Below are 44,557 nucleotides of genomic sequence, written 5' to 3'. Positions count from 1 at the left end.
CCCGCCGGCCGCGGGCGGGGCGCGGAGGAACGGGAGGCGCCCGCCCGCGGCCGGCGGGTGCTCCCGCCCGCTCGGGGCGACGCGCGCGCGACGCTCCCGGCGGCGTCGGAGGTGCGTGAGAGGCTGGAGCGTGCCCATCGACTTCACCGCCATCGACTTCGAGACCGCCAACTCGCACGGGGCCTCCGCCTGCTCCGTCGGGCTCGTGAAGGTCCGCGACGGCCGCGTCGTCGACCGCGCCGGCTGGCTCATCCGCCCGCCGCTGGGGTACGACGACTTCCTCGAGTGGAACACGCGCATCCACGGCATCCGCAAGCACGACGTGCACGCCGCCGCCTCCTGGGTCGACCAGTTCGCCGACCTGGCGGCCTTCGCCGGCGAGGACGTGTTCGTCGCGCACAACGCCGGCTTCGACATGGGCGTCATCCGCGCGGCCTGCGCGGCGACCTCCCTCGAGCACCCCGAGTACGACTACCTCTGCTCGCTGCAGCTCGCCCGCAAGACGTACGAGCTCGACTCCTACCGCCTCCCCATCGTCGCCATGGCCGCGGGCTTCGAGGACTTCCGCCACCACGACGCGTCGGCCGACGCCGAGGCGTGCGCCGCGATCGTCGTGCACGCGGCCCGGCGGCACGGCGCCGCGAGCATGGCCGAGCTCGGCGAGCTGGCCGGCGTCTCCGTGAAGCGCCTGCGCCCGAAGGCTCCCGTCGCCGCCTGACGTCCGTCGTGCCGAGCCTGCTCGAGACGATCGGCTCAGCCGCGGGGGTCGCCGAACCAGGTGCTGAAGATGCGCCAGAAGTTCCGGTTCCCGTAGGCCGAGCAGTCGTCGCCCTCGCCGTAGAGGTTCGCGAGCGCCGCCGCGTTCGGCTGGTACGGCGTGTAGTAGTAGAGACCCGCCGTGGCCGCGTTGGCGATCGTCACCGGGGCGGTGCCGCAGGACTCGTCCGGGGAGTAGCGGACGTCGCCGGCCGCGCCGACCGGGTACCAGTCGAAGCTCGAGTCCGGATTCCGGTAGCGCTGGAACTGCCACGCCGCTCCGTACACCTGCGCCGCGAAGCCGTAGGAGTCCGTGTCGCAGTCGGCGGTGTCCGGGCAGCCGTAGCCCGTGGCACTGCGGAACTGCCGCTCGCTCGGCTCCGGATCGGTCACGAGCGACTGCTCCTTCTGCAGCAGCACCAGGAGGACGGCCGGATTCACGTCGCACGCGCCGGCGACCGAGGTGATGATCTCCGCGGCCGGGACGTCGCGTCCGGCGGGCAGCGCGTCGCACTGCTCGTCGGCCGTGATCGCCGCGGTGTCCTCGGCGTAGTCGCGCAGGCACGGCACCGGCCCGCCCGCGCAGTCGGGGACGCGGGCGTCGAGGAACGCCTGCACCGTGAGCGGTCCGAGCGCGTCGCCGTCGAAGAAGACCTCGTCGGAGATCAGGTCGCCAGGGTCGAAGTCGGCCGCGACGGGGCCCGGCTGGAGGAAGGTCCACAGCCGGACGGTCTGCGGCTCGGACGGCACCGCGGCGAGGCGCGTGCCGTCGACGGACCCTCCCAGCAGGAGCGCCACCAGCGCCCCGACGACGGCGACCGCACCGCCCCGCCGGCGTCGGAGGCCGGTCGGGGACGGTGCGGTCGGGGTCATCCCTCCACGCTAGTGGCGGGGTCGCGGGCGATCAGCCGCAGGGGGTGAGCCGCGCGACGTCCTCCGAGAGGGTGGTGGGACCGCCGAGGAGGACGACCCGGTGAGCTCCCGACTTCGCGATGTCGGTCAGGACGGCGCGGGGCACGCAGGTCGTCGGCACGGCGAACAGCGGGCTGTTCGAGTAGCCCGCCGCCGTGGCTCCGGCGAGGGCGTCGGGGAAGTTCTCGCCCGTCGCAAGGAACACGGTCTCGGCCCTCGAGAAGGCGGCCCGGTTCAGCTGCTCCGATGTGTCGTAGCGGTCGACTCCGCCGATGCGGGTGATCGTCGGCACCGGAAGCGAGTTCTTGATCCCCTCGCTCACCGACAGGGGGCTGCCCGCGATGGTGAGGTTCTGCACCTTGAGCTTCGAGAGGATGCCCTTCGTCACGGCGTCGGCCGTGCTGCCGGTGCCGTTCACGAGGACGACGGGTGCGTCGACGGAGCCGGCCGCGGCGCTCGCGCCGAGCGCGTCGGGGAACTTCTCGCCCGTGGCGAGCCAGGCGCGCGACGAGCCGCTCGGGAACGCGCTCTGGATGATGAGCCTGGACGTGTCGTAGCGGTCCTTCCCTCCGATGCGGTCCACCGTCGGCGAGTAGGACCTCAGCTGGTTCAGCAGGCCGTCGCCGACGCTCAGTGCGGAGCCGACCACGACGATCCTCGCCGGCTTGAGCCGGCTGAGCTCGTCGCGAACGGGCTGCGACATCGAGTCGCGGTCGACCAGGAGCAGCGGACCCTTCTGCTTGGCCGCGACCGGGGCGGCGCTCAGCGCGTCGGGGAAGTTCGCGCCGGTCGCGATGTAGACGACGGGGACGTTCGGGCCGAAGACGGCCTTCGAGATCGCGACGGCGGTGCCCTGGCGGTCGGTGCCGGCCAGACGCAAGACGTCGATCCCGGCCGACGTGCTCACGGACGAGCAGCCGAGATCCTTCCGGCCGGGGCCCCGGGAGTCGCCCGTGCCGACCCAGCGGTTCCAGTCGACGGAGTCGGCGGAGACGCAGACCTGGTAGGTGCCGGGTGCCGAGACGGGCGTGGTGGCGCCGAAGCCGTGGGCGCGGCCGGCGACGGAGTACTCGCCCGGGATGTCGCCGCGGTCGCCGTTCGCGGTCTGCGTGCGGACCGTGCGGGTGCCGTCGGGGCCGGTCACCGTGACCGTCGTGGTCAGCGCGGCCTGCTGCGTCGTCGGGTCGACGGCCCAGCCGGACACGCTCAGCGTGCTGCCCGAGATGCGCGGGGCGTCGACGCGTCCCGCGGGGGCGATCCCGGCGTTGGCCAGGGTGCCGTTCGGGTTCCAGTCGCTGAAGAGGTACCAGAAGTTGATGTTGCCGTATGTCGCGCAGGCCGCGTTGCCGGAGCCGGTGAGCGCGTAGTCGTTGGGCTGGTACGGCGTGTAGTAGTAGAGGTCGGCCGTGGCCTGGTTGCGGATGGTGACCGGCGAGGAGCCGCACGCGGTGCTCGGGTAGTAGGCGACGTTCGGCGTCGTGCCCGGAGCGTAGGTGGTGAAGTTCGAGCCGGAGCCGGGCGGGTTGGCGTAGCGCTTGAACTGGCGGGCCGCGCTGTAGACCTGCGTGAAGAAGCCCGCCGAGCCGGGGTCGCACGCCGCGGTGTCCGGGCAGTTGTAGCCGGTCGCCTTGGCGTAGTCCTCGGGGCTCGGCGTCGTGTCGGTGACGAGGCTCCGCTCCTTCTGCACGAGCACGACCAGGGCGAGCGGGTTGATGCCGCAGGCCAGGCCGACGCGCGTGAAGATCGAGGCCGACGACTCGCTGCCGGAGCCCTGGTAGGCGCTGCACATCGCGTCCGCCGCCTTGGACGGCGTCGCCTGCGAGAAGTTCTTGAGGCAGGGGGCGGTGCCGGCGGTGGAGCACCGGCTGCCCTTCTCGTTCAGGAGCGACTGCACCTGACCGGTGCTCAGCGCGTCCCCGTCGAAGAACTGGGCGTCGCTGACGATGAAGCCGGCGCGGAAGCTCTTCGTCTCCTCGGCGCTGTACTGCGTCGACTGGTCCGGGACGCCGAGGTCGGCGCGGTCGAGGGACGCGTCGAGAGCGCCGGTCTCGACCGAGACGGTCGACGGCGCGTCCTCGGCGGCGGAGGCGGAGGTGATCGGGACGAGGGCGGTGCCGAGCCCGACGGCGAGAGCGAGCGCGGCCGTGAGCAGGCGCGATGAGCGGTGGTGATTCCCCATGATCGCGAAGTCTACGAGGCGGTCGCAGGGCGTCCTGGCCCTCGTTCGGTGGTCGTGGCGCGTCGATCGCTCGATGTCGGAGGTGCGTGGTGTCATCGGCGGCATGGATCTCTCCTTCGTCCTCGGCCTGGTGGTCGGTGCGCTCCTCGCGGGAGTCGTGGCCGTCCTCCTCGCCCGCTCCCGCACGCCCGACGCCGCCCTCGCCCTCGACCTCGCGACGGCCCGCGCCCGCGCGGAGGGCCTGGAGGAGCGGCACGAGGCCGTCGTCGAGCAGCACCGCGAGCACCTCGGCTCCGCCCGCGACCAGATCCGCGAGCTCCAGGAGCAGCTGCGCGTCGTCGCCGAGCGCGAGCGGCACGACGCGCGCATCCTGCAGACCCTCTCCCCCGTCGCCGAGAGCCTGCGCGGCATGCAGGAGGCGGTCGGCCGGCTCGAGCGCGAGCGCGCCGCACAGTTCGGGGCGATCACCGAGCAGCTCGAGGGACAGCGGGCGGCGGGCGAGCAGCTGCGCTCGACGACCGAGACCCTCGCGTCCGCGCTCCGCTCCACCACGAGCCGCGGCGCCTGGGGCGAGACGCAGCTGCGGAACGTCGTCGAGGCCGCCGGGCTCACCCAGCGGGTCGACTTCGACGTGCAGTTCGGGCTCGAGGGCGAGGCGGGCCGCGGCCGCGCCGACATGGTGGTCCGCCTGCCCGGCGGCAAGGCGATCGCCGTGGACGCCAAGGTGCCGTTCGACGCGTACCTGGAGGCGAGCGCGATCCCCGCGGGCGCCGGCGGAGAGGAGGAGGCGCGGCGCGCGGGGCTCCTGCGCGCGCACGTCCGCGCCCTCCGCGGCCATGTGGACGCGCTGGCCGCCCGCTCCTACTGGACCGGTCTCCCGGCGAGCCCCGAGTTCGTCATCGCGTTCGTGCCGAGCGAGCCGCTGCTCGCGAGCGCGCTCGACGCCGACCCGAGCCTGCTCGAGTACGCGTTCCGCAAGCGCGTCGCCCTCGCCTCGCCCGTGACCCTGTGGTCGGTGCTGAAGACCGTCGCCTACACCTGGCAGCAGGACGTGCTCACCGACGACGCCAAGCGCCTGCTCGACCTCGGCAAGACGCTCTACGCCCGTCTCGGCACCCTCGCCGACCACGCCGAGGGCCTGCGCCGCTCGCTCGAGAAGACGGTCGACTCCTACAACGCCTTCGCCGGCTCGCTCGAGAGCCGCGTGCTGGTCACCGCGCGCCAGTTCGACTCCCTCGACGAGTCGCGCGTCATCACCCCGGTCGGAGGAGTCGCCTCCTCGCCGCGCCGCCTCACCGCCGTCGAGCTGCTCGCCGCGGAGGACGAGTCCGAGCGGAGCGCGTAGGGTCCCCGGTCCCACGCTGAGCGATCACCGGGGGCGCGCAGGCCGCGCGCGAGCGGCGCCGTCCATCCGGCTCGACACCCGGACGACCGCGGCTCGCGACGGCGCTCCGCCTCCGCGGCTCGGCGGAGGAGCGCCCGCGAGGCGTCTCGAGACCCGCCGCGGCCCCGCCCGCTCGCCTCGGTGACCGAGGCCGGTGTCCTTCCGCGTCCTGCACGCCGAGACGCCGCCGCACTCGACGAGTGCGCCGTCAGCGGAGCGGCGCCTCGGCAGCAGTGCGGCGTCTCTGAGAGAGCGTGACGGCCTAGACCCACTTCTCCGCGAGGTGCTGGGCGGTCACGCGGCGGATGGTGCCCGAGCGGGAGCGCAGCACGATGGACTCCGTCGTGATGACGTGGCCCTCCTTGCGCACGCCCTTCACGAGCCCGCCGTTCGTCACTCCGGTCGCGACGAAGTAGGTGTTGTCGCTGCGGACGAGGTCGTTGGCGTGGAGGACGCGATCGACGTCGTGGCCGGCGTCGATGGCGCGCTGGCGCTCGTCGTCGTCCTTCGGGCGGAGGATGCCCTGGATCACTCCGCCGAGCGCGCGGATGGCGCAGGCCGTGATGATGCCCTCGGGCGTGCCTCCGGTGCCGACGCACATGTCGAGTCGGGAGTCGTGGCGAGCGGCGTTGATGCCGCCCGCGACGTCGCCGTCGAGCAGGAGGCGCGTGCCGGCTCCGGCCGCGCGGATGTCCTCGATCAGCTGAGCGTGGCGCGGGCGGTCCAGCACCGCGATGCGCATCTCCTCGACGGGCTTGCGCTTGGCGCGGGCCAGGGCGCGGATGTTCTCGCCGATCGGGCGCTGGATGTCGATGATCCCGACGCCCTCGGGCCCGGTGACGATCTTCTCCATGTAGAACACGGCGGAGGGGTCGAACATCGCGCCGCGGTCGGCGACGGCGATCATCGAGAGCGCGTTCTGGCGCCCGGCCGCGGTCAGCGAGGTGCCGTCGATCGGGTCGACGGCGATGTCGGCGGCGGGCCCCGAGCCGTTGCCGACGTGCTCGCCGTTGAAGAGCATGGGCGCGTTGTCCTTCTCGCCCTCGCCGATCACGACGACTCCGTCGAAGTTCACGGTCCCGAGGAAGGTGCGCATGGCGTCGACCGCTGCGCCGTCGGCGGCGTTCTTGTCGCCCTTGCCGATGAAGGGCACGGCGCGGATCGCGGCGGCCTCGGTGGCGCGGACGAGCTCCATGCCGAGGTTGCGGTCGGGGTGGAGGTAGAGCGAGTCGTTGTCGATCACAGAGCGGAGTCCTTCGTCGTCGAGTTCGTGCACGTCGTCGCAGGACCCGCGAGCGGATCCCCATCCCTGCCCGAAGCCTAGTCCAGGGCCCTCCACGAGCGGAGGGACCGCGGAGGGGCGCCTCGCTAGACTCGTCCGCGACGCGGGCCTCGCCCGACCCCCCTTCGTTCATCCGTCAAAGGAGATGCCATGCCCGTCGCTACCCCGGACCAGTACGCAGAGATGCTCGACAAGGCGAAGGCGGGCGGCTTCGCCTACCCGGCGTTCAACGTCTCGTCGTCGCAGACGATCAACGCGGTCCTCCAGGGCCTCACCGAGGCGGGCTCGGACGGCATCATCCAGGTCACCACCGGAGGCGCGGACTACTTCGCCGGCCACACCGTGAAGAACCGTGCAGCCGGCGCGATCGCCTTCGCGAGGTTCGCGACCGAGGTCGCCAAGAACTACCCGGTCACGGTCGCGCTCCACACCGACCACTGCCCGCAGAACGCGCTCGAGGGCTTCGTCTACCCGCTGATCGCCGCCTCCGAGGAGGAGGTCAAGGCCGGTCGCGAGCCGCTCTTCCAGTCGCACATGTGGGACGGCTCCGCGGTCCCGCTCGACGAGAACCTCGCCATCGCGAAGGAGATCCTCCCGCGCGTCAAGAACATCAACGCCATCCTCGAGGTCGAGATCGGCGTCGTCGGCGGCGAGGAGGACGGCGTCTCGCACGACATCAACGAGCACCTCTACACCACGCTCGACGACGCGATCGCGACCGTCGAGGCCCTCGGCTTCGGCGAGCAGGGACGCTACATGGCCGCCCTCACCTTCGGCAACGTCCACGGCGTCTACAAGCCGGGCAACGTCCGACTGCGCCCGGAGCTGCTCCGCGAGATCCAGGACGGCCTGCAGGCGAAGTACGGCACCGGCGCGCTCCCCCTCGATCTCGTCTTCCACGGCGGCTCGGGCTCGACCGACGAGGAGATCGCCGAGGCGGTCCGCAACGGCGTCGTCAAGATGAACATCGACACCGACACGCAGTACGCGTTCAGCCGCTCCGTCGCGGACACCGTGCTGAAGAACTATGACGGCTTCCTCAAGGTCGACGGCGAGGTCGGCAACAAGAAGGTCTACGACCCGCGCTCGTGGGGCAAGATCGCCGAGACCGCGATGGCCGCGCGCGTCGCCGAGGCGACCCGTCAGCTCGGCTCGGCCGGGAACTCCGGGAAGTAGGGCACCGCTCCGTGACGAACGCACACGATCAGCCGGGCGACAGGCGTCCGGAGCCACAGTACGGCGAGTACGCGCCGCCCGGCTGGTCGTGGCAGCCGCCGGAGGACGCCGTGGTCGTCCCCGACCCGCGGGGGTCGGAGACCGATCCGAGGCCCGCGACCGCTCCGGCCGCGAAGCCGGTCGCGCATCCCGTCGACCGCCTGCTCACGATCGTGCTGCTCGCGCTCGGCGTGTTCTTCGCCGTGCCGACGCTGCTCGATCCCTCGAGCTTCGCGACGACCCTCCAGGAGCTCTACCGCTCCCAGGGCATCGGCACCTACGCGTCTCCGGAGCTCGCGCGGATCCTCGGCGTCGTGGTGGCGCTCGCGCAGTCGCTGATCGTCGCCTTCGCGGTGTGGATCTCGATCCGGCGGCTCCGCGCCGGCAAGCGCGCCGTGCTCGTCCCGATCGTCGGGATCGCGGCGACCGTGCTGCTCTCCCTGATCGTCGCGGCGATCGCCATCCTGGGCGACCCGACGTTCGCGGAGTACGTCACGCGCATGTCGGGCTCGCAGGGCGGCGCCGGCACCGACGTCTAGCGTCGATCCCCGTTCCACCGCACACGGAAGAGGCCGCCGCTCCCGAGGGAGGGCGGCCTCTTCCGTGTCCGGGCCGGAACGCTCTAGGCGCCCGCTCCCGCGCTGATGCGTCCACCGACGCCACGGGCGTCGCGCTTGCCGGCGACGTCCTTGCGAAGCTCCTTGGGGAGCGAGAACATCAGGTCCTCCTCCGCCGTCTTGACCTCCTCGACGTCGCCGTACCCGGCGGCGGCGAGGTCGTCGAGGACCTCCTGGACGAGCACCTCGGGCACCGAGGCGCCGCTGGTGACGCCGACGGTGCGGATGCCCTCGAGCCACTCCTGCTTGATCTCGCTCGCGTAGTCGACCCGGTAGGCGGCCTTCGCGCCGTACTCGAGGGCGACCTCGACGAGGCGCACGGAGTTGGAGGAGTTCGCGGAGCCGACGACGATGACCAGCTCGGCGCCCGCGGCGACCTTCTTGATCGCGACCTGGCGGTTCTGCGTGGCGTAGCAGATGTCGTCGCTCGGCGGGTCCTGCAGGTTGGGGAAGCGCTCGCGGAGACGGCGCACCGTCTCCATCGTCTCGTCGACCGAGAGCGTCGTCTGCGAGAGCCAGACGACCTTGTCCGGGTCCTTCACGACGATGTTCGGCACGTCGTCGGGGCTGCCGACGAGGGTGACGTGATCGGGAGCCTCGCCCGCGGTGCCCTCGACCTCTTCGTGGCCCTCGTGGCCGATGAGGAGGATCTCGAAGTCGTCGCGCGCGAAGCGGACGGCCTCGCGGTGCACCTTCGTCACCAGGGGGCAGGTCGCGTCGATCGCCTGGAGACTGCGGTCGGCCGCGCCCTGGACGACGGCCGGTGAGACGCCGTGCGCGCTGAAGACGATGTGCGATCCCTCGGGCACCTCGTCGACCTCGTCGACGAAGATGGCACCCTGGCTCTCGAGCGTGGAGACGACGTGCACGTTGTGCACGATCTGCTTGCGCACGTAGACCGGGGCACCGTAGTGCTCGATGGCCTTCTCGACGGCGACGACCGCGCGGTCGACTCCGGCGCAGTAGCCGCGGGGCGCGGCGAGGAGGACGCGCTTGCGGCCCTCGACGGGGACGTCGCGCAGACGCCCTGTGGCGCGGGGCATGCGCGGCATGGGCAGGCTGATCGGGACTTGGCTCACCCCCTGATTCTACGTGGTGCATCCTGTGCCCGGGCCGTCCCGGTGTCGGACCCGTCCCGTACCGTTGTCGTCGCGGGAGGGCACTCCCGTTCCCCCCGTCCCTCCGAGCAGAGGCAGCGATGACCGACGCCCCACCCACCGCCGACGCACCCTGGCCGGTCGGCCTGCTCGCCAGCAAGATCAAGGGCTGGATCGAGCGCCTCGGGACCGCGTGGGTCGAGGGCGAGATCACCCAGTGGGGCGCGTCCGGCGGCAACGTCTACGGGAAGCTGAAGGACCTGTCCGGAGACGCGACGGTCGGCTTCACCGTCTGGTCGTCGGTGCGGAGCCGCCTCCCGGCCGACCTCAAGCAGGGCGATCGGGTCATCGCGCTGGTGAAGCCCAACTACTGGGTCAAGGGCGGCACGCTCTCGATGCAGGTCTTCGAGATGCGCCACGTCGGCCTGGGCGATCTGCTGGAGAAGCTCGAGCGGCTCCGCCGGCAGCTCGCGTCGGAGGGGCTGTTCGACGCCTCCCGCAAGAAGCCGCTGCCGTTCCTCCCGCACGGCGTGGGCCTCATCACCGGCAAGGACTCGGACGCCGAGAAGGACGTGCTGCGGAACGCGCAGCTGCGCTGGCCGGCGGTGCGCTTCCGGGTGGTCCACTCGGCCGTGCAGGGCGACCGGACGGTCCCGGAGGTGCTCTCGGCCCTGCGGACCCTCGAGGCCGACGACAGCATCGACGTGATCGTGATCGCCCGCGGAGGCGGCGACTTCCAGAACCTGCTCGGCTTCAGCGACGAGGCGCTCGTGCGCGCCGTCGCCGCCTGCTCCACTCCGGTCGTCAGCGCGATCGGCCACGAGGCCGACCGCCCGCTGCTCGACGACGTCGCCGACCTGCGCGCCTCCACTCCCACCGACGCCGCGAAGAGGGTCGTGCCCGACGTCTCCGACGAGCTGCTGCGCGTGCAGCAGGCCCGGCTGCGGATGACCGGCCGCGTGAGCGGGCTCGTCTCGCACGAGATCGACCGGCTCTCGCAGCTGCGCTCGCGGCCGGTGCTCGCCCAGCCGCACGTGCTGGTCGACCGGCACTCCGAGGAGCTGACCCGCTGGGTCGCGCGCGGCGCCGAGCTGGTGGACCGCCGCCTCGAGCGCGCGCACCTCGAGGTCGAGCGCCTGCACGGCCACCTGCGCGCCCTCTCCCCCCAGCACACCCTCGACCGCGGCTACGCAATCGTCCAGAACGCGGCCGGGCACGTCGTCCGGGCACCCGGCGACGCGCCGGTCGGCGGCGCACTCGTCCTCACGCTCGTGGAGGGGGCCGTCGGCGCCCGCTCCGAGGGGCCCACCGGCGATCCTGCCGGCCGGTCCTGAGCCCGCCGCGCCACCCGTCCCCCTCAGCCCCGATCGATAGGATCAGACCCATGCCCGACTCCCCCGACGCCCCGGCGACCGACTCCGACGTCTCGGGATTCTCCTACGAGCAGGCGCGCGACGAGCTCGTCCGCGTCGTCTCCGAGCTCGAGCAGGGCAGCTCCACCCTCGAGCGCTCGCTCGCCCTGTGGGAGCGCGGCGAGGCCCTCGCCGCCCGCTGCGAGGAGTGGCTGATCGGAGCACGCGCCCGGCTGGACGCGGCCCGCTCCGGAGGGGCGGCCGCCGGATGAGCCGCGCGAAGCCCGCGCGGGTCGTCGCCGAGCTCGGGCGCCCGGAGACGGCGGCCGAGACGGCCGCACGCAAGGCCGAGAACTCCCGGCTCTACCGTCAGCGCAAGACGGTCAACAACCTCGTCTTCTCGCTGCTCGCGACCGTCGGCGCCGTAGCGCTCATCGTCCTGCTCGTCCCCCGCGGCGACACCGTGGAGCTCTCCTCGGTCGACGTCCCCCGCGTCGCCGCACAGGTCCAGCTGGGCGAGGAGCAGACGCTCGCCGCGCCCTCCCTGCCCGACGGCTGGAAGGCCAACGCGGCCGAGCTCCGCCGCGAGAACGGCACCGACTACTGGTACGTCGGCCTGATCACCCCGAAGGCGGGCTACATCGGCCTGAGCCAGGGGCTCGACGCGGACGCGGCCTGGGTCGCGACGCAGCTCGACCGCCGGGCGGCGACCGGCGTCGAGACGATCGACGGCCGCGACTGGACCGTCTACGACCACCGCGACTCCGGCGACGACACCGGCAACACGCCCTACGCACTCGAGACGACGGAGGGCTCCAGCACCTACCTCGTCTACGGCACGGCCCCGACGGACGAGATCCGCCGGGTCGTGGACGCCATCACCCCGCAGATCGGCCAGGAGAAGTCTCGATGAGCCTCGGAACCAGCAGCACCGTCCCCCGCGAGTCCCGCCCGCCGGCGTGGGTCTGGAAGGAGATGCTCCGCGGCAACCAGCGCTTCGTCGCCGGCGAGCCCCGCCACCCCCGCCAGGACGTCGAGCGCCGCGCCGAGCTCGCCGCCGCGCAGGCCCCGCTCGCCGCGCTCTTCGGCTGCAGCGACTCCCGCCTCGCGGCCGAGATCATCTTCGACCTGGGGCTCGGCGACCTCTTCGTCGTCCGCAACGCCGGCCAGGTGATCGCCGACTCCATCATCGGCTCGCTGGAGTACGGCGTCGCCGTTCTCGGCGTGAAGGTGCTGCTCGTGCTCGGCCACGACGAGTGCGGAGCGGTCCGGGCGGCGATCCAGTCGCAGGCGCCCGGCGCCGAGCGGCTCCCCCCGCACATCGAGCACCTGATCGAGCCGATCATCCCCGCGGTGCGCCGCCTCGTGGGTGCTCAGCCGGACGGCCGCGTGCTCGTCGACCCGTCGGCGACCGACGCGCTGGCCGTCGGCCGCGAGCACCTGCGCGACACGGTCGCCGAGCTGCTCCAGCGCTCCCCGCTGATCGCCGACGCTGTCGCGACCGGGCGGCTCGCCCTCGTGGGCGCCAACTACCGGCTCTCGGACGGCACCGTGATGTCCGATGTCGTGCTCGGCATCGATCCGCCCGAGCTCAGCCCCTACGTCTCCGAGCTGGAGCGCGACTCCGGCTCGGCCTCCTCCGCCGCCGCTCCGAGCGCGGTGGGATCGGATCCCGCGTGAGCGGCTCCGGACAGCACGGCACCAACCGATCAGACAAGGACGAACACAGCGTGGTGGATCACTCCCCGACCGACGACTCCGGCGACTTCCGCATCGAGCACGACACGATGGGCGAGGTGCGGGTCCCCCGCGACGCCCTCTACGCCGCGCAGACCCAGCGGGCGGTCGAGAACTTCCCGATCTCGGGTGCGGGGCTCGAGCCGGCCCAGATCGCGGCCCTCGCGCGCATCAAGAAGGCGGCGGCGCTGGCCAACGCCGAGCTGGGCGTGCTCGACGCCGACATCGCCACGGCGATCGCCGACGCGGCCGACCTCGTCGTCGGGGGCGGCTACGACGCGCACTTCCCGATCGACGTGTACCAGACCGGCTCGGGCACGTCCTCGAACATGAACATGAACGAGGTGCTGGGCTCGCTGGCGACCACGGCCCTCGGACGCACCGTGCACCCGAACGACCACGTCAACGCCTCGCAGTCCTCCAACGACGTGTTCCCCACCTCGGTCCACGTCGCCGTCACCGGCGCGCTCATCGAGTCGCTGATCCCCTCGCTCGAGCAGCTCGCCGAGTCGCTCGAGGTCAAGGCGGAGCAGTGGGCCGAGGTCGTCAAGGCCGGCCGCACCCACCTGATGGACGCCACCCCCGTCACGCTCGGCCAGGAGTTCGGCGGCTACGCCGCGCAGATCCGCCTCGGCATCGAGCGCGTGCAGTCGGCGCTCCCCCGCGTCGCCGAGGTCCCGCTCGGCGGCACCGCGGTCGGCACCGGGATCAACACCCCCGCCGGATTCCCGCAGAAGGTCATCGCACGCCTCGCGGAGGAGACGGGCCTGCCCGTCACCGAAGCCCGCAACCACTTCGAGGCCCAGGGCGCGCGGGACTCGCTGGTCGAGGCCTCCGGAGCGCTGCGCGTGCTCGCGGTGAGCCTGACCAAGATCAACAACGACCTCCGCTGGATGGGCTCCGGCCCCAACACCGGCCTCGGAGAGCTGCGGATCCCCGACCTCCAGCCCGGATCCTCGATCATGCCCGGCAAGGTGAACCCGGTGATCCCAGAGGCCGTCCTCATGGTCTGCGCGCGCGTGATCGGCAACGACGCCACCATCGCCTGGGCGGGCGCCTCGGGCGCCTTCGAGCTCAACGTCGCGATCCCCGTCATGGGGACGGCGCTGCTGGAGTCGATCCGCCTGCTCGCGAACTCCGCCGTGCTGCTCGCCGACAAGACCGTCGACGGCCTCGAGGCCGACGTCGAGCACGCCCGCGCCCTCGCCGAGTCCTCACCCTCGATCGTCACCCCGCTCAACAAGGTGATCGGCTACGAGGCCGCCGCCAAGGTCGCGAAGAACTCGGTCGCCAAGGGGATCACCGTCCGCGAGTCGGTCGTGGACCTCGGCTTCGTCGAGCGCGGCGAGGTGACGGAGGAGCAGCTCGACAGCGCCCTCGACGTCATGTCGATGACCCACCCCGGCTGAGCCCGGCCCTCCGACGGCCCGTCCCTGCGCTCGGCGCGGAGGCGGGCCGTCAGAGCACCAGCCAGAACCCCGTGAGCAGGAACGGTCCGAACGCGACCCGTCCGCGGACGCGCAGCACGAGCACCCACAGCCCTGCCACCGCGAAGCCGACAGCGGGCGCGGCGACGACCTGCTCGGGTCCGAGAGCCGCGAGCGGCGGTGCGAGGGCCGCCTGGAGCTTCACGTCGCCGAGGCCCAGCCCGCCCGCCGCATGCAGCACGCCCAGGCACAGCACCGTCGCGAGGACGGCGAGAAGCGTCCCCGCCGTGGGCGCGAGGACGGCTCCGACCACCAGCAGCGGGAGCGTGACCGCGTTCGGGAGCCGGTGCCCGCGCACGTCCGACAGCACCAGCGGCACGCTCGCGAGCGCCACCGGGACGAGGCCGGGCGCCCGATCGAGGTGCGGGGCCCCGATCAGGAGGAGCACCAGGGCGCCGAGGAGCAGGGCGGCCCGGTCGAGCAGAGATCCGCGGAGCATCCGCCGAGACTAGGGGGCGACGCCCTCGGGGCGTCGGAGTTCTCCACAGGGCGGCCCGCCGGCGTGCTCGGGCGGCGGCGGGTCCCATCCCGGCCTCAGTCGTGCGGCGGCAGCGGTCCCAGCAGGAGCGACGCCCAGGCGCCGTGCGCCGACGCGTCGTCGGAGGGGTGGAACTGCCCGGCGAGCACGTCTCGGTAGAGGCGACCGAGCTCCGACCGGCGCTGGTACGCCGAGCCGCCCGCGATCCGGACGGCGCTCTCGACCACGCGGAGCGCTCCTTCCGTGGTGCGGATCTTCACCCCGACCAGCGAGGGGAACCAGCGCGCACCGCGGTCGACGAGCGCGTCCACGTCGGCCGCCGCCGTGCGCAGGGGCGCCTCGAGCCCGTCGAGCAGCATCCCGGTCTCAGCCACCCGGTGCCGCACCTCGGGGTCCTCCGCCAGTGGCCGCCCTCCCGCCCGGAGGGAGGTCCGTCGGCGGACGGAGGCGACGGCGAGGTCGAGCGCGCGCTGCGCGACACCGAGGTAGACCGAGGAGATCAGCAGCTCGAAGGCCGCGAAGACGGCGAAGACGAAGGGGTCGGCGGTCGGTCCGACGGGCAGCGAGCGGATCATCCGCTCGGCCGGGACCTCGACGCCGTCGAGCACCGTCGTGCGGCTCTGGGTCGCCCGCATGCCGAGTGTGTCCCAGTCGTCGCGGACCTCGAGCCCGGCGACCGGAGACTCCGGGCTCTCACGGTGCACGAAGCCGTGCACGAGCCGTGGCTCCGACCCGCTGTCGTCGCGGCCGAACACGCCGAGCCGCGTCCAGGCGGGCGCGAGGGAGGTGAAGACCTTCGTTCCGGTGAAGCGGTAGCCGCCGTCCCCGAGCGGCTCCGCCCGCGTCAGTGAGTCCGAGAGCACCAGGTCGTTGCCCGCCTCGCTGTTGCCGAAGGCGAAGACGTGACCCGCCGCGGCGTCGACGAGGACCGAGCGGAGGGAGTCGTCGCCCCGCTCGAGCAGGAGTCGCGCGATCCCGGTCCAGACCAGGTGCATGTTGACGGCGAGCGCGGTCGCGGGCGCGGCCGTCGCGAGGCGCGTCTGCTCGGCGGCCGCCTGCTCCAGGCCGAGGCCGGCACCGCCGAGCTCCTCGGGGACGAGCAGCGCCAGGTACCCGATCGAGCGCAGCTCCTCCAGGTCGTCCGCGCAGAACGCGTTGCGCTCGTCGTAGTCGGCCGCGCGGGTGCGGAAGCGCTCGAGGAGCGCGTCGTCGAGGATGCTCACCCGTCCACGCTACGCCCCGGTGCCCTGCAGGGACGCGCCCGGCCCGGGGATCCTCGGATCCCACGGGCCGGACGCACGGCGAGCCCGTCAGGCGAGCTCGTTCGATTCCAGCATCTCGGTGACCAGAGCGGCGATCGCCGAGCGCTCGGAGCGGGTCAGCGTGACGTGCGCGAACAGCGGGTGGCCCTTCAGCGTCTCGATCACGGAGGCGACCCCGTCGTGCCGGCCGACCCGGAGGTTGTCGCGCTGCGCCACGTCGTGGGTCAGCACCACCCGGGAGTTCTGCCCGACGCGCGAGAGCACCGTGAGCAGGACGTTCCGCTCCAGCGACTGCGCCTCGTCGACGATCACGAACGCGTCGTGCAGCGAGCGCCCGCGGATGTGCGTGAGCGGCAGCACCTCGAGCATCCCGCGCTCGATCACCTCGTCGAGCACGTTCTGCGACACCAGCGCCCCGAGCGTGTCGAAGACCGCCTGCGCCCAGGGGTTCATCTTCTCAGCCGCGTCGCCGGGCAGGAAGCCGAGGTCCTGGCCGCCCACCGCGTAGAGCGGCCGGAAGACCATGATCTTCTTGTGCTGGCGCTTCTCCAGCACCGCCTCCAGGCCCGCGCAGAGCGCCAGCGCCGACTTGCCGGTGCCGGCCCGGCCGCCGAGCGAGACGATGCCGACCTCCGGGTCGAGCAGCAGGTCGATCGCGAGCCGCTGCTCCGCCGACCGCCCGTGCAGGCCGAACACGTCCTTGTCGCCGCGGACCAGCGTGATCTGCCGCTTGCCAGTGACCCTCGCGAGAGCGGAGCCGCGGTCGGAATGGACGACGAGTCCGGTGTTGACCGGGATGTCGGCCACGACGTCCGTGAAGAGCCGCTCGCGGTCGTAGAGCTCGCTCATCGCGTCGCCGCCGAGCGTCACGTCGTCCATGCCGGTCCAACCGGACTCGGGGGCCTGCTCGGCCAGGTACTCCTCGGCGGCGAGGCCGATGGAGGCGGCCTTCACGCGCATCGGCATGTCCTTGGACACGACGGTCACCGCGGCGCCCTCGCTCTGCAGGTTGAGCGCGACGGCGAGGATCCTCGCGTCGTTGTCGCCCATCTGGAGCCCGCTCGGCAGCACCGACATGTTCGAGTGGTTGAGCTCGACGCGGAGCGTGCCGCCGCGGCCGACGGCGATGGGGAAGTCGAGGCGCTCGTGCTGCACGCGCAGCTCGTCGAGGCGGCGCAGAGCCTGCCGGGCGAAGTAGCCGATCTCGGGATCGTTGCGCTTGCCCTCGAGCTCGCTGATGACGACGATCGGCAGCACGACGGCGTGCTCCGCGAACCGGAACATCGAGGAGGGATCCGACAGCAGCACCGAGGTGTCCAGGACGTAGGTGCGGAGGAGCTGATCGGCCGGATCCGAGGAGCCGTGCTGGACACGGCGGTGGACGCCGCCCTGCGTCCCGGTCTGCGGATCCATGCCCTGGGGAACTGTCACGACGACTCTCCACACTCCGGGGGCCGGAGCCCCCGGCTCATGTCCTCGAGCCGGTCTCATCGGTGCGTGTCGTGCACCGCGCAGTGTCCCTTCGGCGTCTGCGCGATGTCGAGCCGTACTTCTGTGGCCGTCTCGACCAGGCGCTGTACCTGATGACTCGAACCTAACCCGGCGAATGACATCCGTGTGCTTCTCACCGCTACGAATGTGTAACCAGTGTGTGAACGCGCGGAATCCGGCCTAGTAGTCGATGCTCGTGGCCGACGAGATCAGGGCGGCGCGGAGCAGCGCGAGGGTCGCGTCGGTGGTGCCGGCGTGCGCGCTGAAGCGGACGGTGCTCGGACGCACGCGCGCGGTGACGCCGTGCGCGGCGAGGGAGGCTGCCAGCGGGGCCAGCTCCTCCGGCTCCGGCTCGACGACCACGATGCCGGCGCGCTCGTGCTCGCCGCGGGAGCCCACGACCGCCAGCCCGAACTCGTCCGCGAGGTCGACGATCGCGCTGACCCGCTCCGCCACGAGCGCGGCGATCGTCGACTGCCCGACCGCGGCGACCTCCTCCAGCGCCGACGCGAGCCGGGCCTGGGCGATCGGGTCCGGGTTGCTGATGCTGAAGGCGCGGGCGTCGCCGCGCGGCGGAGCCACCTCGTCCCACGGCTCCGCCTGCTCCGATCCCGTCCAGCCGGAGAGCACCGGGGTCAGCCGCGACAGCGCCCGCTCGCTGAGCGCGAGGAAGCCCGTCCCCCAGCCGGCGCGGAGCCACTTCTGGCCGCCGGTGACGACCACGTCCGCCAGCTCGTAGGGCGCGTCGACGACGCCGAAGCCCTGGATCGCGTCGAGGACGAGCATCCGGTCGCCGATCACGTCCCGGATCGCCGCGACGTCCGCGAGGTAGCCCGTGCGGGAGTCGACCAGGCTCACCGCGACGGTCGTCACGTCGCCCGTGAGCTGCTCGCGGACCGCCTCCGGCGTCACCCGTCCCTGCTCGGTCCGCAGCCAGCGGGGCTCCACCGAGCCGAGAGCCTGCGCCGAGCGCACCGCCGCGAACGGCAGGCTCGGGAACTCCGCGGCCGACAGCAGCACCGCGCCCGAGGCGCCGAACAGCGCGTGCAGGAGGCCGGTCGAGGTGTTGGGCTGGAAGACGACGCTGTCGGCGGGGACGCGCACGAGCGCCGCCGCCGCCTCCCGGACGCGCTCGTCCTGCCGGAACAGCTCGTCGAGGGTGCCGCTGCGCGCGCGCACCAGCAGCTCGACGGCCGCCTCCTGCTCGGCGGCGACGGTCGCCGAGAGCGGGCCCACCCGGCCGAAGTCGAGGTACCCGGTCTCCTCGCCGAAGCCGGGGAGGTAGTCCTCGGTCGTGGTGGAGGTGGCCTCGTTCGAGCTCATGCCGGCCCTTCCGGTCGGTGGTGCGGCAGGAGCCGCGAGGTCAGCTGCCGAAGCGGCGGTGCCGTCCGGCGTAGTCGCGGAGCGCGCGGAGGAAGTCGACCTCGCGGATGTCGGGGCCGAGCGCCTCCATGAAGTAGAACTCGCTGTGCGCGCTCTGCCAGAGCATGAAGTCGGAGAGGCGCTGCTCCCCCGAGGTGCGGATGACCAGATCGGGGTCGGGCTGCCCGCTGGTGTACAGGTGCTCGCCGATGAGCTCCGGGGTCAGCAGGCCCGCGACGTCCTCGATGGAGGAGCCGCGCTTGCCGTGCTCCTCCAGGATGCTCCGCACGGCCTGGGCGATCTCGTGCCGCCCGCCGTAGCCGACCGCGAGGTTGACGTGCAGGCCCGTGTGGGAGGCGGTGCGCGCCTCCGCCGTGTCGAGCGCGGCCACGAGCGAGGGCGGGAGGCCCTCGTCGGAGCCGACGTGCTGCACCCGCCAGTCGGGCTGCTGCGAGACCTCCTCGGCGAGGTCGGCGATGATCGCGATCAGCTCGGTCAGCTCGCTGCTGTCGCGGCCGACGAGGTTGTCCTGCGAGAGCAGGTAGAGGGTGACGTGGCGCACGCCGAGCTCGTCGCACCACTGCAGGAACTCGTGCACCTTGGCGGCGCCGGCCCGGTGGCCGTGCGCGGCGGTCTCGAGGGCCCGCTGCCGCGCCCAGCGCCGGTTGCCGTCGATGATCATCGCGACGTGGTTCGGCAGGGAGTCGGGGGGAAGGCTCGAGCGGAGGCGCTTCTTGTAGACGCCGTAGAGGAGGTCCCTTCCCACAGGCAGTCTCGGCTTCGGCACAGTGACACGGTAGTCGACCCGGGGCGCTCCTCGAAGCCCGGCGGCGCTCGGCGTCGGCCCGGGACGGCGTCGTAGTCTGTCCGGCATGAGACAGCGGCCGACGCCTCCCCCGTCCGATCCCCGCGCCCGCACCGCCCGCGGCGGAGACGCCGTCGGAGCGGACGGCCCGGACCTGCCCGCCCTCCCCCTCGTCGAGGACGCGATCGAGCACGACTCCTCGGCGGAGGTCCGGCCCACCTGGCGCGGCTGGATCCACGCCGGCCTCTTCCCGCTCGCGATCGTCGCCGGAGTGGTGCTGATCGTGGTCGCGGAGGGGACCGCGGCGAAGTGGGCGGCCGCGGTGTTCGCGACCACGTCGCTCCTGCTCTTCGGCAACTCCGCTCTGTACCACCGCTTCGACTGGAAGCCGCGGACGAAGATGATCCTCAAGCGGATCGACCACGCCAACATCTTCCTGCTGATCGCCGGCACCTACACGCCGCTGGCCGTACTCGCCCTGCCGCCCGCGCAGGGCACGCTCCTGCTGGTCCTGGTCTGGGCGGGGGCGCTGCTCGGGATCGGCTTCCGCGTCTTCTGGATCGGGGCGCCGCGCTGGCTCTACGTGCCGCTCTACCTGCTGCTGGGCTGGGCGGCCGTCATGTACCTCGGTCCGCTCTTCGAGGCCAGCGCGACGATGATGGTGCTCGTCCTCGTCGGCGGTCTCTGCTACTCCGCGGGCGCCGTCATCTACGGGATCAAGAAGCCCAACCCGGTCCCGGGCGTCTTCGGCTTCCACGAGATCTTCCACGCGCTCACTGCCGTGGCGTTCCTCTGCCACTGGACGGCGGCGCTGATCGTCTCACTCCACCCCGCCTACAACGCCTAGCGGGGCCCGGGCCCACCGGTGCGGGCCGGGCTCAGCCCTCGCTGCGCTCCGCCTCCTCGGCGTCGAGCCGCTCCTTCACCTGGGCGGTGTAGGTGGTGCGCCGCACGCGCCGGACCATGTCGAGCGCGAGGAGGACGGCGGCCAGAGCGATCACGAGCATCGTGATGAAGCCGAAGAGGCCCGGCGTGACCGTGTCCTCGTTGAACTCGGGACCCGGGGTCGGCACCGTCGTGGAGGCGAGGACGACGGCGCGCTGGGCGCCCTCGAGCAGCCCGGCGATCACGCGCGCACCTCGTCGGCGACGACGACGCCGGAGCCGTCGGGCTCCGGGGACACCGGGGCGTCCCCCGAGGGCTCGGGGTCGGGAGCGATCGGCGGGACGACCGCGGTCGGGCCCGGGGCGAGCTCGGCCAGGTCGAGACCGGCGAAGAGATCCGTCTCGGGCGTCGGCGCGTCGACCCGGCTCTCGACGAGCTGGAAGTCGTCGGTCGGCCAGGCGGCGTCGATCGCCTCGTGCGGGAGGAAGAAGAAGGCGTTGTCCGGAGCGACCTGGCTGGCGTGGGCCAGCAGGGCCGCATCGCGCCGATCGTGGAAGCCGGAGATCACGACCCGCGTGGTCGCGAGGTACGGGGTGTCCTCGTTCCAGCGCTTCATCTCCTCGAAGACCGACAGGCGCGGGTCCTCCGGGTCGATCGAGCGCAGGTGCTCGGCGATCGCCCGCAGCTTCTGGCCGCTGAAGACGCGGTCGTAGTACAGCTTCGAGATCGACCACGGAGCGCCCGTGCCCCGGTACTCCTCGGCGAGGCCCGCCGCGCGGTACGCCTCGACGGCGACCTGGTGGGCGCGGATATGGTCGGGGTGCGGGTAGCCGCCGTTCTCGTCGTAGCTGATGATCACGTGCGGCCGGAACCGGCGGACCAGGCGCACGAGCGGAGCGGCGGCCGTGGCGAGCGGCAGACCCGCGAACGAGGCGGCGTCGACCTTCCCGTCCTCGGGCATGCCGGAGTCGACGAAGCCGAGCCAGGCGTGCTCGACGCCGAGCGCCTCGCGAGCGGCCGCCATCTCGTAGCGGCGGAGGCCGCCGATGTCGCGCTCGGCGTGCGCGCGGGCCTCGAGGCCCTCGTTCAGCACGGAGCCGGCCTCGCCTCCGGTGCAGGAGACCACCATGACCTCGGCGCCCCGCGAGGCGTAGGCGGCCAGTGTCGCCGCGCCCTTGCTCGACTCGTCGTCCGGATGGGCGTGCACGGCGAGGAGGCGCGGAGTGTCCCGCACCTCCGAATCGACGGAGACCTCGACGGCCTGGGACACGATCGCTCGATTCCTCGGGGTTTAATGGGATCGGCGCTCCTGTCCGCGAAGGACGCGCGCCACCCGTCCAGAGTAGACGCATCACCCAGGGAGTTCCGTGGCCGCCCGCACGTCCGAGAGCGTCGAGGGAGCCGCCGCGCCCGCGCATGATCCGGACGCGGTCCGCGCCGCCGGACCCCTCGCCACCCGCTACGGCCGCACGCCGCGCACCCGCCGCGGCAACCGCTGGGTCTTCGGCGGCGTCGCGCTCGCCTTCGTCGCCGTCTTCGCCGCCTGGGTCGTCTGGGCCGGACTCGACGGAGCACGCGGCGGGGTGGACGTCCAGGACACCGCGCACGAGGTCGTCGACGACCGCACCGTCACCGTCTCCTTCGACCTCACCGCGCCCGTCGGCCGCGAGGTCGCCTGCGCGGTCCAGGCCCTCAACGAGCAGTCCGCCGTGGTCGGCTGGCTGGTCGTGGAGTACCCCGCCTCGACGGAGCGCTTCCGCTCCTACACGGAGACGGTCCGCACCACCGAGCTCGCGAACACAGGTTTGATCTCCTCCTGCTGGCTCCCGTAGGCTTGCCCGAAGCCCTGACGGACTCGTCGGGGCCTCGCCATTCCCACCGCCGCCTGACGCCGGCCGTCCCCACCGCCGGACGCGGACACCTCCGCACGGTGCTGCCGGGCGCCGCGAGCGCGGCCCGCAGAGCAGGAGCCCACCATGGCCGACCAGTCACAGGTGACCTGGATGACCCAGGAGTCGTACGACCGCCTCGAGGCGGAGCTCACCGAGCTGTCCACCAACGGACGCGAGGAGATCGCCAAGCGCATCGAGGTCGCCCGCGAGGAGGGCGACCTGAAGGAGAACGGCGGCTACCACGCCGCGAAGGACGAGCAGGGCAAGATCGAGGCCCGCATCCGCCAGCTGACCTCCCTCCTCCGCGAAGCCGAGATCGGCACGCCCCCCGAGAGCCACGGGGTCGTCGAGGCCGGCACCATCATCACCGCCGAGATCGCCGGCGACGAGTCCCGCTTCCTCCTCGGCAACCGCGAGATGGCGGGCGAGAGCGACCTCGACGTCTACAGCCCCCAGAGCCCCCTCGGATCGGCGATCATGGGCCTGAACGTCGGCGACACCGCCCGCTTCACGGCACCCAACGGGCGGGAGATCGAGGTCCGCGTCGCCAACGTCGAGACCTGGTCCGGCCACTGATCGCACGTTGCGGCGCTCTCCGCGGCGTTGTCGTCGGGCGCGATACCGCCGGTATCGCTTCCTCCTCCGCCTTGCGGAGAACGCCGCGACGCACGATCAGCCCTCTCTGAACGGGAGCGGGGCGCCGGCTTCGCGGCGACGGCGAGGGCGCGAGATCGCCGGTACCGGCTTTGTCCTCCGCTCTGCGGAGAACACCGCGGCGCCCACAGGCGGTCAGTTGCGGGAGATGCGGGGGGCGTAGCCGGCGTCGGTGAGGACCTGGATGACGCGGTCGGCGTGCTCGGGGCCGCGGGTCTCGACGCTGATCTCGATCTCGACCTCGCTGATCTGCAGGCCCCGGCCGTGCCGGGTGTGCAGAACCTCGACGACGTTCGCGTTCGCCTCCGAGATGAGCTCCGCGATGCGCGACAGCTGCCCCGGACGATCCGGCAGCCCGATGCTCATCTTGAGGTAGCGCTCCGACGCGGCCAGGCCCCGGCTGATCACCCGCTCCATCATCAGCGGATCGATGTTGCCGCCCGACAGGATGACCGCGGTCGCTCCGGCGTCGCGGATCTTCCCCGTCAGGATCGCCGCGATGCCCACCGCGCCCGCGGGCTCCACCACGAGCTTCGCCCGCTCCAGCAGCACCAGCAGAGCCCGGGCGATGTCGTCGTCCTCGACGGTGACGACCTCGTCCACCATCTCGCGGACGATCGCGAAGTTCAGCTGCCCCGGCTTCGCCACGGCGATGCCGTCGGCGATCGTCGGAGAGATCGTGATCGCGGTCGGCTCGCCGCTCGCGAGCGAGAGCGGGTACGGCGCCGCGTTGGCCGCCTGCACGCCGATGACGCGGAGCGTGCGCCCCTCCTCGGCCGCCTTCTGCTTGGCCGCCGATGCGACCCCGGCGATGAGGCCGCCGCCGCCGATGGGCACCACGATGGTCTCGACGGCGGGGGCCTGCTCGAGGATCTCGAGGCCGACCGTGCCCTGGCCGGTGATCACGTCGGGGTGGTCGTAGGGAGGAACGAAGACCGCGCCCGTGCGCTCGGCGAACTCCGCCGCCGCCGCGAGCGCCTCGTTGAAGATGTGGCCGCTCAGCACCACGTCCGCGCCGTAGTCGCGGGTGGCCGCGAGCTTGGGCAGCGCGACGCCGATCGGCATGAAGATCGTGGCCTTGATCCCCAGCTCCCGCGCCGCGTAGGCGACGCCCTGCGCGTGGTTGCCGGCCGAGGCCGCCACGACTCCGCGGGCCCGCTCCTCCGGGGTGAGCCGCGACATCCGGAACACGGCTCCGCGGATCTTGTAGGAGCCGGTGCGCTGGAGGTTCTCGCACTTGAGGAACACGGGCGAGCCGAGGACCTGCGCGAGGAAGGTGCTCGTCTCCATGGGGGTGGCGGCGATGACGGGGGCGAGGACGGCGCGGGCCGCCTCGAACTCGTGGAGGGCGGGTCCGACGACGCGGCTAGTCTGCATGCTCTGCGGCAACTCTCTCGGGGGTTCGGGTCGGCGAGCGCCAGGCTCCGCTCGCGACGTACTTGACCATGACGTTGAGCGTGGCCACGACGGGCACCGCGAAGAAGGCGCCGGCGATGCCGCCGATGATCGAGCCTCCGGCCACCGCGAGCACGACGGCCAGCGGGTGGACCTTGACCGCCGACCCCATGATCAGCGGCTGGAGGATGTGGCCCTCGAGCTGCTGCACCGCGAGGACGACGATCAGCAGGAAGAGCGCGATCAGCGGTCCGTTGTAGACCAGCGCGATGAAGACGGCCAGCGCCCCCGTCACCACGGCGCCGATGACCGGCACGAAGGAGCCGAGGAAGACGAGCACGCCGATCGGGATGGCCAGCGGGACGCCGAGGAGGAAGGAGCCGAGGCCGATGCCGACCGCGTCGACGAAGGCGACCAGGATCTGCACCTTCACGAAGTTGGTCAGCGTCACCCACCCTGCGCGACCGGCGCCGTCGACGGCTCCGCGGGCGCGGCGCGGGAAGAGGCGGACGACCCAGCTCCAGATGTTCGGCCCGTCGATGAGGATGAACAGCGTCGAGAAGAGGGTGAGCAGCACGCCCGTCAGCAGGTGGCCGACGGTCGAGCCGACGCTGAGCGCGCCGCTGACCAGCATCCCCGAGTCCTGCTGCAGGGCCGTGAGCGCCTGCTGCGCGTACTGGTTGATGTCGGTCTCGGTGAGGTGGAGCGGCGACTCGAGGAGGAAGGCCTTGAAGTCGTCGTAGGACTGCACCGTCTGCCGGCTGAGGTCGTCGAAGCCGGAGTAGACCTGGGTGACGACGAGGAAGAGGAGCCCGCCGATCACCACGACGATCCCCAGCTCCGCCAGGACGACGGCGGCCCACTTGGGCCAGCGGTGGCGCTGGAGGAAGCTCGAGAACGGCACCAGCAGGGCGGCGATCACGATCGCGAGCAGGAGCGGGATGACGATCAGCCGCAGCTCGATGACGAGCAGCACCAGCACCGCGAGCGCCGCGACCACGACGAGGACGCGCCAGGCCCACGCACCGGCGATGCGCATCCCGTCGCTCACGAAGGCCGAATCGGCGACGGGAGCGGACCGGGAGGGGGCGGCCGGGGCGGCGGGCACGCCGGGCTGGACGGCGCGCGGGCCGGAGGTGCGGCGGGACCTGCCGAGTCTCATCTGCCCAGACTAGGCCCCGGCGCATACCCCGCGCGGTATCCCCGGGGAGTGCTCATGCGGCGGCGCCGACCGCCGCCTGCTCCGGTGCCGGAGCGACCGCGACCGGGCGCCGCGCGGGCAGCACGCCGACCCGCTCCCCCGGCTCGAGGCGGTGCCCCGACGCGTGCTGGACGGTGACCTCCTCGCCCGTCGCCAGCCGGACGGTCGAGCGCCGCACCGGCCCCAGGAAGCTCGAGGCGAGGACGACTCCGGGCAGGGAGTCGGGAGCGCCGTCGGCCACGACGGCGAGGTCCTCGGGGCGGAGGAACACCGATACGGGCCCGTCGGCCGCCGCCGCGTCGACGAGCGGCAGGCGCACGCCGAGCGCGAGGACCGATCCCGACGAGACCGTCCCCGCGACCACCGTCGAGAGGCCGACGAAGCGGGCCGTGAAGGCGGTCGCCGGGCGCGCGTAGAGGTCCTCCGGTGCACCCAGCTGCTCGATCCGCCCGGCGTTCATCACCGCGACGCGGTCGGCGACGGCGAGCGCCTCCTCCTGGTCGTGCGTGACGAAGAACGTGGTGATGCCGATCTCGGACTGCAGGCGCTTGATCTCGTCGCGCAGCTGGACGCGGACCTTCGCGTCCAGGGCCGACAGGGGCTCGTCCAGCAGCAGCACCCGCGGCCGCGTGACGAGGGCGCGCGCGAGCGCCACCCGCTGCTGCTGGCCGCCGGAGAGCTCGTGCGCGTAGCGGTCGCCGAGGGCGCCGAGGCCCACGACCTCCAGCGCCTCCCCCGCGGCCTCCCGGCGCTCGCGCGCCCCGACTCCCCGGGTGCGCAGCCCGAACTCGACGTTCTCGCGCGCCCGCAGGTGCGGGAAGAGCGAGTACGACTGGAAGACCATGCCCATGTCGCGCTTCGCGACGGGGACGTGGGCGACGTCCTCCTCGTCGACGAGGATCCGCCCCGCGTCGATCCGCTCGAGACCGCTGAGGGCGCGCAGGGCTGTGGTCTTGCCGCAGCCGGAGGGGCCGAGCAGCGCGATGAACTCACCCGGGGCCACGTCGAACGAGACGCCGTCGAGCGCTCGCGCGGAGCCGTAGTGCCGCTCCACGTCGACGAAGCGCACGCGGGCGCCGGGGAGGGTGGGAGCGGTCACGAGGAGCCTTTCGAGGAGCGCGCCCGGCCCGTCGGCAGGCCGATCCGCGCGAGGCGGCCGATCCCGAGCAGGAGGGCGAAGGCGAAGAGGAGCGAGAGCAGCGAGAAGATCACGGCGACGTAGGCGTCGGACTTCGACACCTGCACCAGGCCGGTCTGGAGGGTGGTGCGGCTGAGGAGCGAGGCGATCGTGTACTCGCCGAGAACGACTGCGACGGTGATCAGCGCGGCCGCGACCAGGCCCCGGCGCAGGTTCGGCAGGAGGACCCTCCCGAGCACCGCGAGCGGGCCCGCGCCGAGCGAGCGGGCCGCCTCCGAGAGCGTCACGGCGTCGAGACCGGCGAGGTCCGCCGCCACGGCGCGGTAGGCGTAGGGCAGGACCAGCACCCCGTAGGCGAGAGCGAGCGTCCACGGCGCGGAGCCGGCGAGCTCGGTGACCACGGAGTAGACCGGCGCGAGGCCGACGACGAGGACGATGGCGGGCACGGTCAGCGGGAGCAGGCAGACCAGCTCCAGAGCCTGGCGCAGGCGCGGGAGCCGGATCTCGACGAGCAACATCGTCGGCACCAGCAGGACCAGGACGATGAGGGCGGTGACGACGGCGAGGACCAGCGAGTTTCCGATCCCCTGGAACAGCGAGCGGTAGGCGCGCTCGTTCTCCGGGTCGAGGATCGCCGTCCAGTGCGAGAGGTCGTGGCCGCCGGCGCCGCGGAGCGTGAACTCCGCCATCGCGACGATCGGGACGGCGAACACCAGCCCGGTGATCACGAGCACCGCCCCGGACAGGAGCCGCGCGGGCCTCATCGCTGCCACCGCCGGGCCCGGCGCTGCAGCAGCGCGTACCCGGACGTCAGGACCACCATCACCGCGAGCATCCCGAGCGCGAGGGCGCCCGCGAGGTTCTCACGGCCCAGCACCGTCTCGCTGACCAGCGCGGCGCGGATCTGCAGGGGGACGATCTGCGCGCCCTGGCTGATCAGCGCCGCCGCGGTGGCGAAGGAGGAGAACGCGTTCGCGAACAGCAGCAGCACGCAGCCGAGGAACGACGGCGCCAGCACCGGGAGTGCCACGTGCAGCCAGTAGCCGAGCCGGCCCCCGCCGAGCACCGCGTTCGCCTCGGCCCACTCCGGGCGCAGGCCCTCGAGCGCGGGCAGGAACGTGAGCACCATCAGGGGCACCTGGAAGTAGAGGTAGGGCAGGACGAGCCCGGGCAGCTGGTAGAGCCACACGCCGTCGGCGTAGAGGTCGACGCCCGCTCCCGCGAGGAGGGTGGTCACCAGCCCCTGCACGCCGATCGTCGCGATGAAGGCGAACGCGAGCATCACACCGCCGAACTGCGCGAGGACGCTCGCCGCCGCATCGACGACGGTCCGGAGCGCCCCGCGCGCATCGGAGCCGAGCAGGGCCAGGCACACGACCGCGCCCAGCACCGCGCCGACCACGGCGGTCACGGCCGAGAGCCCGAGCGACGCGCCGAAGGCGGACAGCACGACGGGATCCCCGAGCGCGAGCACGTTCGCCGTGGTGAAGCGGCCGTCTCCGTCCGTGAATCCGGTCGCCACTGCGAGGACCGTGGGGACGGCCAGGAACAGCAGGACGTAGAGCGCGAAGGGGGCGACGCCCAGCACGGCCGGGGTGCCGCGCCGTCCCCGGGGCGCGGACGCCCCGGAGACGGCCTCGGCGGGAGCGGTGGTCACTGGATCGCCGCGGCCCACTTCTCGGCGAGGAGCGACGAGGCCGCCTCGGTCTGCTCCTCCGTGAACTGGACGAGGTCGGAGGGAGCGGCGCCGACGGCGTCGAGCGCGTCCTGGTCGACCGTGCCGGCCTCGGTCATCGCGGCCAGGCGCACCGGGTAGGCGCCGGCGGCGAGGTAGAGGTTCTGCGCGGCGTCGGAGTAGAGGTACTCCTGCCAGAGCCGCGCGGCCGCCGGGTGCGGAGCGTCGGCGTTGACCGCCTGGTTGTAGTAGCTGCCGACGGCGGAGCCCGGGAGGACGGTCGTCGTCCACTCGCGGGTGCCCTCGTTCGCCTTCCCGGCGGCGAGGTTGTTGTAGCTCCAGTCGAAGACGACAGGGGTCTCGCCCGAGGCGATGGTGGCGTCGGTCGGGTCCAGCGGCAGGAAGTTGCCGGCGTCGTTCAGCTTCTCGAAGAAGTCGATCCCCGCCTGGACGTCGTCGGCGGAGCCGCCGGACTGGAGAGCCGCGAGCTGCACTGCGGCCGCGGCGGCTCCCGCCTGGGTCGGGTCGCCGTTGATCGCGACCGAGCCGCGGTAGTCGGCGCCGAGGAGGTCCTCGAGCGACGTGGGCGCAGGCACCGCGGCCGCGTCGAACCCGATCGACATCAGGCCGGTGTAGTCGTTCACCCGGAGGCCCGACTCCTCCTTGTTCCCCTCGGGGATGTCGTCCCAGGACTCGACCTTGTACGGCGCGAACATGTCCGTGTTCGCCAGAGCGACGGCCGGCCCGAGGTCGAACACGTCGGGAGCGGTGTCCTGCCCGGCGAGGTTCTCCGCCGTGCTGATCTCCTCCGCGGAGGAGACGTCGGGGTCGGCGGAGTTCACGGTGATGCCGTACTCGTCCTCGAAGCCGCTGATCAGCTCGCCGTAGTTCGCCCAGGTGTCGGGCAGGGCGATGACGTTGAGCTCGCCCTCGGCCTTCGCGGCCTCGACCAGGGCGTCCAGCCCGCCGAGGTCCGCGGCGGACGTGGCGGACGCCGCGTCCGCGCCGCCGCCGTCGGACGAGGCGGTGGCGCCGCCGGAGCAGGCCGAGAGTGTGAAGACGAGGGCGGTGCCGGCGGCGGCGACCGCGGCGGTGCGCGACAGGCGCTGAATGGTCAAGGGTCCTCCAGGAGTCGGGTGGGCCGCCCCGGTGGGACGGCCTCGGGCACGGTAGGAGCGCCGCGAGTCGGCGAGGGAGCGCGGCGGTGAATGCCGGGCGAACGCCGGGGGCGAATCGGGGACGGCGATGTCGGGGGCGTTCGCTAGCGTGGGCGGACCATGACCGAGCAGCTCTCCCCCGCGCTGGCGCGCCGCATCGCCCTGGCGGCGCAGGGGTTCGGCCCCCGTCCGTCCCGGGTCGACGCGCGCCGGGTGCGCGCCGCCGTGGACCGGATCCGCCCGCTCCAGCTCGACTCGGTGAACGTCTTCGAGCGGAGCCACTACCTGCCGCTGCTCGCGCGGCTCGGCCCCTACGAGCGCTCCCTCCTCGACGCCGCGGCCTTCTCCCCCGACGGCCCCTACGTCGAGTACTGGGCACACGAGGCCGCCCTCGTCCGCCGCGAGGATCTCCCGCTCTACCGCTGGCGGATGGAGCACTACCGCCGGGTCCGCCTGCCCGAGCACGAGGGCTGGGCCCACGAGAACCGCGCCACCCTCGACTGGCTCCGCGCCGCGCTCGCCGACGGTCCCCTCCGCGCCTCCGAGATCGAGCACGAGGCCAACGTCCGCACGGGCCCCTGGTGGGGCTGGTCCGACATCAAGCGCGGCCTCGAGGTCCTGTTCCGCTGGGGCGAGGTGGTGACGGCGGGGCGCACGCGCTTCGAGCGCTCCTACGGTCTCGCCGAGCGGCTCCTCCCGAGCGCGGTGCTCGATGCCGACGTGCCCCTCCCCGACGCCGTCCGCGAGCTCGTGCGCCGGGCGGCCCGGGCCCACGGGATCGGCACCCTCGGCGACCTGGCCGACTACCACCGGCTGCTCCAGTCCCCCACGCGCGTCGCGATCGACGAGCTGGTCGAGGCGGGCGAGCTCGAGCGCGTCGAGGTGCGCGGCTGGGAGCGGGGCGGGCGATCCGTGCCGCTCTGGCGGCACGTCGACGCCCGACGCCCCCGCACGCTCCGGGCGGACGCGCTCCTCTCGCCGTTCGACCCCGTGGTCTGGCACCGGCCGAGGGCCGAGCTGTTCTTCGGCTTCCGCTACCGGATCGAGATCTACACCCCGGCCGAGCAGCGGGTCCACGGCTACTACGTCCTCCCCGTGCTCCTCGACGACGTGATCGCTGCCCGGGTCGACCTCAAGAGCGAGCGCAAGCGCCGGGTCCTCCTCGTGCAGGCCGCCTGGCTCGAGCCGGGGGCCCCTGCCGACACGCCGGAGCGGCTCGCCGCACTGCTGGTCGAGGCGGCGGCCTGGCAGGGCCTCGACGCCGTCGAGGTCGTCGGTCGCGGCGACCTCGCGGCCGCCCTCGCCGCAGCACTGAGGAGGATCGCGTGAGCGCGCCCGGCGGCGTCCTGGCGCTGGCGCTCTCGGAGCGCTGCGTCGCCCGTCTGCTCGAGCGCGGGAGCGTCGTCGGGGTCGGCACGGGCGAGCTCGCCCACGCGGCCGGCGTCTCCCTCCGGACCTTCCACCGGTACCTCGGCGGGAAGGAGGACTGCGTGCGCCCGGTGCTCGCCGCTGCGATCGCCGCGATGGGACGCGCCCTCCTCGAGCGCCCGGCCGCCGAGCCGCTGAACGCGGCGCTCGGACACGCCTTCGCCGCGGCGGCCTCCGGTCCCCAGCTCGACCGCACCCTCCGGCTGATCCCCCTGCTCACCGAGACCTCGGCGATGCGCGCCGTCTGGGCGCAGTCGCTGCACGACGGCGAGGAGGCGCTGACGCCGTTCCTCGCGGAGCGGATGGGGCTCGGCCGCACATCCCCGCACCGGGCGGCCGTCCTGGCCACCGTCGTCCTCGCCCTGGTCCGGCGGGCGCTGGTCGACGCGGCCGCGAGCGGCATCGACCCGGCGCCGGTCTTCGCCGAGTACCTGACGACCGTCGACGGCGGTCCGCTCGCGGCTCCGACCGGATGACGTTCCGTCCGGCGTGGTAACGCGTGCCCCGCTGCCCGGGGTGAGATCCGGGCGGGCGGCGATCGGCGACGGGGCGGCCGCCGGATCGGCCTGCTAGAAGCGCGAGCCCATCTCGGAGAGGCGGGCGACGCGGTCCGCGATCGGCGGATGGGTCGCGAAGAGGCGCGCGACCACCCCCGGCTTCGACGGGTCGGCGATCCAGAGGTGCGCCATCGAGCTGTTCTGCCGCTGCATCGGCCGGCCCGCGGACTCGAGCTTGAGCAGGGCGCGGGCGAGGGCGTCGGGGTGGCGGGTCGTCAGCGCGCCGGTCGCGTCGGCGAGGTACTCGCGCTGACGGGAGATCGAGAGCTGCACGACCGAGGCGACGATCGGCGCGAGGATCATCGACACCAGCCCGACGATCAGGAGCGCCGGGTTGCCCCCGCCGTTGCCGTTGCCGCCCCGCCCGAAGAAGGCCAGGCGGAGGAAGGCGTCCGAGAGGAAGCCCACCGCGACGACGAGACCGAAGACGATCATCGAGACGCGGATGTCGTAGTTGCGGACGTGGCCCAGCTCGTGGGCCATCACACCCTCCAGCTCGGCGTCGTCCATGATCGCGAGCAGGCCCGTCGTCGCAGCCACGACGGCGTGCTCGGGATCACGGCCGGTCGCGAACGCGTTCGGCGCCGGGTCGTCGATCAGGTACACCTTCGGCATCGGCGTGCCCGTCGCGATCGAGAGGTTCTCGACGATGCGGTACAGCCTCGGCTCGTCCGCCTTCTCCACCGCCACGCCGCCGCTGAGCGCGACCGCCTGGCGAGCGGCGAAGAAGTACTGGACGAACGCGTACCCGGCGGCGATCACGAGGACCACCACGACGATCGTCGTGCTGCGGTAGACCGCTGCCGCCAGGGCGCCCAGGCCGCCGATGATCACCAGGAACAGGACGAGGATCAGGACCGTGTTGCGCTTGTTGCGGGCGATCGCGCTGTACACGGCGGCTGCCTAGAACTGGACGCGCGGGGGCTCCGAGATCGCGGCGAGATCGCCGACCTCGAAGAACTCGCGCTCCGAGAAGCCGAGCCGACGCGAGAAGAGCGTGTTCGGGAAGACCTTCACCTTGGTGTTCATCTCGCGCACGCCGCCGTTGTAGAAGCGCCGGGCCGACTGGATCTTGTCCTCGGTGTCGACCAGCTCGCCCTGCAGCTGGAGGAAGTTCTGGCTCGCCTGCAGCTGGGGGTACGCCTCCGCGACCGCGAAGATCGACTTCAGCGCGCTCTGCATGTGGTCCTCGGCGACCGACGCCTCCGCCGGGCCCTGGGCCTGGAGCGTCTCGGCGCGAGCCTGCGTCACCGACTCGAAGACCTGGCGCTCGTGCGAGGCGTAGCCCTTCACGGAGTCGATCACGTTGGGGATCAGATCCGCACGGCGCTTCAGCTGGACGGTGATGTCGCTCCACGCCTCGTCCACGCGGACGTTGAGGGTGACCAGCGAGTTGTACGTCGCCCAGAGGTAGACCCCGAGGATGACGACGAGCGCGACGACGACGATGAGCGGGACGAGCCATTCCATGCCGTCCAGTGTAGGGACGGCGCGCTCCCCGGCACCTGTCGATGAGGCGCATTCGCAGGGGCGGGTCGGCCCTACTTGAGGGTCTTCTGCAGCAGGACGGTGCTGAGCCAGCGCTCGAACTTGAAGCCGACGCGGCCCATCCGGCCGACCTCGACGAATCCGAACTGCGCGTGCATCGCCAGCGACGCCTCCGCGCCCTTGTCGGCGATGACGGCCATGATCTGACGGATCCCCACGGCCTTCGCGCGCTCGAGGAGCTCGGCCATCAGCGCCCGGCCGAGGCCCTTGCCGGTGGAGGCCGCCCGCAGGTAGATCGAGTTCTCCACGGTGAAGCGGTACGCCCGCTTGGAGGACCACGGCGACACCATCGCGTAGCCGAGGATCTGGCCCGACGGCGAGACGGCCACGATGAAGGGCAGCCCGAGCTTCTGGTTGCGGGTGAACTTCGTCCGCCACTCCTTCAGCGTCGAGTCGTCCTCGTCGAAGGTCACCACCGTGTTGCGCACGTAGTGGTTGTAGATCTCGCGGATGTCCGGGAGGTCGGCGTCGCGGGCGTCGCGGATCTCGAACGAGAAGCCGGGCTCGGGAGGCGGCGCCTTCCGCAGGTGCGGCGGCAGGACGCGCCGGCTCTCGTACTCTTCCTCAAGCATCCGGCTCCCCTTCGGCTCCGCCCATCGATCCGGGCCAGCGTAGCCGCCCCGCGGGCGAGCGCCCGGTCACGCGAGAGCGCTCCAGTCGACCGGCTCCGCGCCGCGCTCCTCCAGGAGGGCGTTGGCGCGGCTGAACGGCCGGGAGCCGAAGAAGCCGCGCGAGGCCGACAGCGGGCTCGGGTGCGCGCTCTCGATCACGCCGGCCTCCCCCAGCATCGGGCGGAGCGACGCGGCGTCGCGGCCCCAGAGGATCGCGACGAGAGGCGCGTCCCGGGCGGCCAGCGTGCGGATCGCGTGCTCGGTGACCACCTCCCAGCCCTTCCCGCGGTGCGAGGCGGGAGCGCCGGGGGCGACGGTGAGGACCCGGTTGAGCAGCATCACGCCGCTCGAGGTCCAGCCGCTGAGGTCGCCGTGCTCGGGCGGCTCGACGCCGAGATCGTCCCGGAGCTCGCGGTGGATGTTCTGCAGGCTCCTCGGCAGCGGGCGCACGTGGCGCTCGACCGCGAAGGACAGCCCGATCGGGTGCCCGGGCGTCGGGTACGGGTCCTGTCCGACGATGAGGACGCGCACCTCCGCGAGCGGGGCGGCGAAGGCGCGGAGCACGTCGCGGCCCGCGGGGAGGTAGGGCCGACCGGCCGCGACCTCGCCGCGGAGGAAGTCGCCCATCGCGGCGATGTCCCCGGCGACGGGGGCGAGGGCCTCCGCCCAGCCCCGGTCGATCAGTCCCGAGGCCGCGAGTTCAGCGAGGTCCACCGAGTCAGCCCGCCGCGAGCGTCGCGACGACGACTCCGGCGTCGCTGCCGCTGACGCGCCACACCGAGCCGGCGCCGCCGACGCGGAGCGCGCCGGTGCCGACGATCAGCACGGTGGACTCGTCGAGCGCGACGCCGCCGTCGACCAGGCCCGCCTCGACGGCCGCGACCAGGCGGCCGAGGGTCCCCCACTGCGCCGCGTGCACGTCGACCGTCACGTCGATGAGGCCGATGCCCTCGAGCACCGTGACCTCGTCGAGCTCCTCCGCCGCGCCCTCCGGGACGACGGCGACGCCGCCGATCCGGTGGCCGCCGACGAGGGCGCGATCGGCCGCGACGGCGGCCCCCGCCGAGTAGCCGGCATACGGCACTCCGGAGGAGACGAGATCGCGCAGCCGCGGGAAGCAGGCCTCGAGCGCGTCGCGGTAGGCCGGGGTCAGCCCTCCGCCGACGAAGATCCCGTCGACGTCGTCGAAGACCGCGGGATCGATCCGGCCGCCCTCCGGCTTCATCACGGCGAACGCGTCGAGCGGGCCGACCGTCGCGAGCAGTGCCGCGTAGCCGGCGTACGCCTCGGGGCCGAGCCCGTCGTGGACGACGACGATCGCGATGCGCGGGCCCTCGATCCGGCCGGCGTCGACCGCGTGGGCGCGTGCCTCCGCGAGGAACGCCCCGTACAGCTGCTGGTCGCGCTCGACGCCGCCTCCGCCGCCGATCAGGTGGACGCTCACTCGTCGTCCTCGGCGAGGGCTCCGTCCACCGGGGGCAGAGCCGACCAGGGGAAGACGATCCAGCGCGGGGTGCGGCGCCAGAAGAAATCGGGCTCGAGCACCGTGCGCGGCTTCGTGTAGAGGGTCACGGTGCGCACCTCGGCACCCATCGCGCGGATGAGCTTCACCGAGAGGGCGAGGGTGTGGCCGGAGTCGGAGACGTCGTCGACCAGGAGGATGCGCTTGCCGCGCACGGACGCCTCGTCGAGCAGCGGCGGCAGCACCACGGGCTCCGCCAGGCGCGCCTCGACGCCGGTGTAGAACTCGACGTTCAGCGCGCCGCAGCTCTTGATACCGAGCGCGTAGGCCACGGCGCCCGCGAGGAGCAGACCGCCGCGCGCGATGGCGACGACCAGCTCCGGCCGGTAGCCCGACGCGACCACGTCGTCGGCCAGGTGCCGAGCGGCGTCGCCGAACTCGAGCCAGCCGAGCACCTCCTTCTCCGTGGCGGCGAGGAGGGCGGCGGAGTCGTCGGCGTCGGAAACCATGAGGGACAGGCTAGGCCGTCGCGGGCCTCCGCGTCACATCTGTCAGGCGCGCGGGGCCAGGGGTCCCTTCGCGACCTTGTGCGGGGCCGCCTGCGCGACCGGCTTGATGGTCACCAGGTCGAGGTTGACGTGGGCGGGGAGCTCCACCGAGGAGACGATCGCAGCGGCGACGTCCTCCGCGACGAGCGGGTCGGGGACCTCGGCGTAGACCGCGTCGGCGCGCTCCCGGTCGCCGCCGAAGCGGACCAGCGAGAACTCGTCCGTGTGCACCATCCCCGGCGCGATCTCGATCACGCGGATCGGCTCGCCGGCCAGCTCGAGCCGCAGCACGGCGACCAGCGCGTGCGCGGCGTGCTTGGCGGCGTTGTACCCGCCTCCGCCCTCGTAGGCGACGTGGCCGGCGATCGAGGTGACGGTCACGATGTCCGCGGAGGTCCCGCTCCCCCGGATCCCGGCCCGCAGCAGCGGGAGCAGCGCGCTGGTCACGAGCTTCACCGAGAGCACGTTGATCTCGAACATGCGGCGCCAGTCCTCGGGGTCTGACTTCTCGACCGAGTCGAGTCCGAGCGCACCGCCCGCGTTGTTCACGAGCGCGTGCACGGGCCCGGAGGAGGCGAGGTGGTCGCGCAGAGCGTCGACCTGGGCGGCGTCGGTGAGGTCGGCGGCGAAGTACCCGGCGCCGGTCTCGGCGGCGAGCGCCTCCAGCCGGTCGCGCCGGCGCGCGACGGCGACGACCTCCCAGCCGTGCTCGCGGAACAGGCGGACCGCGGCCGCCCCGATCCCTGAACTCGCTCCTGTCACGACAACGCGTCGATCCACGCCCGTCCCCTTCCGTCAAGCCTCGGACACCCTCGACTCCGTCGTCGCAGCCCAACGCTAGTCTGGCCGCGTGCCGCCCGCCGACCCGGTTCCCGCGACCGCCGGGACAGCCGTCACCCCGAAGCGCCGCGTTCCCCTCTGGGACAACGCGCGCTTCGTCTGCGTGACCCTCGTCGTGATCGGGCACGGCGTCCAGAGGCTGACGGCCAACTCCGACACCTCGCTCATCGTCTACCTGACGATCTACGCCTTCCACATGCCGGCGTTCGCGATCATCTCGGGCTACTTCTCCAAGAGCGGCGCACCGAGCGGGCGCGCGATGCGGCGGGTGCTGACCGACATACTCCTGCCCTACCTGATCATGGAGACGATCTGGACCCTGGTGCAGTTCCTGGTCGAGGGGAAGCAGGAGTTCAACCCGACGAAGCCGAGCTGGACGCTGTGGTTCCTGCTCGCGCTGGGCATCTTCCGCCTCGTCCTCCCCTACCTGGCGCTGCTGCGCTGGCCGCTGCTGATCAGCGTGGTGCTCGCGGTCGGGGTCAGCTACTACGACAACATCGACTCGACCTTCTCGCTCGCACGCGCGATCGGGATCCTGCCGTTCTTCGTGTTCGGCTGGCGGCTGCGCGGCTTCGCCCCCGGCGGCCGCTCCGCCGTCGACCGCTGGCTCGATCAGCCGCCGTCGCGGGTGCTCCTCGCCCGGATCCTCGCCGTCGTCCTCTTCGCGGTCACGGCGGTCGTCATGACCGTCAACATCGAGGCGTTCCGAGCGGCGGACCTGCGCTACTGGTTCTTCTACGACCGCCCCTACGACGCCCTCGGCGAGACCCAGTGGTGGGCCGGGCTGGTGCGGCTGGCCCTGATGGCCGGAGCGGTCGTGCTCTCGCTCGCACTCTTCGCGCTGGTTCCGCGCCGCCGCACCCCGCTCACCGCCTGGGGGCAGTCGACGATGTACGTCTACCTCCTCCACAGCTTCGTCCTCTATCCGCTGCGGGAGTCCGGGATCCTCTCGCAGACGGAGAGCACGCTCGCCCTCGTGCTGATGATCGTGTTCTGCATCGCGGTCTCGGTCGCGCTCTCACTGGGCTGGACCCGCACCGTCTTCCACCGGCTGGTCGAGCCCCGCGCGGCCTGGCTCTTCGCCCCGGTGGCCGACGAGAGGCCTCCGCGCCCGGACCGCGCAGACCCCACGGGCGCCAAGCGCGACCGGCAGCCCGAGCGGCGCTGACGGCCGTTACCCCGTGTGTCGGCGGTCCTGGCCGCCCGGCGGGCCCCCGCGTACGCTCGTCGCGACGGAGAACGGCCCCGTCACCGACCCCGACGATCCGATGGGAAGCACCATGACCGACTCCGAGAAGTGGCAGTTCGAGACCAAGCAGATCCACTCGGGCGCCGCGCCGGACCCGGTGACCAAGGCCCGCGCGACGCCGATCTACCAGACCACCTCCTACGTCTTCGACAACGCGGAGCACGCCCAGAACCTGTTCGCGCTGGCCGAGTTCGGGAACATCTACACCCGCATCCAGAACCCGACCCAGGCGGTCGTGGAGGAGCGGCTCACCGCCCTCGAGGGCGGCTCCGGCGCCCTGCTGCTCGCCTCGGGCCAGGCCGCCGAGACCGCGGCCGTGCTGAACATCGCCCAGGCCGGCGACCACATCGTCTCGTCGTCCTCGATCTACGGCGGCACCTACAACCTCTTCAAGTACACCCTCGCCAAGCTCGGCATCGAGACGACCTTCGTCGAGAACCAGGACGACCGCGAGGAGTGGCGCCGCGCCGTCCGCCCGAACACGAAGCTGTTCTTCGCCGAGACCGTCGGCAACCCCAAGATCAACATCCTCGACATCCGCACCGTGGCCGATGTCGCGCACGACGCCGGCGTGCCCCTGATCGTGGACAACACCATCGCGACGCCCTACCTGATCCGCCCGTTCGAGCACGGCGCGGACATCATCGTGCACTCGGCGACGAAGTTCCTCGGCGGCCACGGCACGGTCATCGGCGGAGCGATCGTCGACGGCGGCCGCTTCTCGTGGACCGCGAACGCCGAGCGCTTCCCCGGCCTCACCACGCCGGACGAGTCGTACCACGGCGCCGTCTACACCGCCGCGGTCGGCGACTCCCTCGCCTACATCATCAAGGCCCGCGTGCAGCTGCTGCGCGACCTCGGCGCCTCGATCGCCCCGGCGAGCGCCTGGCAGCTCATCCAGGGCATCGAGACCCTCTCGCTCCGGATCGAGCGCCACGTGCAGAACGCGCAGGAGATCGCGGAGTACCTCGAGAACCACTCCGACATCGCCTCGGTGAACTACTCGGGCCTGCCGACCTCGCCCTGGTACGCCGCGGCCAACCGCTACGCGCCGAAGGGCGTGGGCGCGGTGCTCTCGTTCGAGCTCAAGGGCGGAGTGGACGCCGGCCGGGCCTTCGTCGACTCGCTGGAGCTGTTCTCGCACCTGGCCAACATCGGCGACGTCCGCTCGCTCGTCATCCACCCCGCGTCGACCACGCACTCGCAGCTCTCGCCCGAGCAGCAGCTGACCGCCGGCGTCACTCCGGGCCTGGTGCGCCTGTCGGTGGGACTCGAGAACGTCGACGACCTCCGCGCCGACCTCGACCAGGCCCTCCGCGCCGCGCGCGCCGTCGTCGAGGCCTCCCGAGCGAACGCCTGAGGCCCCTCGGCGCCCTGACGGGGTCCCCGTCCGCGGGGATCGCGTCGGGGCGCTTCGCGCGCGGGCGGAGGAGCGCGGGAGCAGGGCGTAACAAACGGCTCCGCCCCGCGGCGCTCTGACACGATGGACAGCGCTATGGACTGGCAGCAGACACTCGAGGACACGGTCCCGTCGGCGTTCGTCACCGAGCGCCAGCTCCTCTCGGTCATCGGCAAGCCGCCCGCCACCGGAGCCTGGCGCGACGGCGACCACCCGGGCGGACGCCGCTTCGTCGACCTCGGCCCGTTCGACTTCGAGGCGGGCGGCCGCCTCCCCCACGCCCGCATCGCCTACGAGAGCTGGGGCGCTCTGAACGAGCGCCGCGACAACGCCGTCCTCGTCCTGCACGCGCTGACCGGCGACTCCCACCTGCTCGGCCGCGGCGATCCCGGCCACGCGACGGACGGCTGGTGGTCGGGACTCGTCGGCCCCGGCCTCGTGATCGACACCGACCGCTTCTTCGTGGTCGCCCCGAACATGCTCGGCGGCTGCCAGGGCTCCACCGGGCCCGCGTCCCTCGCCCCCGACGGCCACGAGTGGGGCGCACGGTTCCCGTACACGAGCATCCGCGACCAGGTGCGGGCGCAGGTGCAGTTCAGCGACCTGCTCGGCGTCGAGCGCTGGCACACCGTCATCGGCGGCTCGATGGGCGGGATGCAGGCGCTGGAATGGGGGATCGACCACGCGGAGCGGGTCGCGCGCCTCGCGGTCCTCGCAGCTCCCCCGCGGGCCACGGCCGACCAGATCGCCCTCAACTTCGTGCAGCTCGAGGCGATCCGCAACGACGCGGCCTTCGCGGGCGGCTCCTACTACGACGCCGGCGACGGCCAGGGCCCATACCACGGCCTCGCGCTCGCCCGCCGGATGGCACTGCTCAACTACCGCAGCCCCTCCGAGCTCAACGACCGCTTCGAGCGCAGCTGGCAGTCGGGGCTCAGCCCGCTCGGCGGCGGCGGCCGCTTCGCCGTGGAGTCGTACCTCGACTTCCACGGCAACAAGTTCACGCGGCGCTTCGACGCGAACAGCTACATCACGCTCGTCGAGGCGATGAACTCGCACGACGTCGGCCGCGGCCGGGGCGGCGAGGCCGCCGCCCTCTCCCGGATCACCAGCCCGACCCTCGTCCTCGGCATCGACAGCGACCGGCTCTTCCCGGTCGAGGGCCAGCGGATCATCGCGGCGCACGCTCCCGGCGCCCTCGACGGCGGCGAGGTCGCGGTGATCACCTCGACGTTCGGCCACGACGGGTTCCTCATCGAGGACGACGCGGTCGGCGCGCACCTCGCCCGGCTGCTGGCGCATCCCGCGACGGCCTGACCCGCCCGACCCCGGCGCGGTTCGACGCCCCGAACCGCTCCGACCGGCCCGGGCAGTGGCTATCGTGAGACGGGGGCCAGCCCCGCGCCACGACCGGAGGGGGCCAGAGCGTGCCGATGATCCGCAGCGCCCGCGAGCGCGACCGGCTGCTGCGCCACTCCGCCTGCGGGATCGGCCTGCTCACGGAAGCGGGGGCGCTCGGCATGGCCCTCATCCCCGGAACGCTCCAGCCCGCCGCCGTGCCGTTCGCCGTCGCGCTGCTCCTGGGCATGATGGCCGCCCACGTCGAGCTCGCCCGGACGGGGCGCCGCAGCCGCGTGATCGCGGTCGCCGTCGGCGGCCTGCTGCTGGGCTGGGGCCTCGCCCTGGGGCTCGCTCCGGGCGCCGACTTCGCCGGGTTCGTCCTGGTCAACACCGCGAACGCCGTGACCGCGAGCATCGCCGTGGTCGTGACGACGTCCGCGCGCCGCCTGCTCCTGCTGCTGCCGGTGCTCCTCCCGAGCCTGATCCCGTCGGTGCTCGTCTCGAGCGGCACCATGATCCCCACCGTGGTCGTCCAGAGCCTGCTGCCCTGGGGCACGCTCTGCGGATTCGCCCTCTGGATCGGCACAGCGGTCCCTCGGGTGGTGCGGCGGATCGACAGCATCGGCAACGCGCACCGTGTGGAGCGCCTCGCCAGCGAGACGGAGGCGCAGCGCCGGCAGGGTGCGCGGCTCCTGCACGACACGGTGCTGGCCACCCTCACGCTCCTCGCGCACTCGGGCCGCGGAGTGTCGGTCGACGCGCTCCGGCAGCAGGCGGCGCAGGACGCGCAGCTCCTGCGCCAGCTCCGGCTCGGCGGGACCCCCACCCCGAGCGCGTCCGGCTCCTACCAGCTGACCAGCGTCACCTCCGCCCCCGCGGCCAACACCCTCGAGACCGTCCGCAACCGCTTCGGCCGGATGGGGCTCGACGTGATCTGGCACGGCTCCGGCCAGGTGGCGCTCACCGGCGCGGCCCTCGACTCCTTCGTCCTCGCCCTGGCGGAGTGCCTCGAGAACGTGCGCCGCCACTCCGGCGTCGCCTCGGCCGACGTGACGATCACCGAGGACGAGACGACCGTCCGCGCGATGGTCACGGACGCGGGCGCGGGCTTCGACATCGCGACCGTCCCCGACACGAAGCTCGGCTTCAAGGAGTCGGTGATCGCCCGGCTCGGCGACGTCGGCGGCCGCACCAGACTGTTCAGCGCCCCCGGATCGGGGACGACCGTGGTGCTGGAGGTCCCCAAGTGAGCCCCGCGCCGGAGTCGCGGGCCCCGCTGCTGGGACGCGTGCCCGCGACGCACGGCCGCTCCTCCCGGTCCGCCCGCTCGGTCCGCCGCCAGCAGGAGGGGCTCGGCACCAACTACCTCGGCAGCGGCCTCAACGGCATCGCCGCCGCGATCCTCGCCTACGAGCTGCTGATCTTCCTCTCGACCTCCGCCCGCTACAGCGACCTCGCACCCGCGGCGATCGCCTGGGTCCTCGTCGTCCTGGCCTTCGGGTCCACCGTCCTCGCGATCCACCTCGGCGGACGCCGCCTGCCGCTCCCGGTCTACCTCTGCTTCCTCGTCGCCCTCGGAGCCGCCGTCGTGCTCGACCTGGTGGCCGTGACCGACTCCGGCGCGGCCCGCACCGTCCCCACCGCCGCGGTCGCGGGCGCCGTCGCGCACGCCGCGCTGATCGTCCACCGGCGCGGGATCGAGATCCTCGCGGTGAGCGCCCTCGTCGCGATCGCCGAGGTGATCGCGTTCCTCTCGATGGAGTCGGGCGGCGCGGGCGCGCTCTCGGTGCGCATCAGCGCCCTCGTGGTGACGATCGCGCCGGCCGTCGTCGTGGTCGTGATGATGCGCGGATTCCGCCGGATGGTCCAGCTCGAGATCGACCGCGCCCTCGTGCAGAGCACCACGCTCGGCCCGCGCTACGCGGTCGGGATGCTCGCCTCGGAGGAGCTCGCACGGCTCGACCTCGCCGCCGAGCGCCTCCTCGCCGAGGTGGGCGACGGCTCGGTCCGCCTGCCCCTCGACGCCCAGCGCGCCGCGCACGCGACCTCGCTCGCCACCCAGCTCCGCCTCCACCTCATCGAGGGGCGGCGCGAGACCTGGCTGCACCACGCCGTGCTCGAGTCCGAGCTGCTCGCGCCGCTCGTCGAGCTCGACGACCCGGACGGCACCGCCGGACTCCTCGGGCACCAGCAGCGCGACGGGCTCCTCTCGGCGATCTGGCTGATGGCCGACAGCGCGACCGGGCTCGCCGTGGTCCTCCACGTCGAGTCGGGCAGCCCCCGCGATCCCGGAGCCGGGACGGCCGCCCGAGGACTGCTCGTGCCGATCACGCTCCGCTCCTCAGGCGCGCCCTTGCGCGGCGTCGATCCTGCGACGTGGGAGGCTATCGCTCAGGTCGGCGTCTTCCGCGACACCTCGCGCGACGGGGAGCTCCGCATCGAGATCGACTGCCTGGTCGAGAATCCCGCCGACCGGTGAGCAGCCGCCGAGAGACCGCCGACGACCGCCGACCGAAGGACACCGATGACACCCACCGCTGACGCGAAGATCACTCTCGCGGTCGTGGACGACCACAAGATGCTCCTCGGAGCGCTCACGGAGTGGATCCGCGGAGCCGCCTCCGACATCCAGCTGGTGGCCGCGGTCGCCTCCTGGCCCGAGCTGCTCACGCACCCCGAGTTCCCCGTCGACGTCGTGCTCCTCGACCTCGACCTCAAGGACAACATCCCGATCTCGGTGAAGCTCTCGACCCTCAAGACCACCGGGGTGAAGACCGTGCTGATGAGCACCTACTCCGAGCCCGCCGTGGTCCGCGAGGCGCTCGCCTCCGGAGCCCTCGGCTACCTGGTGAAGACCGAGGACGCGGACATGATCGTCGAGGCGATCCGCGCGGCCAAGGACGGCCACTCCTACATCTCGCACGAGCTCGACATGGCGCTCTCCACCGGCGACTCCGACGGAGCGCCGAAGCTCAGTGCGCAGGAGCGCCGAGTGATGGCCCTCTACGGCGGCGGCGAGCCGGTGAAGTCGGTCGCGTTCGAGCTGGGCATCTCGGAGGAGACGGCGAAGTCGTACCTCAAGCGGATCCGCGAGAAGTACCGCGTCGTCGGCATCGACGTCGGCACGAAGGTGGCGCTCCGCAAGCGCGCCATCCACGACGGGATCCTCATCGAGACGGACTGAGTCCTCTTCCGCGGCGGTCCCCGCCCGCCGCGGCGCGGTCGGCTTCACGACGTGGCGCGTTCCGCAGAGCGAGGTACGTCGCCCGGCATCGATCCGCTGGCACGCGGATCGCTGTCGGCGGGCTCCACGAGGGCGCGGCGGTCCCTGCCCGCCACGGCGCGGTCGGCTTCACGACGTGGTGCGCTCCGCAGAGCGGGGTGCGACGCCCGGCATCGATCCGCCGGCACGCGGATCACTGTCGGCGGGCTCCACGAAGGCGTGGCGGTCCCCGCCCGCCGCGGCGCGGTCGGCTTCACGACGTGGTGCGATCCGCAGAGCGGAGTGCGTCGCCAGGCATCGATCCAAGGTACACGGATCGCTGTCGGCGGGCTCCACGAGGGCGCGGCGGTCCCTGCCCGCCACGGCGCGGTCGGCTTCACGACGTGGCGGGTTCCGCAGAGCGAGGTGCGTCGCCCGGCATCGATCCGCTGACACGCGGATCACTGTCGGCGGGCTCCACGAGGGCGCGGCGGTCCCCGCCCGCCGCGGCGCGGTCGGCTTCACGACGTGGTGCGATCCGCAGAGCGGAGTGCGTCGCCCGGCATCGATCCGCCGGCACGCGGATCACTGTCGGCGGGCTCCACGAGGGCGCGGCGGTCCCCGCCCGCCGCGGCGCGGTCGGCTTCACGACGTGGTGCGATCCGCAGAGCGGGGTGCGTCGCCCGGCATCGATCCGCTGGCACGCGGATCGCTGTCGGCGGACTCCACCTCGTCGAGCGGCGGCCACCTGCTCCTGCAGTCGAGCCGGGCGGGCGTGCCCGAGTCGTGCCGGTCGAGTCGCCGCGGGACGCGGCGTATCGAGACCCGCCAGGCACGGACAACGGGTCGATGCTGGTCGAGATGCCGCGGGACGCTGGGCATCGAGACCCACCGGACCGGGACTGCGAGTGCTCCTGCGGGCCCGCGTCAGGGGGCCAGGACGGCGACCGTCATGCCGG

General features: G+C 72.7%; 45 protein-coding genes (1 of these 45 running past the window's edge). 20 read left to right on the top strand and 25 right to left on the bottom strand.

What is annotated here, in order from left to right:
• Positions 1–130: 130 nt before the first annotated feature.
• Positions 131–718: an exonuclease domain-containing protein gene (locus C5B98_RS01280; RefSeq protein ID WP_104327163.1), complete on the top strand. Its 588-nt coding sequence runs from the start codon at positions 131–133 to the stop codon at positions 716–718.
• Positions 719–753: 35 nt separating this feature from the next.
• On the opposite strand, the gene C5B98_RS01275 is transcribed toward C5B98_RS01280, so the two are convergent.
• Together C5B98_RS01275 and C5B98_RS01270 are read right to left on the bottom strand one after the other, a co-directional pair.
• Positions 754–1,629 carry a hemagglutinin gene (locus tag C5B98_RS01275; protein ID WP_104327162.1) on the bottom strand — a complete coding sequence of 292 codons (876 nt, stop codon included), beginning with the start codon at positions 1,627–1,629 and terminating at the stop codon, positions 754–756.
• A gap of 31 nt (positions 1,630–1,660) precedes the next feature.
• Positions 1,661–3,847 (bottom strand): cell wall-binding repeat-containing protein, encoded by a 2,187-nt coding sequence (locus tag C5B98_RS01270; RefSeq protein WP_146076853.1) that lies wholly within the window; start codon positions 3,845–3,847, stop codon positions 1,661–1,663.
• A gap of 103 nt (positions 3,848–3,950) precedes the next feature.
• Here C5B98_RS01270 and C5B98_RS01265 point away from each other — a divergent pair, with 103 nt between their 5' ends.
• Positions 3,951–5,192 carry a DNA recombination protein RmuC gene (locus C5B98_RS01265; RefSeq protein WP_219812256.1) on the top strand — a complete coding sequence of 414 codons (1,242 nt, stop codon included), beginning with the start codon at positions 3,951–3,953 and terminating at the stop codon, positions 5,190–5,192.
• 301 nt (positions 5,193–5,493) lie between these two features.
• On the opposite strand, the gene glpX is transcribed toward C5B98_RS01265, so the two are convergent.
• On the bottom strand, positions 5,494–6,426 hold the full coding sequence (gene glpX, locus C5B98_RS01260; RefSeq protein ID WP_104225661.1) for a class II fructose-bisphosphatase: 933 nt from the start codon (positions 6,424–6,426) through the stop codon (positions 5,494–5,496).
• Between the two features lie 237 nt (positions 6,427–6,663).
• Between glpX and fbaA the strand changes: the two genes are divergently transcribed.
• Both fbaA and C5B98_RS01250 read left to right on the top strand, forming a co-directional pair.
• Positions 6,664–7,689: a class II fructose-bisphosphate aldolase gene (fbaA, locus tag C5B98_RS01255; protein WP_104327160.1), complete on the top strand. Its 1,026-nt coding sequence runs from the start codon at positions 6,664–6,666 to the stop codon at positions 7,687–7,689.
• Between the two features lie 11 nt (positions 7,690–7,700).
• Positions 7,701–8,267 (top strand): DUF6264 family protein, encoded by a 567-nt coding sequence (locus C5B98_RS01250; RefSeq protein WP_146076852.1) that lies wholly within the window; start codon positions 7,701–7,703, stop codon positions 8,265–8,267.
• A gap of 83 nt (positions 8,268–8,350) precedes the next feature.
• Here C5B98_RS01250 and C5B98_RS01245 read toward each other — a convergent pair whose 3' ends face one another.
• A complete protein-coding gene (locus tag C5B98_RS01245) occupies positions 8,351–9,397 on the bottom strand; it encodes a 4-hydroxy-3-methylbut-2-enyl diphosphate reductase (RefSeq protein WP_104232760.1) in 1,047 nt (348 codons plus the stop codon).
• 146 nt (positions 9,398–9,543) lie between these two features.
• Between C5B98_RS01245 and xseA the strand changes: the two genes are divergently transcribed.
• Genes xseA through C5B98_RS01220 form a run of 5 tightly spaced genes read left to right on the top strand, consistent with a single transcriptional unit; the run spans position 9,544 to position 13,940 of the window.
• Complete coding sequence (xseA, locus tag C5B98_RS01240; RefSeq protein WP_104327158.1) at positions 9,544–10,776, top strand: exodeoxyribonuclease VII large subunit; 1,233 nt, start codon at positions 9,544–9,546, stop codon at positions 10,774–10,776.
• 50 nt (positions 10,777–10,826) lie between these two features.
• Positions 10,827–11,066, top strand: a complete 240-nt coding sequence (locus C5B98_RS01235; RefSeq protein WP_104224418.1) for an exodeoxyribonuclease VII small subunit — start codon at positions 10,827–10,829, stop codon at positions 11,064–11,066.
• Positions 11,063–11,707 (top strand): DUF4245 domain-containing protein, encoded by a 645-nt coding sequence (locus C5B98_RS01230; protein WP_104327157.1) that lies wholly within the window; start codon positions 11,063–11,065, stop codon positions 11,705–11,707. The genes C5B98_RS01235 and C5B98_RS01230 overlap by 4 nt, the downstream gene beginning before the upstream one ends.
• Complete coding sequence (locus tag C5B98_RS01225) at positions 11,704–12,474, top strand: carbonic anhydrase (RefSeq protein WP_208543312.1); 771 nt, start codon at positions 11,704–11,706, stop codon at positions 12,472–12,474. Before C5B98_RS01230 ends, C5B98_RS01225 begins: the two co-directional genes overlap by 4 nt.
• Positions 12,475–12,524: 50 nt before the next feature.
• Complete coding sequence (locus C5B98_RS01220) at positions 12,525–13,940, top strand: aspartate ammonia-lyase (RefSeq protein WP_104224420.1); 1,416 nt, start codon at positions 12,525–12,527, stop codon at positions 13,938–13,940.
• A gap of 49 nt (positions 13,941–13,989) precedes the next feature.
• Here C5B98_RS01220 and C5B98_RS01215 read toward each other — a convergent pair whose 3' ends face one another.
• The 5 genes from C5B98_RS01215 to C5B98_RS01195 all read right to left on the bottom strand — a co-directional run bounded on the left by C5B98_RS01215 (position 13,990) and on the right by C5B98_RS01195 (position 19,377).
• Complete coding sequence (locus C5B98_RS01215) at positions 13,990–14,457, bottom strand: prepilin peptidase (RefSeq protein WP_104327156.1); 468 nt, start codon at positions 14,455–14,457, stop codon at positions 13,990–13,992.
• Between the two features lie 95 nt (positions 14,458–14,552).
• Positions 14,553–15,719 carry an acyl-CoA dehydrogenase family protein gene (locus C5B98_RS01210; protein WP_104327155.1) on the bottom strand — a complete coding sequence of 389 codons (1,167 nt, stop codon included), beginning with the start codon at positions 15,717–15,719 and terminating at the stop codon, positions 14,553–14,555.
• An 87-nt stretch (positions 15,720–15,806) separates the two neighbouring features.
• Complete coding sequence (locus tag C5B98_RS01205; protein WP_104224423.1) at positions 15,807–17,171, bottom strand: PhoH family protein; 1,365 nt, start codon at positions 17,169–17,171, stop codon at positions 15,807–15,809.
• Between the two features lie 258 nt (positions 17,172–17,429).
• Positions 17,430–18,572, bottom strand: a complete 1,143-nt coding sequence (locus C5B98_RS01200; RefSeq protein ID WP_104327154.1) for an aminotransferase class V-fold PLP-dependent enzyme — start codon at positions 18,570–18,572, stop codon at positions 17,430–17,432.
• Positions 18,573–18,612: 40 nt separating this feature from the next.
• Entirely contained in the window at positions 18,613–19,377 is a 765-nt protein-coding gene (locus tag C5B98_RS01195) for an isoprenyl transferase (RefSeq protein ID WP_279630826.1), read from the bottom strand.
• Between the two features lie 106 nt (positions 19,378–19,483).
• On the opposite strand from C5B98_RS01195, the gene C5B98_RS01190 reads away from it, so the two are divergent.
• Positions 19,484–20,263, top strand: coding sequence for a hemolysin III family protein (locus C5B98_RS01190; RefSeq protein ID WP_104327153.1), 780 nt, complete (start codon positions 19,484–19,486; stop codon positions 20,261–20,263).
• A 31-nt stretch (positions 20,264–20,294) separates the two neighbouring features.
• Here the strand turns inward: C5B98_RS01190 and C5B98_RS01185 are convergent, their stop codons facing one another.
• Complete coding sequence (locus C5B98_RS01185) at positions 20,295–20,546, bottom strand: hypothetical protein (protein ID WP_244230611.1); 252 nt, start codon at positions 20,544–20,546, stop codon at positions 20,295–20,297.
• Positions 20,543–21,571 (bottom strand): mycothiol conjugate amidase Mca, encoded by a 1,029-nt coding sequence (gene mca, locus C5B98_RS01180; protein WP_244229458.1) that lies wholly within the window; start codon positions 21,569–21,571, stop codon positions 20,543–20,545. The genes C5B98_RS01185 and mca overlap by 4 nt, the downstream gene beginning before the upstream one ends.
• Before the next feature lie 97 nt (positions 21,572–21,668).
• Here mca and C5B98_RS01175 point away from each other — a divergent pair, with 97 nt between their 5' ends.
• Positions 21,669–22,133 carry a DUF4307 domain-containing protein gene (locus C5B98_RS01175; RefSeq protein WP_104327152.1) on the top strand — a complete coding sequence of 155 codons (465 nt, stop codon included), beginning with the start codon at positions 21,669–21,671 and terminating at the stop codon, positions 22,131–22,133.
• Positions 22,134–22,277: 144 nt separating this feature from the next.
• Positions 22,278–22,769, top strand: a complete 492-nt coding sequence (gene greA / locus C5B98_RS01170; protein ID WP_104225519.1) for a transcription elongation factor GreA — start codon at positions 22,278–22,280, stop codon at positions 22,767–22,769.
• Positions 22,770–22,982: 213 nt separating this feature from the next.
• On the opposite strand, the gene ilvA is transcribed toward greA, so the two are convergent.
• The 6 genes from ilvA to C5B98_RS01140 are packed head-to-tail and all read right to left on the bottom strand — an operon-like array spanning position 22,983 to position 29,374.
• Positions 22,983–24,224, bottom strand: a complete 1,242-nt coding sequence (ilvA, locus tag C5B98_RS01165) for a threonine ammonia-lyase (RefSeq protein WP_104224429.1) — start codon at positions 24,222–24,224, stop codon at positions 22,983–22,985.
• Entirely contained in the window at positions 24,214–25,404 is a 1,191-nt protein-coding gene (locus C5B98_RS01160; RefSeq protein ID WP_104327151.1) for an AI-2E family transporter, read from the bottom strand. Before C5B98_RS01160 ends, ilvA begins: the two co-directional genes overlap by 11 nt.
• A 52-nt stretch (positions 25,405–25,456) precedes the next feature.
• Positions 25,457–26,542 carry an ABC transporter ATP-binding protein gene (locus C5B98_RS01155; RefSeq protein ID WP_104327150.1) on the bottom strand — a complete coding sequence of 362 codons (1,086 nt, stop codon included), beginning with the start codon at positions 26,540–26,542 and terminating at the stop codon, positions 25,457–25,459.
• Positions 26,539–27,345 (bottom strand): ABC transporter permease, encoded by an 807-nt coding sequence (locus C5B98_RS01150; RefSeq protein ID WP_104327149.1) that lies wholly within the window; start codon positions 27,343–27,345, stop codon positions 26,539–26,541. The genes C5B98_RS01155 and C5B98_RS01150 overlap by 4 nt, the downstream gene beginning before the upstream one ends.
• On the bottom strand, positions 27,342–28,238 hold the full coding sequence (locus tag C5B98_RS01145) for an ABC transporter permease subunit (protein ID WP_104327176.1): 897 nt from the start codon (positions 28,236–28,238) through the stop codon (positions 27,342–27,344). The genes C5B98_RS01150 and C5B98_RS01145 overlap by 4 nt, the downstream gene beginning before the upstream one ends.
• The gene (locus C5B98_RS01140) at positions 28,235–29,374 is read right to left on the bottom strand and encodes an ABC transporter substrate-binding protein (RefSeq protein ID WP_104327148.1); all 1,140 of its coding nucleotides are present in this window, start codon (positions 29,372–29,374) and stop codon (positions 28,235–28,237) included. The genes C5B98_RS01145 and C5B98_RS01140 overlap by 4 nt, the downstream gene beginning before the upstream one ends.
• Before the next feature lie 159 nt (positions 29,375–29,533).
• Here C5B98_RS01140 and C5B98_RS01135 point away from each other — a divergent pair, with 159 nt between their 5' ends.
• Positions 29,534–30,742 carry a winged helix-turn-helix domain-containing protein gene (locus C5B98_RS01135; RefSeq protein WP_104225513.1) on the top strand — a complete coding sequence of 403 codons (1,209 nt, stop codon included), beginning with the start codon at positions 29,534–29,536 and terminating at the stop codon, positions 30,740–30,742.
• A complete protein-coding gene (locus tag C5B98_RS01130) occupies positions 30,739–31,317 on the top strand; it encodes a TetR/AcrR family transcriptional regulator (RefSeq protein ID WP_104224435.1) in 579 nt (192 codons plus the stop codon). The genes C5B98_RS01135 and C5B98_RS01130 overlap by 4 nt, the downstream gene beginning before the upstream one ends.
• Positions 31,318–31,410: 93 nt before the next feature.
• Here the strand turns inward: C5B98_RS01130 and C5B98_RS01125 are convergent, their stop codons facing one another.
• The 7 genes from C5B98_RS01125 to C5B98_RS01095 form a co-directional block, all read right to left on the bottom strand.
• On the bottom strand, positions 31,411–32,292 hold the full coding sequence (locus C5B98_RS01125; protein WP_104327147.1) for a M48 family metalloprotease: 882 nt from the start codon (positions 32,290–32,292) through the stop codon (positions 31,411–31,413).
• Positions 32,293–32,301: 9 nt separating this feature from the next.
• Positions 32,302–32,868 carry a LemA family protein gene (locus C5B98_RS01120; protein WP_104225511.1) on the bottom strand — a complete coding sequence of 189 codons (567 nt, stop codon included), beginning with the start codon at positions 32,866–32,868 and terminating at the stop codon, positions 32,302–32,304.
• Between the two features lie 71 nt (positions 32,869–32,939).
• The gene (locus C5B98_RS01115) at positions 32,940–33,518 is read right to left on the bottom strand and encodes a GNAT family N-acetyltransferase (protein ID WP_104262462.1); all 579 of its coding nucleotides are present in this window, start codon (positions 33,516–33,518) and stop codon (positions 32,940–32,942) included.
• Between the two features lie 66 nt (positions 33,519–33,584).
• Positions 33,585–34,271 (bottom strand): uracil-DNA glycosylase, encoded by a 687-nt coding sequence (locus C5B98_RS01110; RefSeq protein WP_104327146.1) that lies wholly within the window; start codon positions 34,269–34,271, stop codon positions 33,585–33,587.
• Between the two features lie 4 nt (positions 34,272–34,275).
• A complete protein-coding gene (locus C5B98_RS16545; protein ID WP_104335140.1) occupies positions 34,276–35,001 on the bottom strand; it encodes a peptidase S51 in 726 nt (241 codons plus the stop codon).
• On the bottom strand, positions 34,998–35,528 hold the full coding sequence (locus C5B98_RS01100; RefSeq protein ID WP_104224441.1) for a phosphoribosyltransferase: 531 nt from the start codon (positions 35,526–35,528) through the stop codon (positions 34,998–35,000). The genes C5B98_RS16545 and C5B98_RS01100 overlap by 4 nt, the downstream gene beginning before the upstream one ends.
• A gap of 42 nt (positions 35,529–35,570) precedes the next feature.
• Positions 35,571–36,347 carry an SDR family NAD(P)-dependent oxidoreductase gene (locus C5B98_RS01095; protein ID WP_258063402.1) on the bottom strand — a complete coding sequence of 259 codons (777 nt, stop codon included), beginning with the start codon at positions 36,345–36,347 and terminating at the stop codon, positions 35,571–35,573.
• 70 nt (positions 36,348–36,417) lie between these two features.
• Here C5B98_RS01095 and C5B98_RS01090 point away from each other — a divergent pair, with 70 nt between their 5' ends.
• The 6 genes from C5B98_RS01090 (at position 36,418) to C5B98_RS01065 (ending at position 43,580) form a co-directional block, all read left to right on the top strand.
• Positions 36,418–37,575, top strand: a complete 1,158-nt coding sequence (locus tag C5B98_RS01090) for an acyltransferase family protein (RefSeq protein ID WP_104327145.1) — start codon at positions 36,418–36,420, stop codon at positions 37,573–37,575.
• 112 nt (positions 37,576–37,687) lie between these two features.
• Positions 37,688–39,016, top strand: a complete 1,329-nt coding sequence (locus C5B98_RS01085; protein WP_104225507.1) for a bifunctional o-acetylhomoserine/o-acetylserine sulfhydrylase — start codon at positions 37,688–37,690, stop codon at positions 39,014–39,016.
• A gap of 135 nt (positions 39,017–39,151) precedes the next feature.
• The gene (locus C5B98_RS01080) at positions 39,152–40,372 is read left to right on the top strand and encodes a homoserine O-acetyltransferase (protein ID WP_104224444.1); all 1,221 of its coding nucleotides are present in this window, start codon (positions 39,152–39,154) and stop codon (positions 40,370–40,372) included.
• A gap of 116 nt (positions 40,373–40,488) precedes the next feature.
• On the top strand, positions 40,489–41,646 hold the full coding sequence (locus tag C5B98_RS01075) for a sensor histidine kinase (RefSeq protein WP_104224445.1): 1,158 nt from the start codon (positions 40,489–40,491) through the stop codon (positions 41,644–41,646).
• A gap of 38 nt (positions 41,647–41,684) precedes the next feature.
• Entirely contained in the window at positions 41,685–42,875 is a 1,191-nt protein-coding gene (locus C5B98_RS01070) for a hypothetical protein (RefSeq protein ID WP_146076851.1), read from the top strand.
• Between the two features lie 45 nt (positions 42,876–42,920).
• Positions 42,921–43,580, top strand: a complete 660-nt coding sequence (locus C5B98_RS01065; RefSeq protein ID WP_104224447.1) for a response regulator — start codon at positions 42,921–42,923, stop codon at positions 43,578–43,580.
• Positions 43,581–44,525: 945 nt separating this feature from the next.
• Here C5B98_RS01065 and C5B98_RS01060 read toward each other — a convergent pair.
• On the bottom strand, positions 44,526–44,557 hold the end of the coding sequence (locus C5B98_RS01060; protein ID WP_104327144.1) for an alcohol dehydrogenase catalytic domain-containing protein. Its footprint extends 1,006 nt past the window's final position; only the last 32 of its 1,038 coding nucleotides appear in the window; the start codon falls outside the window, past its right edge; the stop codon is at positions 44,526–44,528.

It is taken from the genome of Rathayibacter sp. AY1A5, assembly GCF_002930875.1.
GTDB lineage: Bacteria > Actinomycetota > Actinomycetes > Actinomycetales > Microbacteriaceae > Rathayibacter.
Note: the sequence above shows the minus strand (reverse complement) of the source record. Positions and strands in the feature narration are given on the sequence as shown.

Bases quoted from the DNA above. Each gene is read 5' to 3' on its own strand.
- C5B98_RS01275 (WP_104327162.1), bottom strand. From the start codon at position 1,629: ATGACCCCGACCGCACCGTCCCCGACCGGCCTCCGACGCCGGCGGGGC.
- C5B98_RS01270 (WP_146076853.1), bottom strand. From the start codon at position 3,847: ATGGGGAATCACCACCGCTCATCGCGCCTGCTCACGGCCGCGCTCGCT.
- C5B98_RS01265 (WP_219812256.1), top strand. From the start codon at position 3,951: ATGGATCTCTCCTTCGTCCTCGGCCTGGTGGTCGGTGCGCTCCTCGCG.
- glpX (WP_104225661.1), bottom strand. From the start codon at position 6,426: ATGGAGCTCGTCCGCGCCACCGAGGCCGCCGCGATCCGCGCCGTGCCC.
- fbaA (WP_104327160.1), top strand. From the start codon at position 6,664: ATGCCCGTCGCTACCCCGGACCAGTACGCAGAGATGCTCGACAAGGCG.
- C5B98_RS01245 (WP_104232760.1), bottom strand. From the start codon at position 9,397: ATGCCGCGCATGCCCCGCGCCACAGGGCGTCTGCGCGACGTCCCCGTC.
- xseA (WP_104327158.1), top strand. From the start codon at position 9,544: ATGACCGACGCCCCACCCACCGCCGACGCACCCTGGCCGGTCGGCCTG.
- C5B98_RS01235 (WP_104224418.1), top strand. From the start codon at position 10,827: ATGCCCGACTCCCCCGACGCCCCGGCGACCGACTCCGACGTCTCGGGA.
- C5B98_RS01230 (WP_104327157.1), top strand. From the start codon at position 11,063: ATGAGCCGCGCGAAGCCCGCGCGGGTCGTCGCCGAGCTCGGGCGCCCG.
- C5B98_RS01225 (WP_208543312.1), top strand. From the start codon at position 11,704: ATGAGCCTCGGAACCAGCAGCACCGTCCCCCGCGAGTCCCGCCCGCCG.
- C5B98_RS01215 (WP_104327156.1), bottom strand. From the start codon at position 14,457: ATGCTCCGCGGATCTCTGCTCGACCGGGCCGCCCTGCTCCTCGGCGCC.
- C5B98_RS01205 (WP_104224423.1), bottom strand. From the start codon at position 17,171: ATGGATCCGCAGACCGGGACGCAGGGCGGCGTCCACCGCCGTGTCCAG.
- C5B98_RS01200 (WP_104327154.1), bottom strand. From the start codon at position 18,572: ATGAGCTCGAACGAGGCCACCTCCACCACGACCGAGGACTACCTCCCC.
- C5B98_RS01190 (WP_104327153.1), top strand. From the start codon at position 19,484: ATGAGACAGCGGCCGACGCCTCCCCCGTCCGATCCCCGCGCCCGCACC.
- greA (WP_104225519.1), top strand. From the start codon at position 22,278: ATGGCCGACCAGTCACAGGTGACCTGGATGACCCAGGAGTCGTACGAC.
- ilvA (WP_104224429.1), bottom strand. From the start codon at position 24,224: ATGCAGACTAGCCGCGTCGTCGGACCCGCCCTCCACGAGTTCGAGGCG.
- C5B98_RS01160 (WP_104327151.1), bottom strand. From the start codon at position 25,404: ATGAGACTCGGCAGGTCCCGCCGCACCTCCGGCCCGCGCGCCGTCCAG.
- C5B98_RS01150 (WP_104327149.1), bottom strand. From the start codon at position 27,345: ATGAGGCCCGCGCGGCTCCTGTCCGGGGCGGTGCTCGTGATCACCGGG.
- C5B98_RS01135 (WP_104225513.1), top strand. From the start codon at position 29,534: ATGACCGAGCAGCTCTCCCCCGCGCTGGCGCGCCGCATCGCCCTGGCG.
- C5B98_RS01120 (WP_104225511.1), bottom strand. From the start codon at position 32,868: ATGGAATGGCTCGTCCCGCTCATCGTCGTCGTCGCGCTCGTCGTCATC.
- C5B98_RS01115 (WP_104262462.1), bottom strand. From the start codon at position 33,518: ATGCTTGAGGAAGAGTACGAGAGCCGGCGCGTCCTGCCGCCGCACCTG.
- C5B98_RS01100 (WP_104224441.1), bottom strand. From the start codon at position 35,528: ATGGTTTCCGACGCCGACGACTCCGCCGCCCTCCTCGCCGCCACGGAG.
- C5B98_RS01085 (WP_104225507.1), top strand. From the start codon at position 37,688: ATGACCGACTCCGAGAAGTGGCAGTTCGAGACCAAGCAGATCCACTCG.
- C5B98_RS01080 (WP_104224444.1), top strand. From the start codon at position 39,152: ATGGACTGGCAGCAGACACTCGAGGACACGGTCCCGTCGGCGTTCGTC.
- C5B98_RS01075 (WP_104224445.1), top strand. From the start codon at position 40,489: ATGATCCGCAGCGCCCGCGAGCGCGACCGGCTGCTGCGCCACTCCGCC.
- C5B98_RS01065 (WP_104224447.1), top strand. From the start codon at position 42,921: ATGACACCCACCGCTGACGCGAAGATCACTCTCGCGGTCGTGGACGAC.